This is a genomic window from Vibrio sp. 1402 (assembly GCF_033340275.1).
Genome location: NZ_JAWOWE010000002.1, coordinates 518,715 through 576,385 on the forward strand (window position 1 = coordinate 518,715; position 57,671 = coordinate 576,385).

Consider the following 57,671-nt stretch of genomic DNA (forward strand, 5'->3'; position numbering starts at 1 on the left):
CTTACTGCATATTCCCCAAAAAAGTGATTTAGATATAGAAATCGTAGCAATTGGACGTTACTTGAGTACTCTTCCTGAATCGGTGCTTATCCGTTTAAATGCCTTTCAACATCACGGAGTTGTGGGGGAGGCGTTAACTTGGGACATGTGCTCTCATCATGATATCGAACGCTTAAAATCAGAGCTTCGATGCTACGTGAGTAACCCTATCACAGTGCCGACAGTACTCACGTAGTACCGTTGTTTATCTATGCTTAAGCATCACAGGCATCTAACATGGCGCAAGCGTCGAGTAATTGTTGCTGTAACCATTTTAAAGCGGGATCGTTTAAGCTCGCTTTGTTCCAAACGAGGCTGTAGGCTACTTGCCCGTAATCGAATGGAAGAGCTTGCTCAACCAAACCTTTTGCTTGCATTGCCGCTCTTGCCCAAAGCTTGGAGCATGTGAACAAGTAATCCGAGTGCTGACACATCACCGCAGCTGAACCAAAGTCGGCTACACGCATGGCCAAGTTTCGCTTTGAATGCCTTTGGGTGAGATTTTGCTCAAAATAAGGTTGTGACAGATCTTTATCATGAATACCGATGTGTCTTGCACAAAGGTAACTTTCAACAGATAAGGGTTGCTCAGCGAGTGGGTTCGATGCTCTCATTAAGCAAACCATTTCGTCTTTCAAAATGGTTTTCCATACCAAGTCTTTATTTTGTGTGGGTGGTTGGCTGAGATCGTGAGGAAGCAACAAAAAATCCACTTGACCTCTTGCTAATGCATCGAAACTCATTTCCTCTTTCGCATGGACATTCAAGTGCGCGTGATTGCTCAGTTGTTGGGACAAGTGCTGTAGAACTGGCGCAAAGAGCTCAAACGAACTTTCACGCATTGCTAATGAAAAACTACCTTGATAGTAAGCCGGATTAAAAGAGCCTTGATGTAATAACCCATTCATACTGGAGAGTATGCCATGGATTGACGGGCCTATATGCAGCGCAAATGCTGTCGGCACTAAGCGAGTGCCATCACGGTAAAAAAGGTCATCCTTTAGCGTTTCGCGCAACTGTCCGAGCGTTTTACTGACGCTCGATGGTGTTACACACAAGCGTTCTGCCGCAAGTGTGACGCTGTGAGTGGTTAACAACATATGTAAAACAGTTAGATGTTTAAGGCTTATACGCGAAAGAGCAATGTAGTCCATAAATAGCATGGTTTCTTATGATTTTTGGCAGTATATCAGCATGAAACAAATTTTTACTATTGTTTATCTCGGAAACACGCCTGTTTCTCTTTGAGCTCAATGCATTTAATGGGTTGCATAAGGGTTGATGGTGCTTATAAGTCTAGAAATTTATCTTAGTTTTGTTGGACTTTAATGCTTTCATTTATTCAATTCTAAAGCTTCTATGTAATTTTAATCAATTTGGAGGAGTTGATTGATTTGTACACGAATTAAACTTGTTCCTTGTTAATTAAAATAGATATTGTTTTGTTGATTGTTTGGTGATTTACTCATGATCCCTCAGTAACAAAGGTATAAATAATTAATGGACGACCCCTTTAGTCGACAAAACCCTTCACCATATGTCTTCTTATTATTGGAGACATGCTCATGCTAGAACTTTTTATGCAACCAGAAGCTTGGGCTATTTTCGCCACTTTGTTTGCGCTTGAAGTTGTCTTAGGCGTTGATAACGTCGTTTTTATCTCTGTCTTATGTGAAAGACTGCCGCTGCACCAACGTAAGCTGGCAAGAAACCTTGGTATTGGTCTTGCTGTTATTGCTCGTATTGGTTTAGTGTTTTCAATCTCTTGGATCATGCAATTGACTCAACCGCTATTTTCTTTGGCGAACCAAGCGTTTACCGGAAGAGACGTTATCATGATTGCGGGTGGTGCATTCCTCTTGGCTAAAAGCCTGAAAGAGTTGTGGAGTTGGTTAAATCACAACGAGTCTGCTCACTCAACTCACGCCCGTACTGGTTTAGCGGTAGTTCTGTTGCAGATTGTTGCCGTGGATGCTGTATTCTCGATGGACTCGGTGATAACCGCCGTTGGTTTGACAAGTGATGTCCCACTTATGGTCGCAGCGATTGTTTCGTCTGCTATCGTGATGGTCATGACAGCCGAAAAAATCAATAACCTGGTGTCGTGTTACCCTGGTTTTAAGACACTTGCTTTGTTATTCCTCGTTTTGTTAGGTGGTTTATTGATGGCAGAAGGCTTCGAAATTCATATCAACAAAGGTTATGTGTACTTTGCGATGGCATTTGGCTTAATTCTGGAACTTTGTCATATCCAGTTAAAAAACAAACAACGCCCGACTATTAAACGTCTTAGTCCGTTGCGAGTTCATCCAACCAGATTAGAAGCTCGTCAATAATAAAAGATATTGCCGCTCATATGAGCGGCATTTTTATATTCGTCATCACCTATTTTTACTCTCTTTTTATTTTGTTGTCGTTTCGACAAAAAATCGCATTTGTTGTGGGGTTGAAGATTTTTTATATAGACCGCCCAACTAATATGAGTGAACGACAATAATGAATAAAATGATCGATGCGTTAGCAACCCATGGTTACTACATCTGGGATGATTTTCTTTCTGAACAAGAAGTGGATCAATTGCGAGACTGCATTCCAAGTAACTGGAAAAAAGCGCGTATTGGTCGTAATGACGATGTGACTCGTATCGAGTCAATTCGAAGTGACAAAATTCAATGGTTATCGCCCAATATGGGGCACGCGGTTACTTCTTACTTAGATAAGATGGAAGAAATACGCCAAGAAGTGAACCGTCACTTGTTTCTGGGGCTTTTTGAGTATGAAGCTCACTTTGCCAAGTACGAGGAAGGGGATTTCTACCAAAAGCATCTAGATTGTTTTAAGGGCAATGAAAACCGTCGATTGACAACCGTTTTTTACATGAACGAATCTTGGACGGAAAAGGATGCAGGTGAATTGGTGGTTTACGATCTAAATGATAATAAGATAGCAACCATCCCTCCTCAATCGGGACGCTTACTTTTATTCTTATCTGAGCAATTCCCGCATGAGGTTTTACCGACCAATGCTGAGCGTTTCAGTATTGCAGGTTGGTTCAGAATCAATGGTGTGCGAGACAATGTACTTGATATTGCAAAATGATTGGTTTGCAACCAGCATAAAATCAGCAAAGGGCGTAGATACGCCCTTTATCGATTAAACATTAGTTGATAGCTCGTAACACTCGGTCATGTTTCGCTCTAGCACTGCATAGACGTCAGAACAAAGTTCTTGTTTAGCGACTTGCTCACCCATAATCGCGGCGATTTGTGCTTGAGCCATTCGTCCGCGGTAGGGACGGTCCTGAGACAGAGCTTGAAAAACATCGGCAACCGCGACAATACGCGATGGTACATCGAGTTCGTCTCCTGTTTTATGATAAGGATAGCCAGAACCGTCCAAACGCTCGTGATGATTAGAGGCCCACTCCGCTATTTTAGCGTTGGGAAACACTTTGTGTAATGCGAGCTGAGTATCAATTGTATGGCGTTTAATACGCGTATACTCTTGTTTATTAAGAGAGCCTTCTTTATGAAGAATCTCATCTGGTGTTTTTAACTTTCCGATATCATGCACCAACCCAGCAATAAATAACATCTCTTGGTCGTGCTCACAGAACCCAAGCTTGATGGCTAGATACCGAGATAACTCCGCCACTTTTTGCGAATGTTGATAAGTAAATGGGCTTTTTGCGTCAACAATTCGAGCGATAAACATGCCCAAACTATTCATATCTTGGATGGTGAGCTGTTTTTGAAGCCAATCAATGCTTTTAAAGTTTAATCCGATGGTTTCTATATTTTCAGACTCCATCGCGAACCAAAATGCGTCGGTCATAACGAGCTTAACCATTGCCTTAGCCATGTCTGGATTAAACAAAGTTCCAGCGTTTGCCATGATGCATTCTGCAATTAGTTCTTCATGAAGTGTGACAATGTCACAGTGGCAGTTCATGACGTATTTGGAACGCATAAAATCGAGACGGTCGGCTAAATAGAGTAGGGCAGCGACCTCTTTTTCAAAAGGCGGTAAATCAAGATATTTTAGTTCACTCCAATGTGTATGGTGGTAAAGAACAGGTGTAGCAAACTGACGTAACAAACGACACTGCTTGAGGCTTCGGTATCCTCTTAAGCAATGTGTTTTTACATCTTGTGGCACCAACTCCTCAAGTAACATTTTATGTTCTTGTGTTTCGGAGACCCCACAATCGTGGATCATCCCTGCGAAGTAGCAAAACTCCGCTTTTTCTGGTTCCCAGTTCATGACCCGAGCACATTGGTAAGCGATGTAAGCGACACGATGGCTATGGTGCGTATCATCAACACCGACATAGTCGAGTGCTCGAGCAACCCAGATAAGTGCTTGTTTCAGATCGACTTCAAAGCCCATGTCCGTATGGGAATGGCAAGAATGATTCATGGTTTATACCGACATTGCTAATTAGCCCACGCTAAACCCAAATCAGAAGGTGATAGGAAAAATTGGGTACGACAGCGAATAGACCCCAAAAAGGTGGGCGTTTAGACATAGTTTTGATTATGGGCGGGATAATAATCCTAGTTGCATAATAATATCACCTGAAGCTCATGGTTAAGAGTCAGATATTTGAACTAAGTATAAGTTTTGAAAGATTATTGTTGCTTTTATTGACTTATTTGAAAACGACAATAAATCATGATGTAACGCATTCTTATTTGTATTTTTATAAGTGATGTTCGGATTAGATTACTGATATACCGTACCGTTATGTGATTAAGTAGAATCCATATTTTTGAGTTTGTATGAATGATAAGGCACCTTCAATAACCACTTTATGATCGGCAAAGCCGAAGAGGGGTGAGTTATTAAGGTAACGCTAATGGAAAATCATAAAAAATAATTTTCTCTACAGCTCATGTGGTGTGGGGAGATCAAGATAACGGTATTGCTCCCTCAGCAGCATTTATGTGTTGATGGAATGACTTAATTAAAAAATGTGTGATTGCAAAGTAAGCATAGGTGATAAAAGTAGCTAGAATAATAGCTCTAAATGAAAAGGATTTCGTATGTTGAAGCATCGCTTATATCGGACTTACACCGCAGGGCTAAAAATAGCAGCTCTTATCCTTCCTATGCCGAGACCAACCTTGTTTTCCGGCCCTGGTTCGATGAATGAGCTATTAGAATCGATGACCGAATTGGGATTTAAACGCGTCTTATTAGTTACCGACGAAGGGTTAGTCCAAGTCGGTATTGTAGATAAGGTGCTTGAGGCTGCAGCAAAACTCGATTTACAGTTAGATGTTTTCTCGCAAGTTAAGCCCGATCCTACCTATGATCAGGTAGAGAGCGGTCTAGAGGTTTATCATCGTTTTCATTGTGAGGGCATATTAGCTTTGGGTGGCGGCTCTGCAATGGATTGTGCAAAAGTTATCGCTGCGAAAGTTACCAATAAACGGCCAATAAAAAAATTAGCTGGACTATTGAAGGTATGGCGAATGCCAGCGCCGATTTTTGCTATTCCAACAACGGCTGGAACCGGAAGTGAAGTTACTATCGCTGCGGTCGTGTCAGATCCCTCCTCACACATTAAAACCCCTTTAATGGATCCAAAGTTGGTGCCACTAATGGCAGCTTTAGATGCGAATTTAATGATTGGTTTACCTCCTAAGATCACGGCTGATACTGGCGTTGATGCATTAACCCACGCTATTGAGGCCTATGTATCGAAAAACGCTACTCAAGAAACGATGGCTTATTCGGTTGCCGCTATTAAACTCATTTTTAAATATCTTCCTAGGGCTGTGATGCAAGGGGATGATGTCGAAGCTCGTCATAAAATGGCTATGGCATCCTATTACGCGGGTTTAGCATTTACCAAAGCGAGTTTGGGTTATGTTCATGCCTTTGCTCACACATTCGGTGCGAGATATGGAATACCTCATGGTATGGCAAACGGATTAGCCTTGTTGCCTGTGCTGCGCTTTTCATTATCAGAGATTGAGCCTCAACTAAGAAAGCTCGATGAGTTGACGGCCGAGGGGCAGTTAGGTAACGCAAGTGCTCAGCATTTTTTGGCGAATCTGGAGTCCTTGTTTTCAACTATTGATATTGAGAAAACCAGTGCGCTCATTCAACGTGAAGATGCTGATGCGCTTGTTGATTTAATTCTGAAAGAGGCGCACTGGAATTACCCTGTTCCCAAGTTCATGAACAGGGAAGAATGCACACAGTTATTGTTAAATATCAGCAAGGTGTAAATTATAGTTTACATGTGTGGTTTTTTATCCTTACACTTTGCTTGATATTCTGCTAAAGATCCTACAATATCGACGGCAATACAAATATGGTGTTGGTTTCGGTGCGCCGTTGCCCGATCTAATACTGATAATTTCTAATAAAGTGTAAAGATTAATATACAATGAGTCGTTCTAAAGTATTCGGTAGTACGCTAATTATTGCGGGCACTACAATAGGCGCTGGTATGCTAGCGCTTCCACTTGCCTCTGCCGGCATTGGTTTTTCAACTTCTATTATCATCATGCTAGGCTTATGGGCTCTGATGGCTTTCACTGCCTTGCTTATGCTTGAGCTTCATCAACATGCGGAGAGTAGTGCTACACTTCATACTTTGGCGAAACAGATCCTAGGTCAAAAAGGCAAGTGGGTGGCAAGTTTTGCGATGTTGTTTCTTTTCTACTCATTATGTGCAGCGTATATCGCTGGCGGTGGTGCTCAGTTCGGAGACCGCCTTGCACAATGGTTTGACCTCGATATTTCAGGGCCTACATCAACGATAATCTTTACCTTGATTGTGACTTTAGTTGTGACAGTGGGTACCGGTACGGTCGATAAAGTAAACCGAGTTCTGTTCGCGATGAAGCTCATTGCGATGGTTGCGGTGCTTTCTTTTCTTGCTCCAAACGTTACGGAATCTTACTTGTTAAGTATGCCAATCGAACAAGGCCTTGTTGTAGCGGCGATTCCGGTGATCTTTACTTCGTTTGGTTTCCACGGAAGTATACCTGCAATTGTGAATTACTTAGACGGTGACACTTCTTCTTTACGCAAAGCCGTTATTATTGGTTCGACGATTCCACTCGTTATTTATATCTTTTGGCAAATCGTGACGTTGGGTGTGGTTAGCCAAAGTACGCTTGTTGAGAACGGAGGGTTGAGCGCACTGATTGGTCAACTATCTCAGACAGTACACCAATCAAATTTGGGTAGCATTGTTGGTGTGTTTGCTGACTTGGCATTGTTGACATCGTTCCTTGGCGTGAGTTTGGGTCTATTCGAATTTTTGGGTGATACCATCAAAGGAAGTAACGATAAGCCTAATCGTTTGATTGCGGCACTAGTGACGTTTACTCCACCGCTAGGCTTCGCACTTTTCTATCCTCAAGGCTTTATTATGGCTTTGGGCTATGCAGCGATTGCCTTAGCGATTTTAGCCATCTTTTTGCCTTTGGTTATGGTGATCAAGGTTCGTAAATCGGATGATTTTACTGGGGAGTACCGCGTCGCAGGTGGTCAAGGTGCGTTAGTGATAACGGGCATCGCTGGCACTGGCATCGTATTCGCTCAGGTGTTAATTACGCTGGGTGTGCTTCCTGCTCTAGGCTAGTTGTTTAGAACGTTCTTTGAATAACTTCTAGTTACTGAATCCATCGTAATCAATCAGTATTGTTAGGCCAACGAGTTTCGCTCGTTGGCTTTTTTAATCTGGATCAAATTACCGTAAGATATCCGGTGAAAAAATTGGTAGAAATGTGCTTTTATTTCGTACACTTAAGTTGTGGTATATCGATAATTTAAGTGGAGAAAACCGCTCAAAATACCATTGAATTTGCAACACAATGAGCTTTTCTTGTTTCTCTGCTTTGGTGTGGAGGTGAAGCATGGCGCACCGGAGTTTTTACCCGTTTGCAAAACCGCTTAACGAGCAACTGCAAACGCTAAAAGGCAGGATGCAGGCGCACTTGCCATGTATTGATAGGGTGTCATTTGCAAAATATCACCCAGACCAAGATGTGCTCAAATCATTTGCAGAAAGTGAGTTCGACACTTGGTGTTTAGCCCATCACGAATCAGCATTCCGTAAACTCCACCACCTCAATATTGCCTCTAAAAACGCGGTTCCTCGTATCGTCGAAGACCTTCATGATATTAAGCACTGTCCTCGGGTTCAAATTTTACTCAAACACGGATATCAGTCGTCGGCTGCTATTCCTTGTTATGACAACAAAGCTTTTACTGGTTTTGTATTTTTGAACTCCACTCAACGTGATGCGTTTAGTTTAGAAGCGCTGAATGGTCTTAAACCTTATTTCGAAATGATTCGATTTGCGGTTGAATCAGAAACTCAAGTAGTCAATGCGATAGAAACGCTAGCGAACCGAATGCAATGTATGATGCCAGGCTATTCACCTGAGTATTACGCGCATACCAAACGCATGAAGTACTACAGTCAAATTATCGCAACGCAGTTAGCGGATCGTTATCACCTGAATGACGAAATGGTCGAAGATATTGGTATTTTTGCTCAGTTCCATGCGCTCGGTGATAGTCAGCTGCCAGTTGAAATTGCTAGCCGCCGAACAAATTACTCTCAAGAACAAGAGGCGATATTGATTCAACATATTGAGCGTTGTATCGATTCAGCGGATGACATAGTTGCCCGTATCGGAAATCCGGTTCACCCGAGTGTGACTTTGTTTTTGCAGATGATTATTTATCAGTACGAAAATTTAAATGGCACTGGTTATCCTTATGGTTTAACCAATGATGATATACCAATAGTCGCCCAAATTACGGCTGCCGCGAATGCCTTTGATTTTATGACAACGCACCATCCGTATAGACAAGCGTGGTCCATCCCATACGCATTGTTAGAACTTGAAAAATGGGTATATCAGGGGTGGTTATCTCGAGAATGTGTTGATGCTCTGCGAGAGCATCAAGGTTATATAAAGCAAATCATCCACAAATATCCCGAGCACTATACAGGCTTGGGGTTAATGTGAAGAGCAGTAACAAAGTTGAAATGTTGACGAGGAGGAATATTTAAACAATACTGTTTTTATATACAGTAATAAGTTTGGAGGTGAAGTATGTTGTGGGAAACCCTTGAAAGAGTAAACCGCTTACGCCAACAAGCACTTGCAAATCCTGAGTTTGTTGAGTCAGCAAAAGAGCACGAACAAGCACTTCAGGAGCAAGAATACCATTATCAAACTAAGAAAAAGCGTTCAGCCAAAGACAAACAAGGTAAAAAGTCGCTGGCCGATATCTATAAAGAAGTAGAGTTTGGCGCTGACGCTCGTCATTAATGTATTCACTGCGGCATTTTTCATTTCTTCATACGCTGCAGTATTCGTTCAAATTTATGCGAGAGCAGTGGGAGACCGCTGCTCTCGTTGACCTGCCTATAATTTACTAATGAAGTTCAGCAGAGCAAATTATCACTAACACTTAGCAATTCTCTCAATGGTCTTGTTTATGTAATGATAATGACAACGGTTTGCATTTGTATCTTTGTTGTTATATAAAACCTCCCTTATTAATCGTTCTGTTGAATAAGAACGGCAAACGTGATCAACGAATGAGAGCTTTGAATAACTGTTATTCGTAAATGGCTATTAGGTGAAGTAGGGATGTTGGAAGCTAAAGCACTCCAGTTTGAGATTGAAGGCAAGTCATTGCTAAAAGCGTTTGATGTGACATTTGAACCCGGAAAAACATACGCTCTTGTTGGACACAATGGTTCAGGAAAATCCACATTGTTAAAGTTGCTGGCACAGCAACAGCCATACACCGCTGGTGACGTGGTTCTGCATGGAACGAGCATTAACGATCTCTCAGCGAAAAAGTTTGCCCAACACATTGCCTACTTGCCTCAGCATCTTCCAGTGACCGACAGTATTTTAGGTCGAGATTTAGTCGGTTTTGGTCGTTATCCATGGCATGGTTTACTTGGACGTTTGAGTAAGAAAGATCACGACATTGTTGAAGAAGCAATGGCGATGACAGGCACACTAAAATACGCAGATCGCTTAGTGGACACGTTATCTGGAGGAGAGCGTCAACGTGTGTGGCTAGCTATGCTGTTAGCCCAAAAAACCGAGTATTTGCTTCTTGATGAGCCTTTGTCTGCGCTAGATATCAGCCATCAAGTCGATATGTTGAAGCTTATCTCTAAACTCAGTCAAGAACTGGGCTTGGGCGTTATTATCGTATTACACGACATCAACTTGGCTGCACGATTTTGCGACTACATCGTTGCATTACATCAAGGTGATTTGATTGCACAAGGCAATGTTGAACAGGTGTTTACTGAACCTAAGTTGAGGGACATATATGGGATAGAGATGATGATCTCTGACCACCCCGCGGGTTATCCGGTGGCGATGCCAAGCTAAAGGTTGGAATAATGAGCAGTACAAACACTCGACTTAAACATTTCTCTTTCGCTCTCTCACTTAGTGCGCTTTTGGTCAGTTCTTTTCAAGCACTAGCTGACGCATCACCTCGGGTGATGTCGGTTGATTGGACACAAACTGAAACGATGTTGGCTTTAGGGGTCGTACCTGTAGGCGTTGCTCAAGGGCAAGATTACGATGCTTGGGTAAAATCGCCACCGTTACCACCTCAAACTAAGGATGTAGGGTTAAGAACTCAACCCAATATAGAGCGTATTTACGAGCTCAGACCTGACCGTATTTTTATTGCCCCGTACTTCTCCTCAATGAAGCATCGCTTAGTCGATATTGCCCCCGTTACCACGATTGACTTATATGAAAGCGGGATTACAGATTGGTCGGTACTTACTCGTTTCACTCGGAGGTTTGGTGAAGAGCTGGGAAGAGAAGCGGAAGCAGAGGCGCTTATCCAACAATATGAAAAACGTTTCTCTTTATTAAAACAGCGCATAAACAAAGACCAGCCGCCGCTTTTAATGATTCAGTTTATGGATACAAAGCACGTACGTGTTTTTGGTCAAAATAGTCTTTACTCCCAGGCTATCGAAAAGATTGGGCTGAGTAATGCATGGAATGAAAAGACGAATAGCTGGGGCTTCAGCCTAGTTGGCATCGACAAGTTAGCTGGCATAAAAGCTCAAATCGTTATCGTAGAGCCATTACCTTATGGTGGAGCGGAGCAGCTCTCTCAAGACCCATTTTGGCAATATGTTGTTCAACAATCTGGTGAAAAGGTCATGCAAGTCGCGCCCGTTTGGAGTTTTGGTTCTATGCCTTCAGCCCTCCGTTTCGCAGAGTTAGTTACGGCGAGTAAGGTCGAGGAGTTAACACAATGAAAACGATGCCTTTAAGCTTTGTGGTGTTACTTTCGGCATTTACCTTTTCTATTGGTGCTTTCCAATTGTACCAAGTAAGCTCATTTTCGTTAGCTCTAAGCAGTTTATGGGAGCCTAACTTTCAATCTATCGATTCTGTTTTACTTCACTTTAGCTGGTGGCCTCGAGTCTTCACCACGATTATATCTGGTGCTGGATTAGCGGTTGCTGGGGTATTGATGCAGCAAGTGCTGCGTAACCCTCTCGCTTCACCCACGACACTTGGTGTGGCGAGCGGTTCAAGTTTTGCTTTGATGTTAGCTACGCTATTCGCACCTTGGATGTTGGATATCGCGCCTAATTTGGTTGCTCTCATCGGCGGTGTGATATCGATGGGGTTGGTGATGCTGTTGTCATGGCGACGAGCGTTATCTCCAACGGTTGTCGTCGTTTCTGGGTTAGTGATAAACCTGTACTTTGCATCATTAAGTACGGTTATTCTGATGATGAATACCGAAAAGCTGAATGGGTTAATGATATGGGGAGCCGGTTCGCTTGTTCAGAGTGGATGGGGAGATTTCTCGTATCTTGCCCCTCGAATCGCACTTGCTACGGTCGTTGCATTTGTGATTGCAAAGCCGTTAAGTCTGTTGGAACTCTCCGAGCAAGGTGCCAAGAGTTTAGGTGTCTCGCTAGCTAAGTTGCGTTTTGTCTGTCTTGGGCTTGCGGTGTTAATCACTTCTTGGGTGGTTTCTGCCGTAGGAATCATCGGTTTCATCGGGTTAGCGGCGCCAGCGATTACTCGATTGATAGGTATCAATAAAGTCCAGCATAAGCTTTGGGTATCAATGCTTATTGGTGCCATGTTATTGACTTTAACCGATTTGGTTATTCAGCAACTGCCAGGGCTAATGGCGAGTTTTATACCAACGGGAGCAGCAACCGCTGCACTGGGCGCTCCGCTACTGTTATGGCTGTTACCTCGCTTATCACAAAAGACGCAGGGCCATACTCAAACAGTGTTAACTCGACATCGTGAACATGTTTACAAGCTAAACCCTAAAGCGATCTCATTGGCGTTGATCGGCACGTTAATTTCTGTTGTTCTTTTTGCCACGGTTGCTGTGCAAAATGAAGGGTGGGCAAACTTATTTGCTAGCCAAAATTGGATTTTTTTGGAGTGGCGCGCACCTAGATTATTTGCAGCAGCAATTGCGGGGGCAATGTTAGCGATTGCTGGAACCATGATTCAACGCCTAAGTGGAAACCCAATGGCAAGTCCTGAAGTGATCGGTATCAGTTCAGGGACAGCGATGGGATTGATCATCGCGATGTTTACTGGGTTTGGTTCGTCAATTTTCACTCTTTCTCTAGGCGGGCTCGTAGGCGCATTAGCGACGGTATTAGTCATTGTGCTGCTAAACCGTAAGTCAGGCTTTCAGCCGGAGCGTATTTTGTTGACTGGTATTGCGATAACCGCACTGATGAATGCAATACAGAGCTTTATTCTAGCCACTGGTGACCCAAGAAGTTATCAAGCATTGGCTTGGTTGTCTGGGTCTACCTACTATGTCTCGGTTGAAACGTTACTCCCATTGTCTTTATCTGCGCTTGTCTTTATAGGGTTGAGTTTTCTCTGCGTAAGATGGCTAGATATTCTTCCTGTCGGTGCCGCTTCCTCTAAAGCACTTGGAATTCGAGTTGATCGTTCACGCGCAATACTGCTTCTTTTAGTTGCTTGTCTCACGGTCAGTGCGACATTGGTTGTTGGCCCGATTAGCTTTGTTGGGTTGTTGGCTCCGCATTTAGCTCGCTTATTTGGTTTTAACAAAGCGTCACAACACATGTTATGCGCCGCGATACTGGGGGCAGGGGTGATGTTGTTGGCTGATTGGTTGGGACGACAGGTCCTTTACCCGCAAGAAATACCAACAGGACTTATGGCGTCTCTCATTGGCGGTTTGTATTTAATGTGGGGTTTACGCCGTTTATAGAGATGAGTTAAGCCTCAACCAAGAAAGTACTTATACAAATAAGCACTCGTAGTGGCATTCGTAACCTATGCGAGTGCTTTATGCAAAACCTCTGGTTTGTCTTTTACGGAAACAACTGGCGATGCCGTAACTCGCTTTTCTTTCAGCGGTCGCTGAAGTCATGAAGGGTTGGTTTGGCTGCCGACAAAAAGGAGAAGAATATGACTCGGCAGTTTATGCTGACACCAACGTCGATGGCGGTTGTATTAGCTTTATCAACGCCAAATGTCTTGGCTCAGGAAGATGAAAATATAGTTGTGATTGGACAGCAGCAAGACAGTGCAGTTGGTCCTGATTTTAGTTATCTCGGAGCGAAGAGTCGGGCAGCGACGAAAACTGATATTGCTATCAATGAGACTCCAAGAGCGGTGTCTGTTGTTACGCGAGAGCAAATGGATGATCGTGCCTCTATTAGCATTTCTGACGCACTACAGTACACACCAAGCATTCAAACTAATTATTTCGGCGAAGATAACAAGCAAGATTGGTTTATTATTCGTGGTTTTAAACAGGCGAACAGTGGGTTGTATCAAGATGGTACCCGTTTATATTCTTCTGGCTTCTATAGTTGGCAAATAGATCCGTTTGCGTTAGAGAGGGTTGAAGTTTTACGTGGTGCAGCGTCTGTTCTTTATGGGCAAAACCCTCCTGGTGGGGTCATCAATGTTGTCAGTAAGCGACCTCAATTTGATGGGGGGTCAGGACTTGTATCTTTGGAGTACGGTTCTGAAGACCGTAAACAACTTTCTCTTGACGTAAACTCTGAGGTGAGTGAGCAGCTAGCTTTCCGCTTTCAAGGGTTAGCGAGAAAAAATGGGACGAGAATTAGTGGGGTAGAAGCAGAGCGCATTCTTCTCTCTCCATCGATGACGTACAAATTTAGTGAGGCGTCTGAAATTACCTTTCTAACGAGCTATCAAAAAGACGACTCAGATCCTTATCTGCAATTTTTGCCAGTTGAAGGAACGTTAACGCCAAACAAAAATGGAAAGATCAGTGATAGTTTAGCGATAGGCAATCCTAACTGGGAGACGTTTGAGCGTGAGCAGGTGTCTTTAGGCTATGAGTTTTCTCATGCATTTAATGATACCACTTCATTTATTCAAGCAGCTCGTTACAGCGAAATGGATGTTAAGCTAAGACAAATGTATTCGTACGTTTACTCGGCTGATGTGCCTGCGTTGGGGCCGGTTTTGGACCCATCAAATGAACGCAAAACCATACTTCGGGGTGCTTCAACAGAAGATGGGTCATCTGATGCTTTTAATATCGATAATCGTTTGATGCACCAAGTAAATTGGGGAAGTGTTGAGCATAACTTGATGTTGGGCATAGATTTTCAAATGATCAGTATCGATGGTAAAGATTTTGCCAATGACCCTATAGTTGCTAATGGTAATGCATTATTAAACACACCAATGGGAGCTTTGCCCGATCCTAGGTTTAATGTATTTAATCCTACTTATTCGGATAACATAATGTTACTCGATCCGAATACGCTACAACCATTGAGCGAAACCGATAAGCAAAGAACGAAAATCGATAATCAGCAGCTCGGCGTCTACTTTCAAGATCATATGCTGATCAACGATAAATGGGCGATGTTATTGGGCGCACGTTACGACGATACAAGTAATGAAGTACATAATGTTACCACGGGTGCTCGCACGAAAGTCGATCATGGAGAGTGGACGTTTAGCGTGGGAACGGCTTATATTTCTAATTCTGGCTTCACGCCATACTTTAGTTACTCTCAGTACTTTGATCCAATTATTCAAGAAGACAGCAATGGTAAGCCAGCGAAGCCTGAAAGCGGTGATCAATTTGAAATCGGTATGAAATACCAACCGGATTCATTTGATGGCTATTTCAATATTGCAACGTATCGGGCAACAAAAGAAAACTTGGCTCGTATCTACTTGAGTGAATTAACGCAAATAGGAAAAATAGAAAATAACGGCGTTGAGTTTGAAGCTGTAGCTAATGTGACACCATCCTTAACATTGATCGGGAACATTGCGTACGTTGATGCAGAGATAAAAGAAGACATCAATAAGGCATGGGTTGGCAAAACACCTTCCCAAGTGGCGAATACCGTATCATCAGCTTGGGCACATTATCGTTTCTTTGATGGACCTCTTGATGGCTTTGCTGTTGGCTTAGGCGCGCGCTATACAGGTGAGTCATACGGAGACAATGAAGAGAGACTAAAAGTACCAAGTTATTTCTTAATGGATGCGACGGTCAGTTATCGAATCGGCGATTACAAGCTACAAGTCGCAGCTAAAAACATCGCGGATAAAAAGTACATAGCGACATGTGATGGTTTTTGTTGGTATGGCGACCGACAAAATGTTATTGCAAGTTTAACTTACGACTGGTGAGTTAACGTATAAATAAACACCCCTAACTTTAGGGGTGTTTATTTAGAAATCGGCTTTACGGACAAAGTGCGGGTTTTTGTACTTTTTCTGCGGACCAAACGATGATACGACAAGTTTGTTCCATAATGTTTTGTCAAACTCACCCTTTGGAATCGAAGGGTAGAGGGTTTCCTCTTCTTCTCTTGCAAAGTTCATATATTGTTTCTTTTTAATTTGATTGTACTTTTTGGCGATCTGGTTATGTTTTCTTACCCACTCCAGCTTGTAATTGTGGAGCACTTTTTCACCATCTTCGAGACTCATCCGAGATAGGAACAGTCGCTTGTATGAGACCTTTCTGTCCAGCATTGTGCGCATAACGGTTTGGATATATTTACCGTGATGCGTAATGGTAATGTCGTTTTCATCAATAGGAGTGACACACCAGCCTTTAGGTAAAAAGTCTGGCTTCTTAAATTGCTTATTACGCTCCATTAGCGCCTGATGTAAAACTAAATCAGAGGTGCCGCGGAACGTCTTTTGCCATTTACCGATACGAATTTGAATCGAACCAGGCAAGCGATAGATGTTAGTAAACTTATCTTTGTCCATGGACTTGTGTCATGAGATTAATGTGCATAATTAGAAAGCGGAATTCAGCCCAATGCCACAGGCAGTAGACTTAAGTACCGTACGATTTTACAACGACCTTGCGTGATATAGCGAGGGGTTATGTCAATAATAGGTAAGAAATAGAAAATTAGTTCACATTATGAAGAAATTGGAAGCTAACAAGGCTAAATTTTGAAGTTACACCAATTATGCCCATACCAACTAAATAAAAAGAAGGCACGGGCATAAAATCACACCGCTTCTTCGAGTTGCTTGGTGTCTTCTTCAATCTGTTGTAGATGTCGGTTTGCTTGCTGTAACTGATACATTTGAGCATAACGACCATTTTGCGTTAAGAGTGCTTTGTGTGTGCCTTTCTCAACTAACTCCCCATGATGAAGAACAATGATTTGGTCTGCATCTAGGATAGTTGAAAGCCGATGAGCAATAACAACGAGCGTCATGTCTTGTCTGAGTACCGCCAAGCTCTTTTGGATTAAAGCCTCTGTTCCTGAGTCAATATTTGCGGTTGCTTCATCTAATATCAATATCTTAGGTTTTACCACAAGCACACGTGCTAACGCCAAAAGCTGTTTCTGACCCGCAGATAAATTAGTTTCGCCTTGACCTAACTGCGTGTCTAGCCCGTTAGGGTAACGATGAATTTGTTCTGCCAAACCTACCTTGTCTAACGCATCCCATATTTGATTGTCATCAACCGCCCGACTGAGAGAGATGTTTTCTCTGACTGAAGCAGGGAGAATATGTGGATCTTGTTGGACCATTGCCACATCTTTGCGAAGTACGTCTTTCCCTAATGTTTTAAGTGGACGACCATCTATGAGCAGTTCGCCACATTGCGTTGGATAAAAGCCCATTAACAGTGACGCTAATGTGCTTTTACCGCTTCCTGTATGCCCGACAAGCGCGATAAAGTCTTGGTGGTTGGCCTTCAACGAAATGTCTTTTAGGACGTCCTGTTTACCATCGTAGCTAAATGTGAGATCTCTAAGTTCGATAGCACCTGACCTTAATGGTTGATGATTGTCCCCGTAAGTTTGTTCTTTCGCGTCAATTAATTCAAAAACACGTTCGCTTGATACTAACGCCTGCTGAAGTAGAGCAAGTTGCTGAGTCATCTCAATTAGTGGTTCAGTAACTCGCGCAAGATAACTGATAAATGCATACAGTACCCCCACACCAATCAACTCAATACCATTAAAACCAAAGATCGCAACCAAGCAAAGCAACGCAAGACCAGCGAGTAAGTCCATTAATGGTCTTAGCAGATAGCCGTTTAGCCGAATCACTCGTTTAGATGCCACCAGATGCTCTGCGGTTAGCTCGTTGAACTGTTTATTAAAACGCTCTTCTTGTTGCATTAATTGAATGACACTCATCCCTTGAATGGATTCACTCAGATTCGCATTTATATCGGTCAATAGGTCACGCATCTTTCGGTAGCTTTCTGTACTTAGCTGCTTAAACAAGTACATAAAGCCGATGACGATCGGCAGCAATACAAGCACAACGAGTGTGAGCTTCCAACTCATGAAAAACATAACGCCAAGCATTACGACAATCATGACCACGTTTTTCACCACGGTCGCGATCAAAAGCTCATAAAATTGCTGTAAAGATTCCGTATCGTTGGTGATTCGCGACACCAATTTTCCAGCAGGAGTGTAATCAAACGCAGATAACGGCTGCTTAATCACGCCAGAAAATACTTGCTTACGAATCGCTTTGATCGTGTTAGCCGCGACAATGCTAAATTGCAATGACTGAAAATACTGGAATGTTGCCGATACGATCTGAAGAGCGATATAACCTACTGCTAGCGAAATCAGAACATTTTGTGAATAGTCACCTTTAGCGATGTGCTCATCAATGAAATATTGAATCAACCAAGGGCCGCCGGCGCTAGCTAACGCTGCAATAAACAGCAAGGCGAGTCCTTTAATCATTGGCTTTGGTTGAGATAATGGGTAAGACATTAACCGTTTAAACGTGCTGGTCTGGTTCATTCATTATTCCTCCATCGCCTGTTCTAGTTTTTGGTACTCGAACATTTCGGCGTACCATCCCTGATGCGCTAATAAAGCGCTATGTTGCCCACGTTCAGTAATGTGGCCGTGATTCAAGACAATGATCTCGTCTGCTGCTTCCAATGCGGTGAGGCGGTGCGCAATAACGATTAGGGCTTGATCACGGTAGTGTGTTTCCAAATTCTTAAGGATTTGATGTTCGGTCCGTCCATCAACAGCGGAAAGTGCATCGTCCAAAACCAACACTTGGGCATTCAGCAGCATAGCGCGTGCTATCGCAATACGTTGTTTTTGCCCGCCGGAGAGTGTAATGCCTTTTTCACCAACTTCTGTTTGGTAGCCTTCAGGAAACTTTTCAATATCGTCATGTATACAGGCTAACTTTGCTGCTCTATAGACTTCTTCTTTCTCTGCATTAGGGTTGCCTAAGGCAATATTGTCGAAGATAGATTTGGAGAATAGAAACGGACTTTGATTAACTACAGCAAAACGGTTGCGCCACTGTGGAAGTAGGGCATCCTTGATCTTGACATCACCGAATTTAATTGAGCCGTTTTCTAAATCATGTTGACGCAAAAGTAGTGTTAACAGGGTCGATTTTCCGCTTCCTACCGGCCCTGCAACTCCCAACATTTTTCCGGGTTCCAGTTCGATGTTTACTTCCGTCAAAGCGGGCGGTAAATCACTAGACCAATGGAAATCGGCGATATCAATTTTTAACGGAAGTGGTTTATTTTCTATTGGCTTATTGCCACTGATAATTGCTGGCTTTTCATCAAAGATCTCTTGTAATCGGTTCCATGCAGCAGAGCCTCTTTCTAAAATGTTAAATAGGAATGCGAATGCCAGCATCGGCCATATCATCAACCCTAAATACATCGTAAATGCGGTCAGATCACCAAGCGTGATCTCACCTTTATCAACAAGGTAAGCACCAGCAGCGACACTAAGAAGGAAAGAAAGACCGATGGTTAACTGAATTGCCGGGTCAAATCTAGCATCGACTCTTGCGACAGCGATGTTCTTTTCGCCAGTATCATCCACAACCTCTTCAAAACGTTGCTGCTCTTGGTTTTCTAATCCGAAAGCACGCAGCATTCGCACGCCATTAAGTGACTCTTGTGTCATGTCTGACATGGTAGAAAAGGCTTCCTGAGCGACACGAAAGCGTTGATGTAGGATACGCACAATAAAGAAGATGATGATGGCAAGAAATGGCATTGGAAGAAGCGCCATTACGGTGAGCTTCCAGCTTACTTGCGTTACCATAATGATTAAAACCGCAATACCAGTGATCAAAGAGTCTGCGGCGGTTAAAACCCCTTCGCCGGCAGTCATAACGATATTACGCACATCATTAGTGCCACGAGCCATCAGATCCCCCGTCTTGTAACGTTCAAAAAAACGAGGTGGCTGTGTCGATAAATGCCTATATAGACGGTTACGTAGAATGGTCCCGAGCTCCCAGCTTGCGCCGAAAAGCCAAATTCGCCATAAGATGCGACACCCATAAATAGTAAAGATCAGTACAGTTAACCCTGAGAGCCATAGAATCAGCGTATTTGTATCTAAAGTGTTGTCTACGACGCCATCAACTATGATGCCAACTGCTTTGGGCGGAACAAGCTGTAGTGCTGATATCACAGCGAAAAGCAGAATGGATCCGACATAGTGCCTCCACTTTTGTTGGAAATACCAACGTAGCTGCCAGAATATTCTCATTACGCCTCCCGCTTTAAATTATTGAATTTGTTATAGAACTATTATTGAGCGAAATGATGAGTTTACAAGCACAAGTTATAGGCGGGTTTAAAAACGATAGATTGTTTCAATTATAGCCATGTGTCGGCGCAAATTACTGGTTTTATCTCTATGAGCTAACTGTGCGACGACATTATGTGAAATAGTTGTTAATGGTGGTTTTGGAGCCATTACCTTGCAATAACGATGAAGACACTAAAAGTAAAAGTGTTACTGCCACTCTATATGGGAATTAGCAATCGTCAGTTTGTATTTTGTATTTCACTTGGCCACCAGGAGTTTCTGGGTAGTAAACTTCGACATAACACATATGTTCTGGACCAACAGGCTTGTTTGCAAAACCAATAAGGAAGTAGGGCTCGTCTGGGCTATCTACCCCATACCAAGTGTTAATAGTGAGTTGCGGATCAAAGCCTGCTAGCTCTTTTGCTGGAATAACATTTTTGATAAATCCAAAGTAACCAATTAGGTCGTTATGGCCGTCATTATCTAGATCAATGTTATATTGTATGCCGCCATCTACTGTCTCTTGAGATTGAATCACTGCTTTGGTGTAGACAAAGTTGTTGGCGGTCATGAGTGCTTCTCTGGCTCCATATAGAACCGCCACTCTGGCATCTTTTTGTAAGCCAAGAAATTTAGGAAATGCAACGACGCTTACAATACCAAGAATGATGATGCACACAATGAGTTCAATAAGAGTAAATCCTTGAGAGCGACGCACAGCCTTTCTCCATGTTTTAGAAACGAATAGGCGGCTATTCTGATATAGAAACTTTCAGGTCAAGTATTAAAAAAGAATGATAATAAGAGATCGGGATTGCAAATCTCAAATATAAAACAAGTTGCTTATTTTCGGGATGAGGAGTGATTTTGATAAAAACCAAGGAATGAACTCGAGAGGATAAAATCCTCCCGAGTAAAGCGACTAAGATTCGTGTGTCAGAGCACTGCGGTTACGTTTAAAAATGAATCGCCAAATAAATAAGACAATTGCGATGTAACCTAATCCTACACCAAGCGCTTGCCAGTGCATGCCGTTATACATCGCGATTGGCATCAAAGAGATGATGAAGATGTCAGTGATTGAGCCAGGGACATAAGCGATGGCGTAATCATCAAGCACCTTGCTACGCATTTTTGGATCAACAATACGAAGCAAGGCAATACCCATGGCAACCGTACCGGTTAACCAGCCCCAAGAGAAAATGCCTTTCTCGAACCAATCTTCGCCCATGATACGTGGGGCAACCCAGAAGATTAGCCATAGTGTGAAGGCGATACCACCAATTGCAAGCACTACCATCGGCATTAAATACTGGGCTAAGACGGTAATCTTGATGGCTGAGATACCAAAGATAATCAAATAATCGGTACTGATGCCCGCAGCGTGTTTGAATGCACCGTCACAAAGATAGCGTGAAGCTTTCGTTTGTTTCGCGATGATTCGCACAAGCATGCCGCCAAGGAAGCCGGTTACGAACGTAGGGATTTGTACCTTATCGTGGAAAGAAGATAAGTAGTTAGCCGCTACATACGAGAAAGCTGTTACCACTACAACCAACGCCGCGTGAATCGCAAAAGAATCAACCGACAGGGAAGACATGGTGTCTTTCATTACCGGTTCTTGATCAACAGGCTTAACAAGGCCTTTGCGTTCGTGTTCATCCATGCTGTCGAAGGTCGTAAAGCTACGAATCCAACCCATCTTCAATGCGAATTGCAGCATGAGCATGCCGACAGAAATTGAAATGAAAATACCCACGGTTGCGAACGTTAAGCCAAGTGTGAAGCCATCTTCCCAGCCAAGCCCCGTGAAGATTTCACCAACAACAGAGGCTGAACCGTGTCCGCCCATAAAACCCGCAGACATTGTCACACCAAAGCCAGGGTTAATCTCTGGCCAGAAGATGGTTGTGAGAACTAGACCAAACATTGCCGCAAACAACCACTGAGAAACAGAAGCGATTTGGTTAAACGCCCACAATGAGCCAGCACGCTGTGCGACGGTTTTAGGTGATGGAACATCCGTTGTCAGACCTAACGCAGAAAAAAGTGCAGCAGTTAATAGGCTTGCGTTAGCGGTAAACGTATCGGTCCAAGGCAGTACGTCTAACAGGGCTGGTCCAAAAATTAGACCGAATAATCCTGCGAGAACCGCCGATGGAATGTACATACGCTGTAGTAATGGCGCGTGAACGCGAATGACTTTTGCCAAAATCAATAGTAAGCCAGCGATGGCTAAGTCAGTCAGCATTAGACCTTTAGGCATCTTATCCTCCAGTAAATGCAGTCAAGGGGTAGCGTCCTTGTGACCTACCTTGAATAAAAATCTCTCTCAAGCCAAAAAGCCACATACGTGACTAAAAGCGTTGAGAAATCAATGTCGTTTTCATAAGCAAAGGAATGTGCTTATGCAATTTGAAATGAGTGTAAATGTTGTGATTGCACACGAACAGGAAGAGAAATTAGATTAAATTTCTCGATATTTTTTGATAGTTCACTCAGGAAAGGCGGCAATCCTAGTCACTTTGTCAGAGCAATGCAATTGGTGTGAATCAATAAATTATGCCTAGTTAATGGGTGTCTCTGACTAACAACATGAAAAATAAAGACAATTAACAAGCAATAATATTTGTCATATCGACAATAAAAGTTAATTAAATGGTTAAATTGTCGCCGATTTATGGGGTGACGTTATGGATTCACATGAGAAAGAATAAAATCGACCAAGGTACGGTTTTTAAGGGAAAGCTGTTTTGAACGGTAAAGCAGGTGGATCGATTTTGGCTTGGGAGCATGTTGCTGGAGAATTTCTACCAAGGCACCAGATTGGATTTCCTGCTCAACTAAGATCTTTGGTTGCATAAGAACACCAGAGCTTTTTAACGCGGCGAACTTAAGTACATCGCCATTGTTAGACGTTAATCGGGTGTTGCTGTTTCCAAAGGTATTAGATGGCATGTTCACCACTTGTTGGCTTTCTCCTTGGTGATACTGAAACCCCAAACAATGATGGTGTGCTAAGTCATCAAGTGATTGGATAGGGGCATGTTGCTCAAGGTAAGAGGGTGAGGCGCAGTAAGTCATGTGGTATTCACCCAGTTTTCTCGCGACTAACGACGAATCGACCAACTCACCGATTCGAATAATCACGTCAGCTTCGCTTCGATATGGGTCAATCAAATTGTTGTCCAACATTAGCTCAACGTTCAAATCGGGAAATTCAGCTAAGAAGTCAGCCACGATTGGAGCAATGACCTTTTTGCCATACGTGACAGGGCAGTTAACTTTTACAGTTCCGGTTGGACGGTTGATCAGCGTCTGGATCAGGTTCTCTGCGTTGGTGATGTCTTCAATAATGCGGTGGCACTCTTGGTAGTAGAGTCTGCCAGCTTCGGTCAGGGACTGTTTGCGCGTGGTGCGATGAATTAGCTGTGTACCTAAGCTTTGCTCAAGAAAGCTCACGTGCTTGCCAACCATGGTCGGTGAAATATCAAAGTGGTGTGCTGCATTACGAAAGCTGCCGTGTTCGACCACGTAAGCGAAAACCTTCATGCTTGTTAATTTATCCATTACACACCCAGAGTTGATAAAGAAATAACTAAAGCAGAGTTTATCAATCAAATGAGGTTAATTACAGTGGACGTATGATTAAGAATGGAGAAAGAGAGCCATCATGAGCGAGACGATTTTTGTTACCGCCGAACTGAAAATGAATGCCGATAAGCCAAGACAACAAGTGGTTGAAGCCATTGAACAATTTTGCCTTGATATGCAAAGCGAAGCGGGGTGCTTGCAAGCGAATGCGACCTACGATTCTACAGAACCACAACGTGTGATTCTTTGGGAGCGATATGAAAACCGCACCGCGATTGAAGCGCATTTTGCTATGCCGCATACACAAGCGTTTATTGCTGCTGAAGTGGCAGAGTTAGTCCAAGCATTCGAAACCCAAGCTCAATAGGAGAGGCGAACATGAAATGGGGCATTTTAGGCACAAGCTTTATCTCAGGTGTCATGGCTGAAGCAATCCAAGGCGATGACAAGAGTGAACTGTACGCGGTTGCTGGGCGTTCGGAGCAGAACTTAAAGACATTCGCTGAGCAATATGGCATCGAGAATACGTTCACCGATTACGATGCGTTGATTGCTGATGAGCAAGTCGACATTATTTACATAGCATTGCCAAATCACCTTCATCATGACTTTATCGTTAAAGCGGCAGAGCAGGGAAAAGCGATCCTGTGTGAAAAGTCACTGTCGGTAGATATGGAAAAAACCGAGTTGGCACTAAAAGCAGTCGAAACGCACAAGGTATTCTTTGCTGAGGGTTTGATGTACTTACATCACCCATTGATCAGCGAGTTGGTTTCTGTGCTTAAATCGGGAGAGATTGGTGAACTTCGCTCCATCCACACGTCTTATATTGCGTCGATTGCGCAGTTTGTTAATCCAGACAGTAAAGGTGCTTTGTATAACTTAGGTTGCTACCCAATGTCATTGGTGCATTTGGTGGTGAAAACCATGTTGGGTGAACAAGCCGTTGGAAACCGCTCTATGACGGCGATTGGTCGACGAGGTAACGATGGGAATATCTGTGAATCGAGTTTGATGATGCAATTCGGTGAGCAACAAACCGCGAGCGTACACACCGCCGAAGATCATGGATTGAAACACCAATTCACTATTCTGGGTAGTAAAGGCAGTATTACGTTAGACTCGAATCCATGGCTACCAACGCAAGACAACCAGTTTAGTGTGGAAATTTACGAGACGTCGAAGCGCGAGGTGTCTGTATCGGCAGCTGGAGACGCTTTCTTCTATCAAGTGCGCAATATTCGCCAAGCGGTTGAAGCAGGGCGTACATCGTTAGAGAACCCTTGTGCAACATGGGAAGACTCTCACCGTATTATGCAGCTACTGACTGAGTGGGAATCACTGGCTTCAAAGTAAGTCTGTACTTGAACCAATGAACATAAAAACGGCGCACTAAATCCAATATTTGGTGCGCCGTTTTGTTTTGGATTCAGTCTCTGTTAAATGCGATTATCGCCGGTGCTGAACGCAATGATTTGGCTGATTTCAGACAGGCTTCTACCACTTTCTTGCTGCCATTGAACAAACGCTTTGTTGGTTGCATCGAGCGATTTTTTCGTATCTTTGCCACCTTCAATGATCTTGCAATTACGTAGGTAAGCTTCAACGTCGCTAGACAAGATAAAGGTATCAACGCCCATTTGACGAAGTGTGTAAGGACCGGTATTGCCACCTAGGCGATTACCGCGTTTCTTCAAATACGCCCATAGGTCGGTGATTTTCTCTTGCGGCCAATCGGCAACCATTTTGCCAAACGAGCCGTATTCGATTTTTGCTTCGTGGATCATACGTGCGTTGGCAGGGATCGACATGACTTTAGTGAGGTGGCGAATAATGCGTTTATCTGTTGCTTTGGTTTCCCATTGCTCGTCTGACAGCATCAGCAACGGCTCAATCTTAAACCCAAAGAACACTTCTTCGAAGTTCGGCCACTTGTTGCGAACCACGCTCCACGAAATCCCACTTTGGAATACTTTCATCGAAAAAGCGGCCAGCCAACGGTCGTCGGGAATCGCTGCCAGCTCTTCTTTGCTTAGTGGATGAGACAAAAGCGCTTCAAGTTGATCTTCACCACCTTTACGCTCGGCAGCGCGCTGATAAATCGCGTCAAATTTTTCGATACTCATAAAAGAAGTTAGTCCTAGTTTATGTCGATATTTGCGAAACATACTACGCTTAAGTGGCTGAATCGTAAATTGATGGAGTGTCACAAATGAAGAAGGTCACATTAACGTTTGTCGGGGAAGGTTCGGATCGTATTGCAGAAAAATTCTATGCGTGGATGACGGATGGTGGGTTAGAAGATAGCATGATTGAGAATTTATCTGACCGTGAAATCTCAGTTGTCGGCATCAGTGATATGGATAATGAAACGCGTGATGTGGTAATCAATACGGAAATGAACTAACGAGTCGACTATCGTCAGCAAGCAGAATCAGATAAAACAAAGCCCTTCACGAGAAGGGCTTTGTTGCGTTTATAAGCGTGAGAGCCTAGTTATTTACCAGTGTCAGACCGCTTGGTAGTGCATCACCGAAGATACGCTTCGATTCGCTCTCAGATAGCTCTTTGACCTCTTCAACCAGTGATACCCAAGACTCAGGTACCTTGCTTTGCTTCAACTTAGCCAGTACCTGCTCACGGTAGTCGTCTGAGATATCAAATAGGCGGTCGCCCGTCTTACGACAAATCATTACGGCTGCGAAAGCGATCATTGGCTCTTTCTGCCAGTTTTGTTCCAGTAATTTAGGTAGCCACTGTTCCGCTTGTTCACGAGGAATGACGTTGTGCTGGCTGCCATAAAGTGGCGTTCGCGATGCCAAGCGTCCCAATGCCCACCAGTGCGCTTGTTCAAACTGGTTTTGGTTGATGGCTTTGCTCAAGAACCACGTTGCCAATAGAACTTTGTCTTCGACTTCTAGGTGTTCAAGCGACGCCGCCAATCGAACCATGGATTCATAACCCATGTCTTGTGCCGCTTTAGCTGACTGTGGGTTTTTCATCGCGCCAGGGTGTAGGTATTTCGCGATGTCTGCCAAAATGGTTTCTTGTTGTTCTTGGCTTAGACCGCCCGCGATACGTCGCCAGAATACCCACCAGTCTGTCCAGCCTTGATGGTTTTTGAACTGAATATTTTGTTGATACAGTCCCCAAACTTGCTCAATACGCCAAGAGTCTGTTGGATCGCCAAAGCCCGGACGCAGTGCAAAGCCAGCCAAACGAAGCCAGTTTTTCTCGTGCTGTTCAGAACGACGGCGACGCTTACGACCTTGTGCAAAAGTATCGAAAAGTTGACGGAGTGTGGTGAAGTCCCATTCGTCACGTTTGCCGAGCTTCTTCTCAAGATCTTTGGCTAAGGTTTTGATCTCTTTGCCTTCTGCGCTTTTCTTGTTACCGCTGTAAAGACGAGCGATCAGCTCCTTACATTCGTTCAGTTTAGGGTGAAGCTTAACTTGCTCGCTGTCGTCGGTTTGCTTGTTACGAACTTCGAACTCAAGCTCCCAACGTTTGCTGTCATCTTCTGCGCTGACACATTCCATCTTAAGTGTGCCGACTTCGGTCAACTGACACGCCAGTTGTACTTCTACACGCTCTTTCTGGTTGGCTTGCAGTTCAGCGCCTTCACCTTCAAGGGTGGTGATATAAGGCGGAAGAGGGGCAAATAAGTCAGGATCAACGTCCACCATCACACCGTTTTGAATAGCGGTGTTATTGGTTAAGGTGTCGTGGGTAGACGTCAGCAGGTTAAAGCGAACGGGTTCACCTAGGGTAAGCGAGAAACGACGACCACTTAAGCGGATCTCATGACCTTCTTCTGTACCTTTTGCAAGCAAACAGAGCGCTTTGCCCATCTTGTTCTTTTCTTGAAGATGCAAGAAGTAAGAACGCGCTGCACCACCACCAATTTTAAGCTGTGCACCACGACGTGCTTTACCAAAGGCAACGGCACCCAGCGCAACAGACCAATCTGGATGAGGGTTATCTAATACCGTAACTGGTGCGCCGCGCCAATCGGAAAGTAGGGTAGTGACGCGCTCAGTCACAAGCTCACTGTTGAACACACCACCGTTAAGTAGCAAGCCTACCGGAATTGCATTTTGTTTGTCGTCTTCAATGCCGAGAGCGGCGCGAGCAACTTGCTGATGCTGAGTTAAGAACTCGGCAACGTGTTTGCTCACTGCTGGGTCAGCAACGTATGGAAGACCAAACTCGACAACGGCGCTGCGGCGCTTGTCTGGTACTTCACTGAAATCAGAAAGCGGGAAGAAGCCATCTAAAGCGATTTGGTGCACTTCTTGTTTGCTCAGCCCAATACTCTTTGTTCCGCCAAGAAGTTTTGAGCCGCTGCCCAGCATGGTGATTTTTACTTCTTCAGGTGCACTCGCTGAAAGCAGGTTCTCTTTCGCCTTGCGAGTTTGCTGAATCAACTTAGTCAGGCTTGCTGCAGTGAGCTTCTTACTTTGGTTGAAGCGGCTCTCCGCAAGGTGCGCTAATGCTAAGTCGAGGTTATCACCACCAAGCATCAAGTGCTCGCCAACACCAATACGATCAAGGGCTAGTTCATCTTGAGAAGAGAAACTTGCTTCAATCAAGCTCAAGTCGGTAGTACCACCGCCCACATCACACACCAGAATCAGCGGCAACTCTTTGAGTTCATCCGCTGCGGTTTGCTGGTGGCGTGCGTACCAGTCGTAACATACGGCTTGTGGCTCTTCGAGCAGGACGATTTTCTTTAAACCAGCCAGCTGTGCAGCTTCAAGCGTGAGTTTACGAGCGGTTTCATCGAACGACGCTGGAACGGTCACAACCACATCTTGGTCTTCTATCTTATTGCTAGGGTGACGGTAGTTCCATGCTTGACGAATGTGGTTGAGGTAGCTTGCGCTGGCAATAACGGGTGAGACTTTATCTACGTCTTGCGCGCCCGCCCAAGGAAGAATGTCTGAACTACGATCCACTGCTTGGTGCGATAGCCAGCTTTTAGCACTGGATACTTGACGTCCTTCCACCTTCGCGCCTAATTCACGAGCCCATTCACCCACGATCACATTACTAATGTCGCCAGAGACAGGTTCGTTTTCCCAAGGGAGTGTTAGGTCAGAAGGGGAGATTTGACCAACCGCAGGGTGATAGCGGAAAGAGGGCAGCAATGGTTTACGAACCACTTCACCCGGACCAATCAATTGGTCGATGTCGAATAGGGATACTTCGGATTGTTCAAGGTTGTCGGTAATTTCACAATACGCCACCACAGTGTTTGTGGTGCCAAGGTCAATACCAACAAGAAAACGAGGAGATGCCATACAAACCTTCGTGTATTTAAAAACGGCACCCGATTGGATGCCGTTTGATTTCTATTTATTCTTCTTCGTTTGAGTTGCTTTTCGCGTCTTCGCGCACATCGAACTCAACATGCCATTTTTGACCGTTATCAGCGGCAATGGCTTCTAAGTAAAGCGTACCAAGCTCAGTGACGCGAGAGGCTAGGGTTACTGGAACCACTTCGCCTTCACGACGACCTTCAGATACAGGCAGCGTTACTTGGATCTCTGGAAGCTCTTCAAGCTCTTCTGGTGCCCAGTAGTCTAGGTGAGTACCTGCTAGGTCATCACGACGAACCGTTGAGCCGAAGAATTGGAAGTTAACTGGCTGGCCGATGATCAAACCAAACTCTTGGCTTGGTACGTCAACGCTTGAGCCTTCTTCCATACCAAATGGTGCAACACAAAGTGCTTCCATTGGCGGCGCCATGCCCGGAATAGCTGGCATCGCACTTTCGATACCCACGTAGTACGCCGAAGCAATACCACCACGGATACGAACGCCCTGACCACGACGCACAGAGCCGTAGTAAGCCGCACCGCTAGCAACTGCAAGGTCTAGATCCACACCTGTTAGGCGTTTTGCCATTTCTGCATCTGCTTCAATTAGCCATTCGTTGATCGTGTCTTCTAGACGAGTTGCTAGAAGTTTCGATTTCAGAACACCACCGTTGAATAGGATTGCGGTTGGCTTGATGAAGTCAGCTGACTGCGCTGCATCCGAACCTGGCATACCAGGCATGTTAGCGAATGGGTTGAAATCTTGAGCTGCTGCTTCTGCGCCATTTCCTGAAGTAGAAAGAGCATTGGCTTGCTTAGACAAGAACGCTGCAATGTGACGAGTAATGCCTGCATCTTGTGCGTAAGGCAGACCCATTTGCGTTAGTGCACCACGGTTACGTTGAACAGGGTGGTCAGTAATTGCAACTTGAGGGAAGAAGCCATCAACCAGTGTTTGTTGTACTTCTTCTTGAGTCAGTTCTGTTTTCAGCGTTGCGCCAAGCAGTTTAGAACCACGGCTTGGTACTACGATTGGCACTGACTGAAGTTCGCTGTCGTTCAATAACGCTTCTTTCGCGTCACGACATGCGTGTGTCATTGCCTGAACTTGCCATGGCTGTAGCTCTTTACCTTCTTGGGCTAGCTTCATCTTCAAGCGGTACGCAAGTGCAAGATCCATGTTGTCACCGCCAAGTAGGATGTGTTCGCCTACCGCGATACGGTTCAGAGTTAGGTTGCCGTCGTCTTCAGTTACTTCAACCAAAGAAAGGTCGGTTGTACCACCACCGATATCGACCACAAGCACGATGTCGCCAACTTCAACTTCGTCGCGCCATTTGTCGTTGCTGTTATCGATCCAGTTGTAAAGTGCAGCTTGTGGCTCTTCTAGAAGTGTTAGGTGCACAAAACCAACGTTGCGTGCTGCTTCTGCAGTTAGATCGCGAGCAGCAGGATCAAAAGAAGCAGGAACCGTAATGGTTACGTCTTGATCGGCAAGGTTGTGATTTGGGTTCGCGTGATTCCAAGCGTCTTTTAGGTGCTCTAGGTAAAGCTCTGTCGCACGAAGAGGGGATACTTTTTCCACTTCTTCTGGGCTACCTGCTGGCAGGAAAGCATCACGACGGTTCACACCTGCGTGGCAAAGCCAAGATTTCGCACTTGCAACAAGACGAATTGGTGTTTTTGAACCTAGGTTACGTGCAATTGCACCAACTAGAGCTTTTGGCTCGCTCGACCACGGAAGAACGCGTGATTGCGGGTTCATTTCGTGTTCGTGTGGTTGGTAAAGGAAAGAGCCTAATTGGCTGCGAGTCTCTACCGTACCCGGCGCAGTCAACTGCGGGATAGGCATCACTTCAACGCGAGCGTCTTCGTCGTGAGTATCAACAAAAGACATCACACAGTGTGTTGTACCTAAGTCGATACCAACACTGAATTTAGGCGTCTGTTGAGTTTCAACAGACGCTTCTTGAGAATGGTTTTCTTGGTTCATGTGTTCCATTACAGCTCAACCTCAGCTGGAGCGATCACAGATGCGTCGTAGTTCTCAGCCAGTTTAGGCAACGTCATTGATGTTGCCTTCCAACCTTTGTGAACTAGCGTGCCGTTAAATGGCGCGCTGCCTGTTACGTTGCCAGTTAGGCGGATTTCTTGTGGGTTGAAGCCTTCTTCAACCGTAATGCGAGTTTCTTCGTCTTCGTTACGAACGTGCGCTAGCGTCACGTAGTCGTTCAGTACTTTCTGACCACCAGTGTGGATTACGCGAGCGGCTGCGCCTACTTCTTCATCAGAGAATGACGTTAGGTCTTCTTTTAAGAAGTCAATCAGACGAGCTTCTTGTTGCATGATAGAAAGCAGCTGCATTGCAGAGTCTGTTGATGCGGTTGCAAGTTTTGATTCAACTTCTACAACACGCTCTACGACTTTCTCTACTTCTACTACTTTTTCTACTTCAACGATCTTCTCAACTGGTTTCTCAACCTCGACGATTTTCTCGACTGGTTTTTCTACCACTTTCTCGACCACTTTTGATTTGCGCGACACTGCAACTAGAAGAAGCAAAACGCTCGATGCGGTTAGGCCAGCGTGAAGCATATCGAACGTTTGAGGAATTAGGTTCAAATCAATGTTCATGACGTTTTTTCTCTTTCTATTGATTTATTGGTGCTCAGTATTGGCTCATATTTGTTCACTAAAACGATCGTCTTTGCGATCTTGCACCAAGTTTAGACATTAAAATGATGACGGATGGTAGCATATTCAAGGCTTAAGGCTGTAATAATTCGTGACTATACCGTACGAACAGCGTGAAAAATCGACGATCAGACTCCCCAATATAGGTTGTTGCTTGATGTTTGTGCGTTGCTAACGCAGTATTTCAATAGATCCCGAAGTTTAACTTACGGAAGTATCAAAAATTACGATATGACACAAAGCACCGCTCATAAGAGCTTTATAAAACGACATTCAGACTCTATTTTAGCTTTTTTGGCGACTTTATGTGTCACTGCTGGTGTAGTAGGTGCTGCTTATACAATGCAGCAACGGTATACACAGACGACGTTTGATACTTTAGCCGACCGACAAGCAGAATCACTTAAAGCAAACGTCGAGAATGATCTAAAGTTCATTGGTGCGGGCGCAAACTTTTTCCATTCGATTGAGCGAAGCTATTGGCCATCGTTTCCTATGTATGCGGAACAAGTGATTAATAGCTCGCGAAGTCTCATTGGACTTCAATGGATGCAAAAGGTCGAATTCGAAGATCTTGATGAACATATTTTAAAGACCCGTCAAAAATTTCCAAACTTCCAACCGTTTACCGTTCCTAAAGATGGTCCCAAAACCTACGGGTACATTTTTGAACACAATGAGCCAATTTTTATCGCGTCGGATATCTACCCAAGAACACCGGAAAACCTTTCTCTATTGGGTTTCTATTTTTCGCGCAAACGCTTCGATTTAATCTTGGATGATATTTCCGAAAATGGGCGAGCGAATGTCTCGGATAAAGTTCGCTTACTGCAAGATGGTTATGACAAGTCCATACCTAAGACTGGGTTGCTGGTGTTCCATCCAGTGTTCGACTTCGAGAACAAATATTTATTAGGAGTAGTGACCGGCGTTATCCGAAGTACGGTTTACTTTGAGGATTTGATTACGAAAACCGCGACGGAGCTCGATATGTCGGTGCGCGTAGAAGATTTGGGATTCGACGCAGCAGATGACCCTGTTCTCTTTCAAAGTGCTAGCTGGGATAACATTCGAGGAACCGTTATAAGCCGAACCATTCAACTGCCTAACCGTGAATGGCGTATTGACTTTAAGCTTTCTGACGCAGTCTCAGCTTGGGAGCGTTCTATTTTAGCGGGCACGACGCTAGCCGGATTGGTAATCGCCTTTTTGATCAGTTGGATTGTGAATTTACAGTCTCGAGAAAAAGAGCGCTTAGCGGTCATGTTGGAGCTCAAAACCGTTGAATTAAAAAGAATGGCAGAGCGAGACCCTCTAACTCAACTACTGAATCGCCGGGCATTCAACGATCATTTGCTTAATCAGATAAACAAAGGTGTTAACTTCGCCTTGGTTGGTTTTGATATCGACCACTTCAAAGTGATTAATGACAAACACGGCCATTTAGGTGGAGATGAAGCGTTACAACATGTTACTAAGCTGGTCAGTGCTAATTTAAAACCGGGAGATAAGTTTTACCGAGCTGGTGGTGACGAGTTTTGTATTATTTCTAAAGTCATTGATAGAGCAGTGCTAGAAGCTTACCTAGAAAAATTACGGAGTGTTGTGGCAAGTACGGCTTTTGATTATGGTGATGCGTCAATCATCTGTACGTTGAGTATCGGTGCGGTTATCCATAAAGAAGAAGATCCTGAGAGCTTGTATCACAAAATGGATAGTCAACTCTATTTGAGTAAAAAAAACGGCCGTAATAATGTGTCGATCGGCGATTAAATGGGCGCACAAATTCGAGTTTTACGCCGTGTTACGATAGAATCGCACGCTTTAAATTTTTATGTTAGGAACCAAGGCAAACTATGAACCATAACCGTATTGTATGCTTCGATTTAGAAATGTGTTGCTGGAACGAAAATGGCGTCGGCAGCACGGGTGAAATTATCGAAGTGGGGTTAGCTGAAATAGATTTGTCTAAAGGTGAGATAGTCAAGCGTGCTCAATACTACGTGAAACCAGAACAAGATGAAGTGTCTCTGTTCTGCGCTGAGTTAACGGGCATCACACCACGTAAGATTGAAAAACAAGGACGCCCACTAGAAGAAGTGCTTAAATCCATGGTTAAGAACTTCGGTGGTCGCAACAAAATCTTTGCATCTTGGGGGCGAGATGACCTCATTCTTCTAGAAGAGTGTAAGCAAAAAGGTATTGAAGCACCGTTCACAGAGTTCATCAACTTAGCGACACTCTACCGTATTCAAAATCGTCTTAAAGATAAACGTATAGGCCATCGAGCCGCTCAAGAAGCAAAAGGAATAGACTGGGAAGGGCGTCAACACTCTGGCTATGTAGATGCATATAACTTAGCTAAGCTTGCTTTGACCATGTTTTAGTTATTCGAACCTAGCTAGCTTGTAATTAAATAATCATCCAACCATTGTTGTTTTGTCATGCAGTCTGTTTAGTGTGGAAAGAGCTAAACACATACCTTGACCAGTATTTTAATAACAATGTCGTTGGCTTATTGAAAAACGCGCAGAGTGCGCGTTTTTTTATGGCTACAGAAGCGATATCTGTTGTCATTCTAGGGGTAGCTTAGAGTTAGCCAGCGACTTATATACTCATCTCGTCACTTTACTGAGACTGTAACTTCGCTCGAATGAACTCGCTGTGATCAACATAGAGTAGCTCTGCTGTTTTACGGATCACCGCGTCTTCTAGCGGGTCAATTTCGCCGTCTGCGTAAGCGACTTCCCACATGCTTTTGATTAAGTTGTAACGAGTTTCTTGAGTCAGTTCTCTTAGTTGAGAGGTAAAGTCGTACAGCGAAGCGGAATCTTTAATTTTCTGTTGCGCTTGCTCTAACAAAGTATTTGATTCCTCTTCATTTAACGAAAGCAGTTTCATCAATAAAGAGCGCTTTGTTTCTTGTTCTCTATCATCGACACTATGGTCTGCGCCAGAAACTTCACAAAGCAAACACGCGATAGCCATGTTAGGGGAAAGTGTGTTGGTTTGGCTTAAATCAGAGCCATCAATGAGTTGTTTAAATAATGATGTGAGAGAATTAAACATAATGAACACCGAGCTATTGTTTATTTGGTTAACATGGTAATAAATACGGAAGATCTCAAGGTGCGATACCAAATTTAGCACGCCGTTGACATTTAAGAACGGCCACTTTCTCCCCAAAAAAACCTAAACTCCTGAGTTAGTTCAAGGTGACTTGCCTCTTACAAAGGGCAAGTCATTTTGGGATTGATACTCAGCTTTCAGCACGTGTCGGTGGAAAATGAACTTCGTCACCATCACTCGTCAGAATACTAATTTGACTTGGTTTGCCTTCATCATCAAGGCGTAGCTCACCAATGGCACTATGGTTAACCAAGCGATAAAAGTTGTGCGTACTTGGTGCGCGTTTGTAAATCTTGAGTCGTTTACGTTTTGTGAACCAGTTTAAAGGTGAGCGAGGGCTGTATAGCAGTCTATCTAGGCCATCACACATATTGAGCAGTTGTGTAGGGAACTGATTTTTAATTCCACTACAGGTGATTTGATAGATATTCGGACTGTTTTTTCGATAGCGGAGCTTAATATCGTATGCAAAAGAGTAGTGCACGTCGCCAGAGAGAATAACAAAGTTAGTTGGTGTCTTTGTGTGTGTGAAAATACTAATAAGAGTATTCGCACTTCCGGGGTGAGCCATCCAGTTTTCAGCATCAACCATCAATGGTTTACCAAGCATGGTCACCACACGTTGTAGTGCTTCGATAAATTTCACACCAAACATTGGCGCGGCAGAAACAATAACAACCTTGTCTTGATGCACGAGCTCCTGATGGAACTCAATCATCGCTTCCCAGTCCATTAAGCCAGAAGGTTTGTTCATTTTAGACTCAGAACGCCAGCGTCTGGTTCGTGTATCTAGCACGACAACTTTTGGTGTCGTAGGAATAGTGTAGTGCCAATTCTCAAAGCGATACAAATATTGAATAAATGCATCTTGGGTTTGCGAGGTTCGCTCATCGATAAAGCGTTGAGCGAGGCTCATAAATTCATCATTGAATTTTTCTGGCGCATTTCCCCAACCTTGGCAAAGCCAGTAAGCAATCAAGCTATTACCGATAATGCGTTTTGCAAACGTGTTGCTGTATGCGGCTTGTTCCCAGCCTATGGTGAGATTCCAATCGTCGGTGACATCGTGATCATCAAAAATCATATAGGTTGGAATGTGAGCGAGTAAGCGTTGAACCTTGTCCAGACCTGCGACGAATTTATCAATTTGTTTTTTTTCTTCGCGGCATTGCTGCTGCCATTTGGGTTCAAGAACTTCTCCGCCGACAGTAAATTCGTTTTCTAACAAACGATCCGTTCGAACAAGCTTCCACAAGGTCGGAGACCAAACCAATAAGTACATTGCAAAGCACTCAGCAAAGCTTATTAGGTGATTCTCACACTCTTTGGCGCTGAATATTGGTGTCCCTCGGTGTGGAAAAAACTTGCTTAGTAAACTGTCATCACTCACATAATGAGGCAACAATTTATCTCGACCATAATAGCAAGCAGGGTGTTGGTAGAGCTCATTGGTATTTTTTATCGGAGCTTGATCGAATTCTTCGCCTGGCAAACCCAATAAAGCTATGACTTGCTCAATGGCATCGAGAGTGGGGCCTGCAACATGGTCTGCATAGATTTGATCACCACTCATGATGAGCATATCTGGTCTCTCTTCAATGGATTGAGACGCGATTTTATGATCCGCAGCGACCAATGTATCATCACTGAAGTGATGGGGATTACGGCAAGAGCCATGTAAGAGATAATCCGCTTTTTCACTAACGAGGAACTCAATACCCAAGTTTGGCGTATTATCTCGCTCATAAGTTAGGTGAGGGAGCAGTTCCGTCACTAAGCCATATTGCGTTTTTATTTGATAGCGTAACGCTTGATGGGTTGGAAACTCGCCTTCTAATTTAAGTAAGCAACACCACGCATTGAGGCCGATTTGAAGCTGTTCTTTTTGTTCACTTAAAGGGGCTTGATAAAGGATGGAGGCATTTTCATCCGTAATTTGCACCATACCCTCCAAGCGTTGGGTGGTGACTAGCCAAATATTGATTTCAGTTGCGGTCACTTTACGTAGGATCGGACCTGCAACGACAAGAGGAAGTGAAGAAATTTCAGTCGTGTTCATCAATGCTGGCAAAACGGCTCCTTATGTGTCAGCTTCTTCTTCTAATATTTCGATAACTTGCGAGCTACTAAGTTCATGTCCCATAAGGAACAAACCAAGCATCGCATCGGCTTTTGACGCGTTATCACTGTCTTCATCCAAAATTTGCTGAAGCCGAGTTCTAATTAGGTCGATTTCGTGTTCGACGAAGCCACGCCCTTCTTCGTCACCTTGACCATCTTCTGGTGCATTATCAAAGTGCAAAAACAACATGTCACCATCGAGTTGAGTCCCTATCAACCTCTCTGGCAGCCATGCTTCTCCCATCACAATGTCTGGGTCTGTATCTGCGGGTAAATGATTCAAGGTAGAGATGAGTTCTGATGCTTTCACTTTTTACTTCATTATGTTTGATTTAGAACTAAGCTAGAGTTTAAGCGCTTGTTGTGATGGTAAAATACTCGCAAACAAGCTCACCTAGTCGTGCAATATTAATATGATCTTGGGACTCAAACTGTCACGAGGATGACAACATTTGCCATTGTAACGGCTATCATCAGCAGAACATAAGCTTTTAATGGCAAATCATTGATGTTTGCCTGCTTCTCAACCAACATTTTTCGAACTCATGAAGAGATTAATTCTAACAACACTCGCTTTACCTTTAGCTGCGGCAGTTTCTTCTGCGCATGGTTCAGAAGAACAAACGTGGGGGATTGCTGCGATGTATCGCACAGCATCGATTCCGTTTTACACCGCCGATAATGACTCTACGGTGAGTACATTTGTACCAATGATGTTCTTTGAAAACGAACATGTGTATATCAATGGCATTGAAGGTGGCGCTTTTTTGTATAACGAGAGTGATTCCGACTGGCGCGCGAGCGCACTCATGCGATTGAGATTTGTCGATATTCCCATGTCGCTACAAAATGCTAATGAAGGGGACAGAGTCGATTTCGGTGGGCAAGTGCGTTATAGCATTAACGACACTTGGCGCGCAGAAGTAGAGTTGATGACGGACGACGAACTCCAGTTTCACTCTAATTACCGCCTTGCTGCCAATTATGTATTTGGTGATTGGGAATTAGAGCCATCGATTACGATTCGATACAAAGACGCTGATTTCAATAGTGAATATTATTCCTTTAAGGATATTACTGGCGAGAGAATTGGAGCTGGGCTTGACACCAATCTTGGTATTAAAGCGCGTTACCATGTAACTTCAAATTTGTATTTATTGGGTGAGACGAGTGTTACTCGCTTAGATGATAACGCCTACAACAGTCAGCTTGTAGAAGATCGGTATCAGGGAGAAGTGTTTGTTGGTTTTGGCTTTTTCAACGATAAAAGCCAAGCTCCGAAACCAACACTGAGCAATAAAGCATATCTACGTATTGCGCATGGTTGGGCGACGCCTTCGAACATCGGTGAAATATTTAGCTTTGAGAGAGAAAGAGACCCATACGACAATCAACTTACTTCATTGTTTTATGGGCATCCATTAACGGATGAGCTGTTTGGTTTTCCTCTTGATATTTATTTAACGCCAGGGTTGGTTCATCACTGGTCGTCCAGTGTTCAGTCTGCGAGCACAGAATACGTCATGGCGATTAAGGCTTATTATACGGTTAATTGGCCTACGACTTGGCGATTTGGTGTAGCGGAAGGTATGTCATACATTGATAGCATTACCTATATTGAAGGCACAGAAATGGAAGACAAGGGTTATACACCAAGCAAGTTGCTCAACTACCTAGATTTCTCGTTTGATGTCAATGTAGGCGATCTCTTCAACCAAAAGAGCTGGAACAATATGTGGGTGGGCTATTCATTGCATCACCGCTCGGCGATTTTTGAAAGCGCTTCCCAGTTTGGGCGAATTAAAGGTGGGAGCAACTACAATACTATTTATTTCCAGTTCGAGTTTTAGCGCATCGCGAGATGCATATAGGTCGGATTTGCAACTGACTTATTTATCGCCCATTATGAGTAAAGATGAATAATACTATGCTGCTTTCAACGAGAAATTTCGTATATCGTGCCAGAGTTAAGGCTGTTTGTGATGCATCTGATGAATCGGATGGCATGAGCACCATGAGTATCGACTCCTCATTCAATATTCAAATTGAAACGATAAATTGTACTAACTATGAATTTGCTAAACGCTTTTTTGCCATTCACGGAGAAGGGCATTTGGAGGGAGATGAATGGTTGGTGTTGTACGTCAACTCTCTTGACGTTAAGGCGGGAGACAATATAGAAATCCGTAGCGATGTCGCGTTTAATGCGATGATCGAGAATATGATAAGCGAAGCTGAGCGGTCTTTAGAAAAAGTCTACCTCGATGCAATACGCAACTTGGAGAAAGTGAATCGTCTTTGACGATGTAAGAGACCCTATAAATACGATCAAGGCATCAGGATCCAAAAAGGGATTAGCGCGAACCAATCCCTTTTGTATTCTGGTTTATTCTAACTTACGCCATTGTTGCAAGTTGGCTTTGCGCTTCTGAAATGCCTTTTGCAGCTGCATCTTCACCCATGTTTAGCGCTTCTGCGTAAACAAATTCTACATCAGTGATTCCTACAAAACCCAGTACAGTGCGTAGGTATGGCGTAACGTTGTCAGTTGGTGAATCTTTATGAATACCACCACGAGTCGTTACTACAATCGCCTTTTTACCTTCAATCAAACCTTGAACGCCGTTTTCTGTGTATTTGAATGTCACGCCTGCACGAGCAATCAAATCAATCCAGTTTTTAAGCTGAGTCGGGATGGTGAAGTTGTACATTGGAGCGGCAATAACCAAAGTGTCTGCGGCCTTTACTTCTTCAATAAGGGTGTCAGACAAGTCGACTACCGCTTGCTGTTCTTGTGAAAGATCTTCCGTAGCGCGCAGTGCAGTCGCAACGGCGAAGTCCAAAACAGGTAGCGGGTTTGCAGCCAAGTCACGAACAGTAAGCTTGTCTTGGTCTACATTTTTGATGAAGTCTTCAACCAATTTGTTTGATTGAGAGTAATCGCCAAGGATGCTTGATTTTAGAGCTAGTACACGAGACATAATGGTTATTCCTTAAATAAGTGCTTTCGACTATGGGAGCCATTATAAGCAACGTGAGTGAGTTCAAAAGCCTAGCGATTCGCTGAACATGTTCGAAAAAATTGAATGAGCTTTCGGTTATCTTGTTACAGATCTTGTGTGATACAATCCGCGCAGTTTTTGTAATGAAAAGAATAGGAAACGCTTTGACTTCGTCACAGCCCCCAAAAAAGAATCTAGCTGAAGAGCAAGCGACACCGTCAAATGGTGCGCAAAAAGCGACAGCGAAACAAGCTCAAACACCTCAGGCTCAAGTGAATAGTGCTGCATCTCTGCGTAAAGCGCTGAATCAGTGCATGATGCGCGACCGTTTCCGCTTGAGTAAACGTATTTCTGGTGCAAGCAAAATTAAGAAGGACGCAGCGCGTAATGCTGTGTTCGACGAAATCGCATTAGACATCGCCAAATCCATGATGGTTGTGGAGCAACGTAGTAGCTACAAACCAACGATTGAATACCCTGAAATTCTTCCAGTCAGCCAAAAACGCGACGATATTGCGAAAGCGATCGAAGAAAACCAAGTGGTTATCGTCGCGGGTGAAACCGGTTCAGGTAAAACCACTCAGCTACCCAAAATCTGTGCTGAGCTTGGTCGCGGTAAATTTGGTCTGATTGGTCATACTCAGCCTCGTCGTCTTGCAGCGCGTTCGGTTGCTAACCGTATTGCCGAAGAGATGGAAACCAAGCTTGGTGAGTTTGTTGGTTACAAGGTTCGATTCAACGATCAGATCTCTGAAAATACCCAAATCAAATTGATGACGGACGGTATCTTGCTAGCTGAAATTCAGCATGACCGTTTCTTGAATCAATACGACACCATCATTATCGATGAAGCGCACGAGCGCAGCCTCAACATCGATTTCATCTTGGGTTACTTGAAAGAGTTGCTGCCACGTCGTCCTGATTTGAAAGTGATCATCACGTCGGCAACCATCGACCCAGAACGCTTCTCAAAACACTTCAACAATGCACCAATCATTGAAGTATCGGGTCGTACTTACCCAGTAGAAACACGTTACCGCCCACTAAGCGGTGATGACGACAATGATCGTGACCAGCTTGAAGGCATCTTCGAAGCGGTAGATGAACTGTGCGATGAAGGTTTAGGTGACATCCTGATTTTCATGAACGGTGAACGTGAAATCCGTGATACCGCAGATGCATTGTCCAAACGTAATCTGAAGAGCACGGAAATTGTGCCGCTTTACGCGCGTTTGTCGGCAGGTGAGCAGAATAAGATTTTCCAACCTCACACTGGTCGCCGAATTGTACTGGCAACCAACGTGGCAGAAACCTCGCTAACTGTTCCGGGTATTAAGTACGTTATTGACCCGGGTACAGCGCGTATTAGCCGATACAGTTACCGTACCAAGGTTCAGCGTCTTCCAATCGAGCCAGTTTCTCAGGCGAGTGCGAACCAGCGAAAAGGTCGTTGTGGTCGTGTGGAAGAGGGTATTTGTATTCGTCTGTACTCAGAGGAAGATTTTGAGTCACGCCCAGAGTTTACTGATCCTGAAATCCTGCGTACCAACCTAGCGTCGGTTATCTTGCAAATGACGGCACTTGGTTTGGGTGATATTCAAGCGTTTCCGTTTGTGGAAGCACCGGATAAACGTAACATCCAAGACGGCGTGCGTTTGCTGGAAGAGCTTGGTGCGATTAACTCTGAGGTAAAAGACCCGAAAAAGCGCCTGACTTCCATTGGTCGCCAATTAGCGCGTTTGCCAATCGATCCGCGCTTGGCGCGTATGGTATTGGAAGCGCCAAAATATGGTGCGCTTAAAGAAGTGATGATCATTGCAGCGGCCTTGTCGATTCAAGATCCACGCGAACGTCCTTCAGATAAACAACAATCTTCAGACGATAAACATCGTCGCTTCTTCCATGAAGAGTCGGACTTCCTGACATTTGTGAATTTGTGGGAATACATCCAAAAGCAGCAAAAAGCCTTGTCTAGCAATCAGTTCCGCAAACAGTGTAAGCAAGACTATTTGAACTACTTGCGCGTTCGCGAGTGGCAAGACGTGTACTTCCAAATTCATCAGTCGATGCGTGAGATGGAGTTCAAGCTTAACGATGAGCCCGCTTCTTACCATGGCGTACACAGTGCCATTTTGGTTGGTTTGCTGTCGCACATCGGCATGAAAGACCAAGAAAAGAATGAATATCAAGGCGCGCGTAACGCTCGCTTTCATATCTTCCCAGCATCGGGATTATTCAAGAAACAACCTAAATGGATTATGTCAGCCGAGCTGGTGGAAACCTCGAAACTTTGGGGCCGCATTATTGCCAAGATTCAGCCAGAATGGATTGAGCCGTTAGCTAAACACCTTATTAAGCGCAGTTACAGCGAACCGCATTGGTCGAAGAAACGTGCTGCGGTGATGGCGCACGAAAAAGTGATGCTTTACGGCGTACCAATCGTACCGAAACGCTTGGTCAACTACGGCAGTATCGATTCGATCGTAAGTCGCGAAATCTTCATTCGTAGTGCATTGGTTGAGGGTGAATGGGAAACCAAACACGCGTTCTTTAAGCAAAACCGTAAGCTTCTGCAAGAAGTGGAAGAGCTTGAGCATAAATCTCGTCGTCGAGACATCTTAGTGGATGATGATGAGCTGTTTGATTTCTATGACCAACGCGTTGGCACCGAAGTGGTGTCTGGTAAGCATTTCGATACGTGGTGGAAAAAGGCATCTAAAGAAAATCCGGAACTGCTGAACTTTGAAAAAGAGATGCTGTTCAAGGGTGATGCTAGCCATGTGACCGATTTGGATTACCCGAACTTCTGGCATCAAAATGGTTTGAAGCTCAAATTGAGTTACCAATTTGAACCAGGCGATGATAGTGACGGTGTCACAGTGCATTTGCCGTTGCCGATTTTAAACCAAGTTGAACCAGCGGGCTTTGACTGGCAGATCCCAGGTTTACGCCATGAGCTTGTGGTTAGCTTGATTAAATCGTTGCCAAAGACAATTCGTAAGAACTTTGTGCCTGCGCCGAACTATGCCGATGCATTATTAGCGCGCGTTACGCCAATGGAAGCGCCGCTGTTAGATTCATTGGAGAAAGAGTTGCGACGCATGACGGGCGTAGAAGTGCTGCGTGAAGACTGGAACTTGGAACAAGTACCTGAGCACTTGAAAGTCACGTTTCGTGCGGTTGATCACCGAAATCGTAAACTGAAGGAAAACAAAGACCTTCATGAACTGAAAGAAAGTTTGAAAGACAAAGTTCAAGAAACGCTTTCCAAAGTTGCGGATGACGATATCGAACAGCAAGGTCTGCATACGTGGAGTTTTGGAGAATTGCCGAAAGTGTATCAACAAAAACGTGGCGGCTACGATGTAAAAGCGTATCCGGCGCTTGTTGATACCAAAGACAGCGTTGAAATCAAACTCTACGAAACGGAGTACGAGCAGATAACGGCAATGCGTGCTGGTCAGCGTCGCCTAATTTTATTGAACGTACCGTCGCCAATTAAATATTTGCACGCCAACTTACCGAACAAATCGAAGCTGGGTCTGTACTTTAATCCATACGGCAAAGTGCTTGATCTGATAGATGACTGCATTGCCTGTGGTGTCGATAAGCTTATTGAAGAGCAGGGTGGTTTAGTTTGGGAGCCAGAGAAGTTCGAAGCGTTGAAAGAACACGTTCGTGCTGAATTGGGTGACACCGTTGTAGAGATTGCTCAACAGGTTGAGACTATTCTGACCACGGCGTTTAGCATCAATAAGAAGCTAAAAGGCAAGATCGACTTCACAATGGCGTTTGCTCTGTCCGATATCAAAGCACAAATTGAAGGCTTGATCTTCAAAGGCTTTGCAACGGAATGTGGCTGGAAACGCTTGCCGGATATTCTTCGCTACATGCGCGCGATAGAGCGTCGTATGGAGAAGTTGCCAATCGATCCAAACAAAGATCGTTTACATATGCTGAAGATTGAATCTGTGACTCAAGACTATAAAGAGTTGCTGAACAAGATCCCGAAAGGTGTGGCCATTCCTGAAAATGTAAAAGAAGTGCGTTGGATGATTGAAGAGCTTCGCGTGAGTTACTTTGCTCAACAATTAGGCACTCCTTATCCTGTTTCTGATAAACGAGTCAAAAACGCGATTGATGCTTGCTAATCAACCAGTAAAATAGTGTCAGATTTGTAATTATCGCTTAAGAAGTTGCTGGTACACTAATTGCTAGTAACTCAATAAGCATTATTTTTAGTTCTGGGAGGCAATAGTTCGCCTCCCTTTATTTGTAGTACCAACGACTGAGTTATGCAGACGTGGGAATAATAAAGAGTAAAGGTAGATGATGAAAAAAACTCTATTAGCAGTGGCGCTACTTGGCGCATCTTCTGCGGCAATGGCGGATTCTTGGATTTACGGTGGTGCAACAGTAGGTCAGTCTGACTACAAAGGTGAGACGGACACATCATACTCTGTTCACGTTGGTACAGGCATTCTACCTATCATTGGTGTTGAAGCTGGTGTAACACAACACGGTGAGTTCAACGTAAATGGTCAAGACACTAAGCTAACTTCTTACTACGCAGCACTTAAGCCAAGTATCGACTTCGGTCCGCTACACGTGTACGCAAAAGGTGGTTTCCATCAGTGGGACAAAAAAGTGAAAGGCGGCAAAGACGATGACGATTTGGACCTAATGTACGGTGTGGGTGCTGAGTACTTCATTTTTGGCCCGATGTCTGTTGGTGCTAGCTACATGAACTACACTGCTGGTAAAGACGATATCAGCACGTTCTCTGTTAACGCAACACTACATTTCCTATAAGCGTCAAGCTTTCTAACACCATATGAAACACACCGGCTTTATGTCGGTGTTTTTTTGTCTGGAAGTCACAAAACAAAAGTTGAACATAAATTATTCACTTTTAGAGTCTTAAAATGCCTATGCTTTCCAATATATAGTGGCGATTAAATGCGCATATTTGCGTAATGTTTCGCTTAGGAATCGATCAGGAAGGGATAGTATGAAAAAAACACTCTCGTTATTCGCTCTAACGTTGTGCTCAACGTCAGCAATGGCTGACTCTTGGATTTACGCTGGTGGCCAAATTGGTCAGTCCGATATCGACAGCGAAAATGATACAACCTACGGTATTCATGTCGGTACTGGTATTTTGCCGTTCATTGGCATTGAAGCAGGCTACTTTAATCACGGCAAAGTGGATTTATCTTTGAGTGGCAGCAGGGGTAGTGCTGATTTTGATTCATTCTATTTAGCGGCGAAACCTAGTATCGACTTCGGCCCGTTACACGTTTACGCAAAAGGCGGCATCAATGCATTCAACGTTGATTATGACGGCGGACTGAGAAACTTAGACAAAGATGATGGCGTCTCTTACATGTATAGTGTTGGTGCCGAATACTTCTTGCTTGACAATGTGTCTGTGGGCGCGAGTTATCAAGCGTTTGGCGTGGATATTGAAGGCGATAGCGATACCGTTAGCAGCGTAACAGGGAACATCACCTTCCATTTCTTATAACGCTCGCTGGATGAAAGGTTTGCTGATTTGGTTTCGTCGTTAATTGTGAAACCAAATCAGCGCAGGTCTTCTCTATTTGCGCAGTGACTGGCTATGAACTTAAGTATTTCTTGTGTCTTTTCTAGTCTACAACCTACGACAAAATCAATCGTTAGACCTCATAATTTTTGTGTTGATATTATTTCCCCTTCATCTGTCTTGAATTGAGCTTAAAATGCAATAAATCACGACTTTTTGCAAAAATATGTGATTGCTGCTAAAATTCGCCCCGCTTTAAAACTTTAGAGTTCAAATTAATGGAGGGCGGTATTGGAGTTCTTCTCACCTGAGGGGCGTTTCAAATTCACGTTAAATTTGTATTTATGGATAATGCATTTAAAAAATATAGTATTGATACAACCGATTATCAGGTTGGACAGGATAACGTTCAAAAGTGGGGATTCGATATACATAACCCGGTTTTTGGCATTAGTGCGGGGCTCGTTGTTTTCTGTCTGATTTCACTTCTTCTTGTTGAGCCAACCACTGCTCGTGACGTATTAAACGGTCTAAAAAACGGAATTATCGAACAGTTTGATGCGTTCTTTATGTGGTCGACAAACTTCTTCTTATTGTTCGCCGTTGCTCTTCTTTTTTCTCCGCTAGGTAAAATCCGCTTAGGAGGCAAAGAAGCAACGCCGGATCACTCAACCGTTTCTTGGTTGTCGATGCTTTTCGCCGCGGGTATGGGTATTGGTCTTCTGTTCTGGAGTGTGGCTGAGCCGACCGCGTATTTCACTGATTGGTGGGGAATGCCACTTAACGCAGTACCATACACCGAAGAAGCAAAATCCCTCGCGATGGGTGCCACTATGTTCCACTGGGGTGTACATGGTTGGAGTATTTACGCACTCGTTGCACTAGCATTAGCGTTTTTTGCCTTTAACAAAGGTTTACCACTTTCATTGCGCGCGGCGTTCTATCCAATTTTTGGTGACCGTGCATGGGGTTGGTTAGGTCACGTTATTGATATCCTTGCCGTTTTGTCGACGCTATTTGGTCTTGCAACGTCGCTAGGTCTAGGTGCTCAGCAGGCGACCAGTGGTATTAACCATGTCTTTGGTCTAGAAGGCGGCATTGGTACACAAATGATTGTGATCACCTTCGTTACCTTTATCGCGGTGCTATCAGTGATTCGTGGTATTGATGGTGGTGTTAAGCTACTGAGTAACGTTAATATGGTGGTTGCGTTTGCGCTGCTTATTTTCATTACCTTCATCACGTTTGATACGGCGTGGAGCTCGCTACGCGACACAACAATGGCTTACATTGAAAATATTATTCCATTGAGTAACCCTCACGGTCGTGAAGATGAAACTTGGATGCACGGCTGGACGGTATTCTACTGGGCTTGGTGGGTATCTTGGTCACCGTTTGTTGGTATGTTTATCGCGCGTGTGTCTAAAGGTCGTACGGTTCGAGAATTCTTATTCGCAGTCATCGTTATTCCTACAGTTGTTACTTTGATTTGGATGTCTGTGTTTGGTGGTATCGCGCTTGACCAAGTGGTGAATAAAGTTGGTGAGCTAGGTGCAAATGGCCTAACTGATATTTCATTGACTCTGTTCCATGTTTACGATGCGCTTCCGTATAGCTCAGTGATTTCAATGCTTTCTATCGTGCTGATTCTGGTATTCTTTATTACATCGTCAGACTCTGGCTCGCTGGTTATCGATAGTATTACCGCCGGTGGTAAGATTGATGCACCAGTACCGCAACGCATTTTCTGGGCGTGTATTGAAGGCGCAATTGCAGCCGTAATGCTTTGGGTTGGTGGTAAAGAAGCCTTGCAAGCATTGCAATCAGGCGTTGTTGCAACAGGGTTACCGTTTACTTTTGTTCTGCTGTTGATGTGCGTAAGTTTGGTGAAAGGGTTAAGAACTGAACTGCCAGCTTACAAATAAATACAACGCGATCCATGATTGAGTTTAAATGCCGAGCCTTATGTGCTCGGCATTTTTTATTTCTACTTTTCTTTTCCAATAATTTCGTTACAGTTTAGGCTTATTTCCACCTCATTAAACTGCATTATGTCACTGGCTAAACTCATTCTTATTCGTGGACTTCCGGGTTCAGGTAAAACAACCTTAGCAAAACAACTGGCAATAGAGCTTGGTGCTAAGCATTTTGAAGCTGACATGTATTTTGAAAATGATGAAGGTGATTATCACTTTGAACCGGTTCAATTACCTCAAGCGCATGAGTGGTGTTTTCAGCAAACTAGAAAGTGGTTGAACAAAGGGAAAGTCGTGATTGTGAGCAATACGTTTGTTCGACATTGGGAGATGAAGCGTTACATGGACTACTGCATGAAGAAGCGCATCGAGGTGGAAATTAAAGTGTGTCACGGAGCGTATCAAAGCATTCATGACGTGCCACCAGCGACGATAGAAAAGATGCGCCGCCAGTGGCAAGAGTGACCGTTACCAGAACCGGAAGCTATTGACCTCGTCCGTCAATCATCACAACGAATGTTTTGCTCATGATTGAAAGGTCCATTGAAATCCAAGAGTAAAACGAACCTAAGCTTAGTGCGTAACTGTGGTCAAACCCAACTTTGCGTCTTACATCTTCAATGCATGCATCATAGCCTTGGTTAACCTGAGCTAAGCCTGTGATACCCGGTAACACGCCATATGTGCGCTCTACAAAATAGGGGATTTCATCTTCTAATTTCTGGTAGAAAGCTGGGCGTTCTGGGCGCGGCCCAATCATCGACATTTCACCTCTCAACACATTAAACAGTTGAAGTAGTTCATCTAAACGCGTTTTGCGTAAAAAGCGTCCTACTGGCGTGATGCGGGGATCATTTTCAGTTGCCCATACTGCGCCAGAGCGTTGCTCTGCATCAATATACATGGTGCGAAACTTCATGATTTGAAAAAGATCCATTTTTTCTGGTGTGCAGCGTCCTACTCGCAGTTGGCGATAAATCACAGGGCCTTTCGATGTGGTTTTGATCGCTAGCGCGATAAATGGGAATAGTGGTGCAGTGACGACCAAAATAAGCATTGCAACCAGTACATCAAACGTTCTTTTTGCGTGGCATACATTTGAATCGTAGCGTGAGTTTTTCATGATGCTTTCCTTATTGGTTGACGCGTTTCCAACGTCCATTTTCCATTCCGAGCAAATACTTCATACCGCCGATAAAGTTGGCGAGATGACCAATGACGATGTAGCTAATCAGCTTAAAAGGTTTAATAGTGTTAAGTGCTGGCATTAAGTAAGTAATAAGCGCGATGCTGTAAATACCAACTTGTGCGAACAGCATTACTTGAAACAGCGGATTGTGTGCCAGTAGTAGTGAGCAAATAAAGCAAACAATCATCAAATAGGGTGTTGCTAAGCGCAGAACCTTTCCCGATAGAAATGCAAAGGCAGTGCCACGATAACGAGGTAGCAGTAATTTCTTTAATTGCATGAGCTGCTGCATGTTACCCGCTGAAATTCTTAGGCGCCGCTTGAAATCTGCGTTGTCTGAGCTCTGTTCTAGTTCAAGAGCCAGCATGTTTGGCTCGTAAATAGCGCTATAGCCTCGCAAAACGATTCTCATAGGGAGAATAAAGTCGTCATTAATGGTGCTGACTTCCAGTGGTTCAAATAAGTGAGTTCTGAAAGTGTAAAATGCACCGTGGGAACCAATCGTTGAACCTAACAAGGATTCTTGATGCTTTACTCGAGACTGGTATCGCCAATACGCCGCTTCACCTTGGTTATTAGTACTCATTATTTGATATGTTGCGTTAACCACTCCAACGTTCTCATTTTGATAATGCTGACTAGCTAGCAACAGAGAATCGCAAGAAATCAATGCCGACGTGTCACTCAGTGCGGTAATGTCCGAGCTAACATGACGCATTTCTTCGTTGAGTAGGGCAACTTTACCGCGATTGATTTGGTGATCATTAATAATGAACAGAGTATCAGAGCAGATTGCTTCTTGAATTGTCGCTTGAGCAATCTCGGCTGTGTTATCTGTGCAGCCATCACATGCGATCACTACTCTTAACTTATCCCTTGGGTAATCTAGGCTCGCAAGGTTACGGATCTTCTCTGCTATCCATTGTTCTTCATTGTAGGCGGGCACGATGACAGTAATAGAGGGTAGCTGGCTGTCTGTTTTGGAGGCTTTGTAAGCTCGCTCTACAAATGGTGCTTTGGTTTCGGCTTGCCGTTTTAAAGGAAGCCATTTAAGGAGCAGTGGGTACCCAACGTGATGATAGACAATCAAAAACGTGGATAAACCAAACCCTATAATCCAAAGTAAATCATTCATAGCTAGCCTCCTTGGCCAAACGTGAGTAGCGACTCACCATGTCTCTGATATCAAAGTGTTTGAGAATAAAAGTTCGAGGAGAGCGGTGTGATGATTCCAGTTGTTGTGATAACGCTTCGGCCAACGAAAACACGCGATTTGCTTCAACCAGTGTGCTGTTGTTCGGACAGAGCGTCTCTTTCACGCCGCCAACATCCGTTGCGACGCAAGGAATGTCACATGCTTGAGCCTCGAGGGTTGAGAGAGGAAAGCCCTCTTGAAGTGATGGTAAGCAAAACAAGTCTAGGCTTTGGTAAAAGCTGGGCATATCGTCCACCAAGCCTAAAAAGGTTACTCGATCTTCAAGTTTTAACGTTCTAACTTGTGCTTCCAATTGAGTTCGCTGAGAACCATCACCTGCGATTGCTAGGTGTGTGTTTGGCGTAAGATGAGAGAAGGCTTCGATAAGCACTTTATGGCCTTTAACTGCTTCTAGACGCCCGGCAACGCCAATCACGATTTTGTCGGTTGGAAGTTCAAACAAGTGTCTTGTTGCCGTTTGGTCACCGCTTTTAAACTTCTGACAGTCAATCCCGTTATGGATAGTACAAACTTTGCGATACTTTAACTTAGTCTGTATTTGATGGGCGACAAAGTTCGCATCGGCAACCACTTGCGGGCGAATCATCGTTAGCAAAAGGGACTGTAGTTGAGCTGATTTTTTGTTATTAAGGTGCCATGCGTCGTGCTCGGTATGAATCACTACAGGTACGTGCGCTAAACGTGCAGCAATACCACCGTACAGAAGTGGGCCGATATGGTGAGTGTGGACCACGTCAGGCTTAAGTCCTTTGAGCATGGAAGTCAGCGTACTGATGGTTTTTCCGCTGAATCCAGGTTTCTTATTAAGAAAGTGCAGTTGGCCTTGGTAGGGCAATAGTTTTTGCCAGCCTTGTAGTGCATGTTCTTTGCTTCCTTCTAAGCTCACGACAAAAACGGAATGGTTTGGCTGCGCAAAACGAAGCATTTCTAGTACGAGCGTTTCTAAACCACCAGGAGCTAAGTGTTGCACGACGTGTAATATCACTTTTTTGCTGTGCTTAGTGTTATTGTGTTTTTGTCTGAATTCCATTTTCAAACCCTCGTTGAGTTCTTTGTTTATTTAGGAATTGCAGACTGCGTGCCAAAAAATTAATCATTTAAAAACAATAAGTTAATATTGATGTTTGTGAGGCTTTATGTTTATTCTCAATTTGAGATTCATATTAGTGGACATGCTATGAGGCTGTATAAGGCAGTAGTAAAAGAAAAGCACTCGCCGACCGAGTGCTTGTAAATGAGTTCTTATGGCGGTTAGTTTCCGTACACTACGTTAGGTAAAGTGGTGATGACAGGAACACCAAGGTGTTTTTCTAATGCTCTTTTAGAGCGGATAGAGTTATCGGCTAACTCTAGTATCGTCGCTAATCCAATGCCTAAACCAGCGCCACCAATAAATCCTAAAATGACAAATACAAAACTAGGTAAGTTAGTTGGAATTGTTGGCGTGAACGGTTCATCAATGATTTTTACGCGCTTATTCTCTTCAAACTCTCCCAAAGAACCCGTTAGTTGGGCCATCTCATAGCGTTCGACGAGTTCATCATACATTTCTCTCTTCACTGCGACGTCACGAGCTAAGCGGTTTATTTCTGTTGCTGTGCTCCCAAATTGGTGCGCATTTCGCTCTAATTCTTGGATCATGTCTCGCAAGCTGTTGGTTTCTTCCGTAAGTGCTTCAAAACGTCCGCGCATCATTTGTAATTGATGTAGTTGGGAGACAAGTAGAGGCTGTGCTTCGCCAAGACTGTTTACTGTGGTATTGCTCGCGATATCCCATAGTTGAGCACTGTTTAGTTCTGGTTGTTTAGAGTTCAAGAGTACCGAGCGTTCCTGCTCCAACCGGTTTAATTCTCGCAACTTACCTTGCACTAAACTATGCGCCTCTGTGTATTTAGCGCGAAGCAGGGTAAGTTCACTACGAATGTCGATGATTTGCTCTTCCAGTTTACCGATAACCGGGTTCGTTTTGGATAGTTGTTGATCCAAACTGCCTAGACTTCGTGAAACACCAGCAAGCTCCGCCTCCTTTTCGGCTAGCGTTTGTTTGAGGCTAGCAAGGCGAGTAAGGCTTTGAGCTTGCATTTCGGGCGTCGCGTCTGAGTAAGTATTTTTATATTCTGCAAAGGCTTGCTCTGCCTTGTCTAGTTCTTCCCTGCGTTTGTTGATGTGGATAGTCAAAAAATGGCTCGAATCTTTAATCGAAGAACGCTCAGGAGCCAAAAGCTGTTCGACAAAATGCTCTCTGACAGAGAGCAGCATCGACTCCATTCCTTCTGATTTACCACTTTGCAATTGAATTTGAATGAAGTCTTTACCGAGTGGCTGAACAGACAGGCGCGACGCAAGATCTTTTATGATGAACTCTTGCTCTTTTGCACTCATCTCGTCATTGATCAGCGATTGTTCTTTTGCGACAGAATACAAAACGTGTCGGCTTTTTAGCAGAGTACTGAGTGCGCTCAATCGGTCTTTAAGCATTGTTGAGACGGCAAGGTCTTGAAGGAACGGGTTCATTTTCGCTGTCTCTTGAATAAGCATGCTGGTATGAGCAACATAAGTCGTCGGAACCAGCTTACTTACGATGAAACCCAGCACCGGTAAGACAAGCATTGGTATAACGATCATGTAACGACGTCGCCAAGCGCCATGTAGTAATACACTAAGGTTCTCTCTCAAATCGTTCATAGCGTCCTCACTAATTTCTCAACTTGGTTGGCTCTTGCTTCCCAGCTTTGCTGTTGAACGTATTGCTTTGAGTTTGCCGGGGGTGGGATCAGGTGAGCGAGACTGGCGCATACATCTTCGACATTTTGAACTATGTGGAGCATATGCTTGTACGGCATTAATGCGGGAAAGGGTGTGCTGATAACAGAGGTTCCTGTTGCCAAGTACTCAAGAAGTTTAAGCGGATTACACGCTTTGATTTGAGCGTTATCAACAAAGGGCAACCAACTGGCATCCCAGTGTTGAGAGTAACGTGGCAGAGTGTGATGCGCTCTCGGGCCCAGGTAGTATATGTTGCTTCTTTGTGGAAGTGGATTGTCACTGAACTCGTTGGGGCCGATGAACACGAGATCCCAGTCAGGCGCTTGGTCTGCGACTTGGGCAATTAAGTCGTAGTCTAACCATTCAGACAAACTGCCATAAAAGCCCAGCACTTTGCGACCATTATTAGGAAAATCTTCAGCCTTAGGTGCTGGCTCAGAGAACAAACTAAAGTCGACACCGTGAGGTAAAGTGACGGTTTTACCAGATGGAAATTGAGTGGCGAGTTTGTCACTTGCTGTAAAAATCACATCAGCCGCGTTAACCAGTGTACGTTCGTGCTTGGCTACCGTGTCGTGGTCAACGCCAGCTAAAGCGCTAAAGTCATCACCACAATAGTAAATCAGTCCACGTGGGTTCATTTCTGCACAAAGATCGGCAGCAGTCGGGAGCGACGTCCAAAATACAGGCTTATCAAAACCAAGAGCTTGTAATTGTTTGTTGAGTTGGTGTTTCATCATCTTAGCGGCCACTTTTCTTGCTAGTGCAGAACTAGGGGCAGGAATCGTGAGCAAGTTGATGATGTGAATGTTTGGGTTTGTTTCAGAGTCCAATGTTGGCTTGTGTGAGCCTACGTTATGAAATACACGAGTGAGTTTGTTTAACGCACGTTGTATGTCTTTAGAATCCAGCTTAGGTTGACGAAGGCCAATGGAGTTCACCCAAAGGATTCGATGGTTCGCTGCTAGTCGCTTGACAATATGCTGAGTGGAAGAGGGTAACCCACCAAAATCTTCTCCAAATACTACGATGTCCGTCATGTGGCTCTCCTTTAGTCTTGGTTATTTGATTACTAATCAAGTGAGTAATCACAATGCGTGCCAAGGAATTAGCCATTTTAAAACAGTGAGTTATGGGTTTTGTTTATGTTTGAAACTAGGATTTCTCATTTTGACAGTCACTTTGAACAATTCGGCTAACGACAACTGTTAATGCCGCTAGAATGTAAATTGGCCAGGTGAAACCTTGAGTCAGAAAAGTGCCTGATACGATGGTACCGATAAGCCCACTTAACACGGCGTTTGCTCCTACAGAGAGGGTGTAATCTGATTTTGGTGTCAGCAATGAGATGGAATGCAAAGAGGTGCGGATCAATGACACAATTAAAGTAATGAACACCGCGAGCCCGACAAAACCCGTTTCTGCTAACACGCCAAACCAAGTACTATGGACCGCGTGGTTGATACCATCCCAGTGTGGGCTGTAGAAATAGTAATTAAAGTAAAAGTTATCTAGACCTACGCCAGTCAACGGGTGATGCAGCGCCATTTTAAATGCCGCTTCCCACGCATAAAGTCGCCCCATCGCAGAGGCATCTATACCATCCTCAGCGGCTCCCCCCGATTCTCGTCCTGAAATACCAGCGAATGCGTAGAGTACGATGGCTGCTACGGCGCCTAGTACCAAGACTAATGTTTTGCTTTTGATGTGTTTAAAAGCAAAGTAGGCAAATACAGACAGTGAACCGAGTAACCCACCGCGGCTCTGAGTCTCAATGATCGCAAAGAACAAAACCAAACAGGTGATAAGGGCAAAGAGCCTGAGATGCTTGGGGGAATGCTTCTCCATCAATTGACTAACGGTAAAGGCAAGGGGAAACATCAGCACTAGTGCCAAATCGTTAGGATCGCCAAGTACTGAACCTATGGATCGTCCTATTGACACGCGCGTTCCTTCGACTAAATCAATGCCATTCGCTGCGTTTTGTAATGCCACTAGACCAATCAATAATCCGGCGAAAATAATTGCTTTTGACATCTGAGCGAGCTGTGAAGGTTTAGTAATAAGCCAGGTGATGGCCAACGTCATAATGATGATTTTCCAATAGGTGTTTTTGAACACCGTTATTGCGATATCACGACTGGAAGCGAATATGATTCCGATGATCACCAGACCCCAAAATATACACAGCCACTTTAATGAAGGGTGCCAAAAAGCTGTAATCTGGCGGCTTATAAGAAGGTGAAAGGCGAGTGCGGCGAGTGCCCCCAGTGATAACAGTAATGGGATCTTGAAGTTATAGATAACAGGAAAGGCTTCGTGAATACGAAAGAATGAAAAAATAACGAACAGTGTGACAAGCCAAAACGTTTGATTGAGAACAAACAGTAACGCGAGTGGTGCGAAACACAACGCAACAATCAAAATGGGATGAGGCATAACAATCCAAAGCAGGCCGATACAGACTGTAATCGTCAGTGCTGCGATGGACTGTTTTGTTCTCACCTTGGTTTCATTCATAACGAGTATCTCTTCACCTGTCCACGCCGTTTCACTATGTATCGAGTGAGAGCATTTAGCGTCTCTTTACTCATGTAGCGAGTGGCTATCCCTGCCAGCAAACTGCATGTCAAAATGCAAATTGCGATGGCGATGCCTATTGATTGTGAAGAGTGAAGCAGGAACAGTGCCACACCGGATATAATCTGTAATAAAACCATCAGACTTAGGTGGAAAGGCAACGCCATACATTGTTGGCCTACTACATAAGTCAGGCCCAGCTTACACAGTTGTGCGTAATAAAGCGCAATGAACACCCCATAAATACCCAGAGAAGATAAGCCAAACAGCAAAGCAATCGCAACGCACGCAGAGACGACATTTATACCCAGTAGCCAGCGAGTACGACGCTTGTACAAAATGGAAATATTAATGAGTTCGCTCCATTCTTTTAACATGGCGATAGGTAGCAAGAATAAGCTGAATAGTACCGCCTCATGATAGGTTTCTGGCAGTAAGTAGGTGATCATCACCATTGCTAATGTGCCGACCACTACACTCAAACCTGTAATGTAAATCATACCTAAGTGTGTGATGCGCACTGCTTCAGTGTTCTTGCGCCCTTCTAAGTAGTTAAATCGACGTGGCATCCACCACATGCCAAACGGCTGCACTAAAATACACATGCCCACTGCAAATTTTACCGCTATCGCGTAAATCCCTAACGTCGCAAGAGAAGTGTTGGCACCAATGAACCAGCGCTCAGCGCCATTGAGACAAAATGCTACTAAACCGGCCATCATCATTGGTAGGCAGTAGTTTAGGTATTGCTTTGCCAATGTCAGCTTAGGAAGAGTGACGTTGTAATGGTTAGCGATGTGCAGCCAAACAAATTGAGTAATAGCAGCCAACAAGCCCCCCCACAAAACAGAAATAACATGGGGATGAACAGACAGCGCCGCGACGATAAAAATGACCTGAAAAATGGTGGTAGTGACCATGACGTTAAGCAGTGTTCTTGCTTTGTCGTCTTGTGTTCTTAACCAGGCAGTGCCGATTGCAATACTGCCTTCTAGAACGATGGCAAACATAACAATAGCAAATTCGACTCGCGTAAAAGGCGCGGGAATGGGGGCGATTAAAATGATAGTGAGCAAGCTAAGAGCGACGACGCCAGCGATGAGTAAAGCAAGTGAGTACAGCTGGTTTAGTAGGCTTGTGCGCGTATTTTTATCCTTTTCAACGCCGACGAATCGATAAAGCGCTTCATGCAAAGCGAAACTGACAAACAAGGTCGTAACAACACCAAAGGTTGTTAGAAGCTCAAGCTTGCCCATTTGTTCTGGTGAGAGAAAGTGGGGCAATACAGGCAGCATGATTAGGCTGATGCTTTTATTGATCACTAAGGCGATAGCAAATAGCGTCATGTTGGTCATTGCTTTAGACATGGTCATATCCTTTGATGTCTCGCGGTGTCTTGAGTGCGCAATCATTGTTGGTAGCAATTTCGCTAGCAAGGTGCTGGGCGATTGGCAAATAACAACGTTCGGCTGTGTATAGTTGAGAAACATTGAGTGCTTCGATACCCATCGTTACTTTCATCCACGGCGATTCATTCAAAAGGCGAATTGCGTTGTGTAACGAAGCCACATTGTTAGGCGTGTATTTAATACAATTTCGGCCGTGAGTTAACACGCGGTCCCAATAACTATCATCATGTGGAATGACGACACACATACCTGCAGCGAGCGCCTCCAAAATAGATAACCCAAAAGGTTCGTTGAGACTGGTGGAAACAAACACACCACACTGTGAACGCAATTCATCTAAGTTGTTTGGGCACTCATGCCATTCAACACCTTGTGTGTTGAAGTCCGGTGTTGAATATTCCACACCTGCCACATTAGGTTTGATGTAACACACGGTGGATTTGATCTTTTTCGACTCATCAAGTGTTAAAGCATCAAGCAAAAGATCGATGTTCTTCCATTTTAGTAAGCTAGCTGCCCAGAAAACGCGGCTTGAAATCGGATTCGCTTGTTTTGGCCAGCGATCTTTCGATAATCCATTAACAAACGTAGATGTATTCAAACCACACCAATAGCGTTCGGTGGCTGGCTTCTCTGTTTTGAGGTAGGCCTGTAATGCTTCTACCATTGATTCGCGGGTGTTTGCCAAGTAGTAAATTGCCGATGCTTTTACTAAGCAGTAGCCAGCAGATCTCGATCGTCCAATAGGACCATGAACCATCTGTACCACAGGCTTTTTGCTAATTAATCGTAGTAAGTACAAAGGCATATCATTACTTGGGCAAGATAGGCCCAAAAAGCTATCTATTTTTGGCAGCTTCATGCACGCGTAGAGAAGTTGGAGAAAGTAGTAAGCGTTCATCAACCAGTAGGTCAGGCCATGAGTCGAGTTAAATGGTGATGGTTTTATTTTTATAACTTGCACACGCGGTGTATCACTAAGCAGTGACGCC

The 57,671-nt window shown here is 44.2% G+C and carries 47 protein-coding genes (2 of these 47 cut by a window edge); 23 read left to right on the forward strand and 24 right to left on the reverse strand.

Annotated features, from left to right (window positions below; translation table 11 throughout):
* A protein-coding gene (locus R7044_RS05735; protein WP_033905234.1) for a YjjW family glycine radical enzyme activase crosses the window boundary here: on the forward strand, positions 1-235 show its final stretch. It extends 647 nt beyond the left edge of the window; the window shows 235 of its 882 coding nt (coding positions 648-882); its start codon lies beyond the left edge, outside the window; the stop codon is at positions 233-235.
* 19 nt (positions 236-254) lie between these two features.
* Here R7044_RS05735 and R7044_RS05740 read toward each other — a convergent pair whose 3' ends face one another.
* Positions 255-1,193: a LysR family transcriptional regulator gene (locus R7044_RS05740; protein WP_005377737.1), complete on the reverse strand. Its 939-nt coding sequence runs from the start codon at positions 1,191-1,193 to the stop codon at positions 255-257.
* 411 nt (positions 1,194-1,604) lie between these two features.
* Here R7044_RS05740 and R7044_RS05745 point away from each other — a divergent pair, with 411 nt between their 5' ends.
* The gene (locus R7044_RS05745) at positions 1,605-2,375 is read left to right on the forward strand and encodes a TerC family protein (protein ID WP_005377734.1); all 771 of its coding nucleotides are present in this window, start codon (positions 1,605-1,607) and stop codon (positions 2,373-2,375) included.
* Between the two features lie 160 nt (positions 2,376-2,535).
* Positions 2,536-3,138, forward strand: coding sequence for a 2OG-Fe(II) oxygenase (locus R7044_RS05750; protein ID WP_033905235.1), 603 nt, complete (start codon positions 2,536-2,538; stop codon positions 3,136-3,138).
* A gap of 54 nt (positions 3,139-3,192) precedes the next feature.
* On the opposite strand, the gene R7044_RS05755 is transcribed toward R7044_RS05750, so the two are convergent.
* Positions 3,193-4,458 carry an HD domain-containing phosphohydrolase gene (locus tag R7044_RS05755; protein ID WP_025766702.1) on the reverse strand — a complete coding sequence of 422 codons (1,266 nt, stop codon included), beginning with the start codon at positions 4,456-4,458 and terminating at the stop codon, positions 3,193-3,195.
* A gap of 626 nt (positions 4,459-5,084) precedes the next feature.
* On the opposite strand from R7044_RS05755, the gene R7044_RS05760 reads away from it, so the two are divergent.
* The 8 genes from R7044_RS05760 to R7044_RS05795 all read left to right on the forward strand — a co-directional run bounded on the left by R7044_RS05760 (position 5,085) and on the right by R7044_RS05795 (position 15,731).
* Complete coding sequence (locus tag R7044_RS05760; protein WP_225455405.1) at positions 5,085-6,278, forward strand: iron-containing alcohol dehydrogenase; 1,194 nt, start codon at positions 5,085-5,087, stop codon at positions 6,276-6,278.
* Positions 6,279-6,439: 161 nt separating this feature from the next.
* Entirely contained in the window at positions 6,440-7,645 is a 1,206-nt protein-coding gene (locus R7044_RS05765) for an aromatic amino acid transport family protein (protein ID WP_033905238.1), read from the forward strand.
* A gap of 274 nt (positions 7,646-7,919) precedes the next feature.
* Complete coding sequence (locus tag R7044_RS05770) at positions 7,920-9,044, forward strand: HD-GYP domain-containing protein (RefSeq protein ID WP_033905239.1); 1,125 nt, start codon at positions 7,920-7,922, stop codon at positions 9,042-9,044.
* 87 nt (positions 9,045-9,131) lie between these two features.
* Positions 9,132-9,350 carry a hypothetical protein gene (locus R7044_RS05775; protein WP_005377723.1) on the forward strand — a complete coding sequence of 73 codons (219 nt, stop codon included), beginning with the start codon at positions 9,132-9,134 and terminating at the stop codon, positions 9,348-9,350.
* A gap of 324 nt (positions 9,351-9,674) precedes the next feature.
* On the forward strand, positions 9,675-10,439 hold the full coding sequence (locus R7044_RS05780) for an ABC transporter ATP-binding protein (protein ID WP_005377721.1): 765 nt from the start codon (positions 9,675-9,677) through the stop codon (positions 10,437-10,439).
* Between the two features lie 11 nt (positions 10,440-10,450).
* Positions 10,451-11,335: an iron-siderophore ABC transporter substrate-binding protein gene (locus R7044_RS05785; RefSeq protein WP_054574124.1), complete on the forward strand. Its 885-nt coding sequence runs from the start codon at positions 10,451-10,453 to the stop codon at positions 11,333-11,335.
* Positions 11,332-13,308: a Fe(3+)-hydroxamate ABC transporter permease FhuB gene (fhuB, locus tag R7044_RS05790; RefSeq protein WP_005389078.1), complete on the forward strand. Its 1,977-nt coding sequence runs from the start codon at positions 11,332-11,334 to the stop codon at positions 13,306-13,308. The genes R7044_RS05785 and fhuB overlap by 4 nt, the downstream gene beginning before the upstream one ends.
* Before the next feature lie 200 nt (positions 13,309-13,508).
* Positions 13,509-15,731, forward strand: coding sequence for a TonB-dependent siderophore receptor (locus R7044_RS05795; protein WP_225455406.1), 2,223 nt, complete (start codon positions 13,509-13,511; stop codon positions 15,729-15,731).
* 42 nt (positions 15,732-15,773) lie between these two features.
* Here R7044_RS05795 and R7044_RS05800 read toward each other — a convergent pair whose 3' ends face one another.
* The 6 genes from R7044_RS05800 to R7044_RS05825 form a co-directional block, all read right to left on the reverse strand.
* Positions 15,774-16,322 (reverse strand): hypothetical protein, encoded by a 549-nt coding sequence (locus tag R7044_RS05800; protein WP_005377712.1) that lies wholly within the window; start codon positions 16,320-16,322, stop codon positions 15,774-15,776.
* Between the two features lie 251 nt (positions 16,323-16,573).
* Positions 16,574-18,349, reverse strand: coding sequence for an ABC transporter transmembrane domain-containing protein (locus tag R7044_RS05805; RefSeq protein ID WP_042522895.1), 1,776 nt, complete (start codon positions 18,347-18,349; stop codon positions 16,574-16,576).
* A gap of 3 nt (positions 18,350-18,352) precedes the next feature.
* Positions 18,353-20,092, reverse strand: coding sequence for an ABC transporter transmembrane domain-containing protein (locus R7044_RS05810; RefSeq protein WP_054579468.1), 1,740 nt, complete (start codon positions 20,090-20,092; stop codon positions 18,353-18,355).
* Positions 20,093-20,363: 271 nt separating this feature from the next.
* Positions 20,364-20,855 carry a type II secretion system protein gene (locus tag R7044_RS05815; RefSeq protein WP_005377704.1) on the reverse strand — a complete coding sequence of 164 codons (492 nt, stop codon included), beginning with the start codon at positions 20,853-20,855 and terminating at the stop codon, positions 20,364-20,366.
* A 204-nt stretch (positions 20,856-21,059) separates the two neighbouring features.
* Positions 21,060-22,403, reverse strand: a complete 1,344-nt coding sequence (locus tag R7044_RS05820) for a sodium/glutamate symporter (protein ID WP_225455407.1) — start codon at positions 22,401-22,403, stop codon at positions 21,060-21,062.
* Between the two features lie 425 nt (positions 22,404-22,828).
* The gene (locus tag R7044_RS05825; RefSeq protein WP_225455408.1) at positions 22,829-23,707 is read right to left on the reverse strand and encodes a LysR family transcriptional regulator; all 879 of its coding nucleotides are present in this window, start codon (positions 23,705-23,707) and stop codon (positions 22,829-22,831) included.
* Positions 23,708-23,810: 103 nt separating this feature from the next.
* On the opposite strand from R7044_RS05825, the gene R7044_RS05830 reads away from it, so the two are divergent.
* Positions 23,811-24,098: a putative quinol monooxygenase gene (locus R7044_RS05830; protein WP_005377698.1), complete on the forward strand. Its 288-nt coding sequence runs from the start codon at positions 23,811-23,813 to the stop codon at positions 24,096-24,098.
* Positions 24,099-24,109: 11 nt separating this feature from the next.
* Positions 24,110-25,087: a Gfo/Idh/MocA family protein gene (locus R7044_RS05835; RefSeq protein ID WP_222712240.1), complete on the forward strand. Its 978-nt coding sequence runs from the start codon at positions 24,110-24,112 to the stop codon at positions 25,085-25,087.
* Positions 25,088-25,170: 83 nt separating this feature from the next.
* Here the strand turns inward: R7044_RS05835 and R7044_RS05840 are convergent, their stop codons facing one another.
* Positions 25,171-25,857, reverse strand: coding sequence for a DNA-3-methyladenine glycosylase I (locus R7044_RS05840; RefSeq protein ID WP_005377694.1), 687 nt, complete (start codon positions 25,855-25,857; stop codon positions 25,171-25,173).
* 86 nt (positions 25,858-25,943) lie between these two features.
* Between R7044_RS05840 and R7044_RS05845 the strand changes: the two genes are divergently transcribed.
* Positions 25,944-26,138, forward strand: a complete 195-nt coding sequence (locus R7044_RS05845) for a hypothetical protein (protein ID WP_005377692.1) — start codon at positions 25,944-25,946, stop codon at positions 26,136-26,138.
* Between the two features lie 85 nt (positions 26,139-26,223).
* Here the strand turns inward: R7044_RS05845 and R7044_RS05850 are convergent, their stop codons facing one another.
* From R7044_RS05850 to R7044_RS05860, 3 genes are read right to left on the reverse strand one after another with little or no spacing between them, the layout of a single operon-like run.
* Positions 26,224-29,034 carry an Hsp70 family protein gene (locus R7044_RS05850; protein WP_225455409.1) on the reverse strand — a complete coding sequence of 937 codons (2,811 nt, stop codon included), beginning with the start codon at positions 29,032-29,034 and terminating at the stop codon, positions 26,224-26,226.
* Between the two features lie 55 nt (positions 29,035-29,089).
* On the reverse strand, positions 29,090-31,054 hold the full coding sequence (locus R7044_RS05855) for an Hsp70 family protein (protein WP_161440737.1): 1,965 nt from the start codon (positions 31,052-31,054) through the stop codon (positions 29,090-29,092).
* On the reverse strand, positions 31,054-31,686 hold the full coding sequence (locus tag R7044_RS05860; RefSeq protein WP_017634945.1) for a DUF2760 domain-containing protein: 633 nt from the start codon (positions 31,684-31,686) through the stop codon (positions 31,054-31,056). The genes R7044_RS05855 and R7044_RS05860 overlap by 1 nt, the downstream gene beginning before the upstream one ends.
* A 291-nt stretch (positions 31,687-31,977) precedes the next feature.
* On the opposite strand from R7044_RS05860, the gene R7044_RS05865 reads away from it, so the two are divergent.
* Together R7044_RS05865 and R7044_RS05870 are read left to right on the forward strand one after the other, a co-directional pair.
* Entirely contained in the window at positions 31,978-33,519 is a 1,542-nt protein-coding gene (locus R7044_RS05865; RefSeq protein ID WP_005377686.1) for a sensor domain-containing diguanylate cyclase, read from the forward strand.
* An 83-nt stretch (positions 33,520-33,602) separates the two neighbouring features.
* On the forward strand, positions 33,603-34,133 hold the full coding sequence (locus R7044_RS05870) for a 3'-5' exonuclease (RefSeq protein WP_042522915.1): 531 nt from the start codon (positions 33,603-33,605) through the stop codon (positions 34,131-34,133).
* Positions 34,134-34,374: 241 nt separating this feature from the next.
* Here the strand turns inward: R7044_RS05870 and R7044_RS05875 are convergent, their stop codons facing one another.
* From R7044_RS05875 to R7044_RS05885, 3 genes are all read right to left on the reverse strand, one after another.
* Positions 34,375-34,815 (reverse strand): TerB family tellurite resistance protein, encoded by a 441-nt coding sequence (locus R7044_RS05875; RefSeq protein ID WP_017820644.1) that lies wholly within the window; start codon positions 34,813-34,815, stop codon positions 34,375-34,377.
* A 190-nt stretch (positions 34,816-35,005) separates the two neighbouring features.
* The gene (locus R7044_RS05880; RefSeq protein WP_205390863.1) at positions 35,006-36,946 is read right to left on the reverse strand and encodes an alkaline phosphatase D family protein; all 1,941 of its coding nucleotides are present in this window, start codon (positions 36,944-36,946) and stop codon (positions 35,006-35,008) included.
* A gap of 9 nt (positions 36,947-36,955) precedes the next feature.
* A complete protein-coding gene (locus R7044_RS05885) occupies positions 36,956-37,306 on the reverse strand; it encodes a hypothetical protein (RefSeq protein ID WP_005377676.1) in 351 nt (116 codons plus the stop codon).
* A gap of 235 nt (positions 37,307-37,541) precedes the next feature.
* Here R7044_RS05885 and R7044_RS05890 point away from each other — a divergent pair, with 235 nt between their 5' ends.
* Positions 37,542-38,846 carry a MipA/OmpV family protein gene (locus tag R7044_RS05890; protein WP_205390864.1) on the forward strand — a complete coding sequence of 435 codons (1,305 nt, stop codon included), beginning with the start codon at positions 37,542-37,544 and terminating at the stop codon, positions 38,844-38,846.
* Positions 38,847-38,911: 65 nt separating this feature from the next.
* Complete coding sequence (locus tag R7044_RS05895) at positions 38,912-39,298, forward strand: hypothetical protein (protein ID WP_225455410.1); 387 nt, start codon at positions 38,912-38,914, stop codon at positions 39,296-39,298.
* Between the two features lie 94 nt (positions 39,299-39,392).
* Here the strand turns inward: R7044_RS05895 and R7044_RS05900 are convergent, their stop codons facing one another.
* Complete coding sequence (locus R7044_RS05900) at positions 39,393-39,977, reverse strand: FMN-dependent NADH-azoreductase (RefSeq protein WP_005377667.1); 585 nt, start codon at positions 39,975-39,977, stop codon at positions 39,393-39,395.
* A 185-nt stretch (positions 39,978-40,162) separates the two neighbouring features.
* Between R7044_RS05900 and hrpA the strand changes: the two genes are divergently transcribed.
* The 5 genes from hrpA (at position 40,163) to R7044_RS05925 (ending at position 47,984) form a co-directional block, all read left to right on the forward strand.
* A complete protein-coding gene (hrpA, locus tag R7044_RS05905; RefSeq protein ID WP_205390865.1) occupies positions 40,163-44,149 on the forward strand; it encodes an ATP-dependent RNA helicase HrpA in 3,987 nt (1,328 codons plus the stop codon).
* A 181-nt stretch (positions 44,150-44,330) separates the two neighbouring features.
* Positions 44,331-44,810 carry an outer membrane beta-barrel protein gene (locus tag R7044_RS05910; protein ID WP_021033871.1) on the forward strand — a complete coding sequence of 160 codons (480 nt, stop codon included), beginning with the start codon at positions 44,331-44,333 and terminating at the stop codon, positions 44,808-44,810.
* Positions 44,811-45,009: 199 nt separating this feature from the next.
* Positions 45,010-45,525 (forward strand): outer membrane beta-barrel protein, encoded by a 516-nt coding sequence (locus tag R7044_RS05915; protein WP_042522922.1) that lies wholly within the window; start codon positions 45,010-45,012, stop codon positions 45,523-45,525.
* 362 nt (positions 45,526-45,887) lie between these two features.
* Complete coding sequence (locus R7044_RS05920) at positions 45,888-47,468, forward strand: BCCT family transporter (protein ID WP_005377659.1); 1,581 nt, start codon at positions 45,888-45,890, stop codon at positions 47,466-47,468.
* Positions 47,469-47,594: 126 nt separating this feature from the next.
* Positions 47,595-47,984, forward strand: a complete 390-nt coding sequence (locus tag R7044_RS05925; RefSeq protein ID WP_151514762.1) for an AAA family ATPase — start codon at positions 47,595-47,597, stop codon at positions 47,982-47,984.
* A gap of 19 nt (positions 47,985-48,003) precedes the next feature.
* On the opposite strand, the gene R7044_RS05930 is transcribed toward R7044_RS05925, so the two are convergent.
* The 8 genes from R7044_RS05930 to R7044_RS05965 form a co-directional block, all read right to left on the reverse strand.
* Complete coding sequence (locus tag R7044_RS05930; RefSeq protein WP_225455411.1) at positions 48,004-48,642, reverse strand: sugar transferase; 639 nt, start codon at positions 48,640-48,642, stop codon at positions 48,004-48,006.
* Positions 48,643-48,652: 10 nt separating this feature from the next.
* Positions 48,653-49,843, reverse strand: coding sequence for a glycosyltransferase family 2 protein (locus R7044_RS05935; RefSeq protein ID WP_225455412.1), 1,191 nt, complete (start codon positions 49,841-49,843; stop codon positions 48,653-48,655).
* Positions 49,836-50,954 (reverse strand): glycosyltransferase, encoded by a 1,119-nt coding sequence (locus R7044_RS05940; protein WP_054574133.1) that lies wholly within the window; start codon positions 50,952-50,954, stop codon positions 49,836-49,838. The genes R7044_RS05935 and R7044_RS05940 overlap by 8 nt, the downstream gene beginning before the upstream one ends.
* 221 nt (positions 50,955-51,175) lie before the next feature.
* Positions 51,176-52,609, reverse strand: a complete 1,434-nt coding sequence (locus tag R7044_RS05945; RefSeq protein WP_005377649.1) for a GumC family protein — start codon at positions 52,607-52,609, stop codon at positions 51,176-51,178.
* Positions 52,606-53,730, reverse strand: a complete 1,125-nt coding sequence (locus tag R7044_RS05950; RefSeq protein WP_205390869.1) for a glycosyltransferase family 1 protein — start codon at positions 53,728-53,730, stop codon at positions 52,606-52,608. The genes R7044_RS05945 and R7044_RS05950 overlap by 4 nt, the downstream gene beginning before the upstream one ends.
* Before the next feature lie 115 nt (positions 53,731-53,845).
* Positions 53,846-55,210 carry an O-antigen ligase family protein gene (locus tag R7044_RS05955; protein ID WP_167415198.1) on the reverse strand — a complete coding sequence of 455 codons (1,365 nt, stop codon included), beginning with the start codon at positions 55,208-55,210 and terminating at the stop codon, positions 53,846-53,848.
* Positions 55,207-56,637 carry a lipopolysaccharide biosynthesis protein gene (locus tag R7044_RS05960; RefSeq protein WP_176310957.1) on the reverse strand — a complete coding sequence of 477 codons (1,431 nt, stop codon included), beginning with the start codon at positions 56,635-56,637 and terminating at the stop codon, positions 55,207-55,209. The genes R7044_RS05955 and R7044_RS05960 overlap by 4 nt, the downstream gene beginning before the upstream one ends.
* Positions 56,630-57,671, reverse strand: the 3' portion of a protein-coding gene (locus R7044_RS05965; RefSeq protein ID WP_176310958.1) for a glycosyltransferase. It continues 131 nt past the right edge of the window; only the last 1,042 of its 1,173 coding nucleotides appear in the window; its start codon lies off the right edge, out of view; the stop codon is at positions 56,630-56,632. The genes R7044_RS05960 and R7044_RS05965 overlap by 8 nt, the downstream gene beginning before the upstream one ends.

Coding starts and splice junctions, on each gene's coding strand:
- R7044_RS05940 (WP_054574133.1), bottom strand. CDS start 50,954: ATGGAATTCAGACAAAAACACAATAACACTAAGCACAGCAAAAAAGTG.
- R7044_RS05765 (WP_033905238.1), top strand. CDS start 6,440: ATGAGTCGTTCTAAAGTATTCGGTAGTACGCTAATTATTGCGGGCACT.
- R7044_RS05945 (WP_005377649.1), bottom strand. CDS start 52,609: ATGAACGATTTGAGAGAGAACCTTAGTGTATTACTACATGGCGCTTGG.
- R7044_RS05915 (WP_042522922.1), top strand. CDS start 45,010: ATGAAAAAAACACTCTCGTTATTCGCTCTAACGTTGTGCTCAACGTCA.
- fhuB (WP_005389078.1), top strand. CDS start 11,332: ATGAAAACGATGCCTTTAAGCTTTGTGGTGTTACTTTCGGCATTTACC.
- R7044_RS05795 (WP_225455406.1), top strand. CDS start 13,509: ATGACTCGGCAGTTTATGCTGACACCAACGTCGATGGCGGTTGTATTA.
- R7044_RS05840 (WP_005377694.1), bottom strand. CDS start 25,857: ATGAGTATCGAAAAATTTGACGCGATTTATCAGCGCGCTGCCGAGCGT.
- R7044_RS05820 (WP_225455407.1), bottom strand. CDS start 22,403: ATGCCTAAAGGTCTAATGCTGACTGACTTAGCCATCGCTGGCTTACTA.
- R7044_RS05740 (WP_005377737.1), bottom strand. CDS start 1,193: ATGGACTACATTGCTCTTTCGCGTATAAGCCTTAAACATCTAACTGTT.
- R7044_RS05935 (WP_225455412.1), bottom strand. CDS start 49,843: ATGAATGATTTACTTTGGATTATAGGGTTTGGTTTATCCACGTTTTTG.
- R7044_RS05930 (WP_225455411.1), bottom strand. CDS start 48,642: ATGAAAAACTCACGCTACGATTCAAATGTATGCCACGCAAAAAGAACG.
- R7044_RS05890 (WP_205390864.1), top strand. CDS start 37,542: ATGAAGAGATTAATTCTAACAACACTCGCTTTACCTTTAGCTGCGGCA.
- R7044_RS05755 (WP_025766702.1), bottom strand. CDS start 4,458: ATGAATCATTCTTGCCATTCCCATACGGACATGGGCTTTGAAGTCGAT.
- R7044_RS05875 (WP_017820644.1), bottom strand. CDS start 34,815: ATGTTTAATTCTCTCACATCATTATTTAAACAACTCATTGATGGCTCT.
- R7044_RS05900 (WP_005377667.1), bottom strand. CDS start 39,977: ATGTCTCGTGTACTAGCTCTAAAATCAAGCATCCTTGGCGATTACTCT.
- R7044_RS05950 (WP_205390869.1), bottom strand. CDS start 53,730: ATGACGGACATCGTAGTATTTGGAGAAGATTTTGGTGGGTTACCCTCT.
- R7044_RS05800 (WP_005377712.1), bottom strand. CDS start 16,322: ATGGACAAAGATAAGTTTACTAACATCTATCGCTTGCCTGGTTCGATT.
- R7044_RS05780 (WP_005377721.1), top strand. CDS start 9,675: ATGTTGGAAGCTAAAGCACTCCAGTTTGAGATTGAAGGCAAGTCATTG.
- R7044_RS05860 (WP_017634945.1), bottom strand. CDS start 31,686: ATGAACATTGATTTGAACCTAATTCCTCAAACGTTCGATATGCTTCAC.
- R7044_RS05865 (WP_005377686.1), top strand. CDS start 31,978: ATGACACAAAGCACCGCTCATAAGAGCTTTATAAAACGACATTCAGAC.
- R7044_RS05925 (WP_151514762.1), top strand. CDS start 47,595: ATGTCACTGGCTAAACTCATTCTTATTCGTGGACTTCCGGGTTCAGGT.
- R7044_RS05770 (WP_033905239.1), top strand. CDS start 7,920: ATGGCGCACCGGAGTTTTTACCCGTTTGCAAAACCGCTTAACGAGCAA.
- R7044_RS05895 (WP_225455410.1), top strand. CDS start 38,912: ATGAATAATACTATGCTGCTTTCAACGAGAAATTTCGTATATCGTGCC.
- R7044_RS05845 (WP_005377692.1), top strand. CDS start 25,944: ATGAAGAAGGTCACATTAACGTTTGTCGGGGAAGGTTCGGATCGTATT.
- R7044_RS05745 (WP_005377734.1), top strand. CDS start 1,605: ATGCTAGAACTTTTTATGCAACCAGAAGCTTGGGCTATTTTCGCCACT.
- R7044_RS05760 (WP_225455405.1), top strand. CDS start 5,085: ATGTTGAAGCATCGCTTATATCGGACTTACACCGCAGGGCTAAAAATA.
- R7044_RS05775 (WP_005377723.1), top strand. CDS start 9,132: ATGTTGTGGGAAACCCTTGAAAGAGTAAACCGCTTACGCCAACAAGCA.
- R7044_RS05920 (WP_005377659.1), top strand. CDS start 45,888: ATGGATAATGCATTTAAAAAATATAGTATTGATACAACCGATTATCAG.
- R7044_RS05850 (WP_225455409.1), bottom strand. CDS start 29,034: ATGGCATCTCCTCGTTTTCTTGTTGGTATTGACCTTGGCACCACAAAC.
- R7044_RS05830 (WP_005377698.1), top strand. CDS start 23,811: ATGAGCGAGACGATTTTTGTTACCGCCGAACTGAAAATGAATGCCGAT.
- R7044_RS05825 (WP_225455408.1), bottom strand. CDS start 23,707: ATGGATAAATTAACAAGCATGAAGGTTTTCGCTTACGTGGTCGAACAC.
- R7044_RS05910 (WP_021033871.1), top strand. CDS start 44,331: ATGAAAAAAACTCTATTAGCAGTGGCGCTACTTGGCGCATCTTCTGCG.
- R7044_RS05855 (WP_161440737.1), bottom strand. CDS start 31,054: ATGGAACACATGAACCAAGAAAACCATTCTCAAGAAGCGTCTGTTGAA.
- R7044_RS05955 (WP_167415198.1), bottom strand. CDS start 55,210: ATGAATGAAACCAAGGTGAGAACAAAACAGTCCATCGCAGCACTGACG.
- R7044_RS05750 (WP_033905235.1), top strand. CDS start 2,536: ATGAATAAAATGATCGATGCGTTAGCAACCCATGGTTACTACATCTGG.
- R7044_RS05870 (WP_042522915.1), top strand. CDS start 33,603: ATGAACCATAACCGTATTGTATGCTTCGATTTAGAAATGTGTTGCTGG.
- R7044_RS05810 (WP_054579468.1), bottom strand. CDS start 20,092: ATGAGAATATTCTGGCAGCTACGTTGGTATTTCCAACAAAAGTGGAGG.
- R7044_RS05835 (WP_222712240.1), top strand. CDS start 24,110: ATGAAATGGGGCATTTTAGGCACAAGCTTTATCTCAGGTGTCATGGCT.
- R7044_RS05785 (WP_054574124.1), top strand. CDS start 10,451: ATGAGCAGTACAAACACTCGACTTAAACATTTCTCTTTCGCTCTCTCA.
- R7044_RS05960 (WP_176310957.1), bottom strand. CDS start 56,637: ATGTCTAAAGCAATGACCAACATGACGCTATTTGCTATCGCCTTAGTG.
- R7044_RS05805 (WP_042522895.1), bottom strand. CDS start 18,349: ATGAACCAGACCAGCACGTTTAAACGGTTAATGTCTTACCCATTATCT.